Below are 57,671 nucleotides of genomic sequence, written 5' to 3'. Positions count from 1 at the left end.
ATCTGCAGGGCCAGACCCTGATCCCCGCCTTTATCGACCCGCACGGGCATTTCCCCGATCCCGGCTTTATCCGGCTGTTCCGGGTCAACCTTGCCTCGGCCCCCAGCGGCGACTGTCCTGACATCCCGACCGCGCTGGCGCGGCTGCGGGTCAGAGCGGCGGAAACGCCTGCCGGGGAATGGGTGATGGGGGTGCTGTTCGACAATACTGCCATCGCCGAAGGCCGGATGCCGACCCGCACCGAGCTGGACAGCGTGTCCACGGACCATCCCATTTGGGTCATCCATGCCTCTGGCCACAATGGATCAGCCAATTCACTGGCATTGCAGCTTCACGGGGTGAACCGCGACACGCCCGACCCTTTGGGCGGACGGTTCGGGCGCGATCCGGAAACCGGCGCGCTGACCGGTCTGATCGAGGGTCTGTCAGCAATGCGCGAGATGGGCGACACCGATTTCCTGATCAGCCGCGAACGGTTCTGGGCGGGTTTCAACAGCTGCCGCGATGAATACCTGTCTTATGGCGTGACCTACGCGCAAAACGCCTGGGCCACGCACAAGATGCTGGAACATTTCGCCTCGCTGCCCGTCGGTCAGGATCCTGGCTATGACCTGATGCTGCTGCCCATCGGCGAGCTGGAACCTGCGCTGACGGATGGTCCCGATGCGCTGGACTGGCCCGGCAACCCGCATTTCACCCTTGGCCCGCGCAAGCTGTTCACCGATGGGGCGTTTCAGCTGCAGACCGCATTCCTCAGCGCGCCTTATCACCGGCCAGTGGACCCGGAGCACCCCTGCGGGATGCCCTATGCAGCCGAAGCGGATCACCGCCGCGAAGTGAAAAAGCTGCATGATCTGGGCCATCAGATCCACTGCCATTGCAACGGCGATGCCGGCGCGCAGATGTTCATTGATGCCGTGGCCGCGGCGCTGGAGACCAACCCGCGCGCAGATCACCGCCATACGATCATTCACGGCCAGGCCCTGCGCGACGACCAGCTACAGCAGATGGCCAGGCTGGGGATCACCGTCAGCTTCTTTCCAGCACATGTGCACTTCTGGGGCGACCGGCATTACGATACCTTTCTGGGGCCGGAGCGTGCCGGGCGGATCTCTCCCTGTGCCTCGGCTGAGCGGTTCGGGGTGCGCTATACCATCCATAATGATGCCTCGGTCACGCCGACGCGGCCGATCCATCTGGCCCATTGCGCGGTGAACCGGCTGACGGCCAGCGGCCGCCGGCTGGGGGAGGACCAACGGGTCAGCGCGCTGTCCGCCCTGCGGGCGCAGACCATCGATGCCGCCTGGCAGGTTTTCAAGGAGGACAGCCGCGGCTCCATCGAAGCTGGCAAGCTGGCGGATTTCGCAATTCTGAATCGCAACCCGCTGGAAGACCCTGACAGAATTGAGACCATCAAGGTCACGCGGACCATCCGCCGCGGCAAAACGGTCTGGATGCAGGGACAATGACAGGCTTGCAAACGCATCCTCGCATTGCCATCGCCGGTTTCCAGCATGAAACCAATTGCTTCGGCACCACCAAGGCCGGGCTGGCGGAGTTCGAGATGGCGGATTCCTGGCCTGCCATGCTGCATGGGGCCGAGGTGATCTCTGAGACCCGCGGCATGAACCTGCCGGTCGCGGGGTTTGCCTCGGCGGCAGAGGCGGCTGGCATGGCGCTGCTGCCGGTTTTATGGGCTTCGGCGGAACCTTCGGCGCATGTGACAGATCACGCCTTTGAAACCATCTGCGGAAGGTTGCTGGACGGGCTGCGCGCCGCCGGGCCGCTGGACGGGGTTTTCCTGGATCTGCACGGGGCAATGGTCACCGAAACACATGCCGACGGCGAGGGCGAGATCCTGCGCCGGGTACGCGCCCTGGTGGGGCCGGACCTGCCGATCGTGGTGAGTTTGGACCTGCACGCCAATATCTCGGCAGCATCGATCGATCTGGCCTCTTACATCGCGATCTTCCGGACCTATCCGCATCTGGACATGGCCGAAACAGGCGCGCGCTGCGTGCCGGTGCTGCAGCGGCTGCTGGCGGGGGAGCGGCTGTTTAAGGCGTTCCAGCAGATGGATTATCTGATCCCGCTGCATGCGCAATACACCGGGGCAACACCCGGCAGGCAGCTTTATGCAGCACTGCCGCCGCTGGAGCAGGGCGGGGTTGTTGCGGATATCGCGCTGGGGTTCACTGCGGCGGATTTCCCGGACACGCGGCCCTCATGCGTTGCCTATGGCACAACAGCTGCGGCGGCAGAACAAGCGGCTGACCAAATCGCGGCGCTGTTTGCCAAACTGGAATCCCAATCGGAACACCCGATGCTGACGCCGCAGCAAGCCGCGGCACTTGCCTGCCAGCCGCGCGCGGGCAAACCGGTGGTGCTGGCGGATGTGCAGGACAATCCGGGTGCCGGTGGCACTTCGGATACCACAGGTTTGCTGGCGGCATTGGCAGGTGCGGGTGCGCAAGCTGTGCTGATGGGGCTGTTTCATGACCCGCAGACAGCTGCGGCAGCGCATGAGGCCGGGCAGGGGGGCATCTTCCGCGCAGCTCTTGGCGGGCGGTCAGGCACCCCCGGCGATCACCCCTATGAGGCTGAATTTCAAGTGGTGGCGCTTGGCGATGGCATGTGCCGTTACACCGGCGAAATGTATGGCGGCGGGGTTGCCACGCTGGGGCTGACAGCCGCACTCCGGCTGCATGGGGTCGAGGCAGATATCACCCTGGTGGTGACCAGCATCCGCAATCAATGCCTGGATCTGGCGCATTTCACCCATATCGGGCTGCAGCCAGAGGGTTTCCGCACCATCTGCGTTAAAAGCACCGCCCATTTCCGCGCCGATTTCGAGCCGGTGGCGAGTGCTGTCTATCCGGTCGCGGCGCCGGGTGTGTTTCCCTGCGATCTGGGTTCGTTTCCCTACAAGAACCTGCATCCAAACGTAAAAGCCGCCCCTGCAAAAGCCTAAGGCTTGTTGCACGGGCGGAGTTAGCAAGCGGTCCTAGACACCGCTTGCGGGGAGGATCAGTCGTCGTTTTCGCCGTTCTGGTAGGGCACTACCAGCGTCGGGATCTGCGACCGGCGCAGCACCCGTTTGGCCACGGTGCCCAGAAACGTGTGCGAGAACCCGTGGTCATGGGCGCCCAGCACAATCAGATCGCAGCCCAGCTCAACCGAGCGGCGCAGGATCACCTCTGCCGGGTGGCCGTCGGTCACCTCAACCGAGGTGACCTGATCGCGGATCTTGGCATCATCGCCTTCCAGTGCCGCCCAGAACCGCGCCTGCCGTTCGGCCAGCACCTTTTTCACCATCTCGTGCCGCCGTTTGGCTGCGGATTTGCGGGTCTCGTCGTTCAGCACAAACATCTCAAACGTGATCCTGGCATCATCCGAGATCGGCTCATTCACGTGCAGCACGTGGATTTCCGCCCCCGTCGCCTGCGCCAGACTGGCCGCATGGCGCAGCGCATAAGGCGAGTTCTGCGACAGATCGGTGGCAAACAGGATGTTGGTGATCAACGGTTTCATATCAGATCCTTTCACATCAATAGCCAAACAGCCGCGGCAGCCAAAGCGAGATTTCCGGGAAGAATGCGATAACGAAAATCGCAATCGTGTTCACCGCAGCAAAGGGCAGGGCGCGCAGCGAGATCTGCTCAATCGAGATGTTTGATATGCCCGAGGCAATGAACAGGTTTTCCCCCAACGGCGGTGTCTGGAACCCGATACCCAGCGTACAAACCATCACCACGCCAAAGTGGATCGGGTCGATGCCCACTGAGTAGGCCACCGGCAGCATCACCGGCACCAGGATCAGGATGGTTGCCAAAGTTTCCATGAACATGCCGACAAACAGCAAAAAGAAGATGATCAGCGCCCAGATCACATAGAGGTTCTGGGTAAAGCTCAACATGCTGTCGGCGATGATTGCCGGGATCTGGTTTTCCACCAGCAGACGGCCAAAGACAGTTGCAGTGAACAGGATCAGCAGAACACGGCCCGTCAGCCATGTGGTGGCCTCCAGCGATTGGAACAGCGACGACCAGGTCAGCTCGCGGTAGATGAAGACACCAACCACCAGCGTATAGAAGATCGCGACAATGGCGGCCTCGGTCGGGGTGAAGAAGCCGGTATAGATACCGCCCAGGATCACCAGCGGCGCCATCAGCGACCAAAAGCCCCGGTACATCTCGCAGCCGACATTGCGGAACGACCAGCCCTCAGCCATGCCCTTGTAGCCGCGCTTTTTCGACATGAAATAGTTCAGGATCAGCAGGCTGGTGGCAATCAGGAAGGCGGGCATGAAACCGGCGATGAACAGTTTCGAGATCGAGACCGACTGGAAGGTGCCGAATTTCTCAACCGCTTCCGGCGGCGGCGCCATACCAAGGGCGGCAATGCCGAAAATCACCATCGGGATCGACGGCGGAATGATGATGCCCAACCCGCCCGACGATGCAGTCACGGCAGAGGCATAGCCTTTTTCATAGCCGCGGTCGATCATGGCCGGGATCATCAGCATGCCAACGGCCGCCGTGGTGGCCGGGCCGGAACCGGAGATGGCACCAAAGAACAGGCAGGCCATCACGGTTGCAGCCGAGATGCCGCCAGTGAACGGTCCGGCCAGGCTTTCGGCGACATTGATCAGGCGTTTCGAGATCCCCGCTGCCTCCATCAGCGCGCCGGCCAGGATGAACGCAGGCAGCGCCATCAGCGGGAACGAGCCGACCGAGGTAAAGGCGATCTGCACAAATTTGATCGGGTTTTCGTCCAGGTACAGGAACGACACCAGCGAGGCGACGCCAAGCGCCACCGTGATCGGAGCGCCCATCAGCAACAGCACCAGGAACGATCCGAACAGAATTGAGACGATTTGAGTTTCCATGTTTTTCTCCCTGTCCGGCGCTTACTTGCCGCGCTCTGCTTCGGTGGCAGCCTTGATTTCATCAAGGTCGATCTGATCGGGGTCGTGGATTTCCTCGCCCTTGATCAGCTTCTTGTAGTTCACCTGCAGAATTCGGATGGTCATCAGGGTGAAGGCGATTGGCAGCACCATGTAGACGTATTTCATCTCGACGCCCAAAGTCTGGGATTTCCAGAACTTGTTCATCTTGTTGAAGACAAAGTCGTAGGCCAGCCAGATGAAATACACGTTGAAGAAGATCCAGAACAGATCTGCAAATGCTTCGATGTATTTGATGTAGCGTTCGGGCAGGAATTTGAATTGAAACGTCACCCGGTTGTGCGCACTTTTCAGGGCCGCATAGCTGGCACCGAAAAAGACAAACCAGACGAACATGTAGACCGACAGTTCTTCGATCCATGAAAATGAATGGCCGAACGCCTCGCGCGAGACGATCTGCACAAACAGCAGAATGACAAAGCCGGACAGCAATAGGCGGCAGATATAGCTTTCTATATTGTCCAGAAATTTCCAGAACATGATGTACTCCTCCCCTGTGCAAAGCAGCGCACGTGGCGCTGCTTTGTTATTTTTTATATATCTGCCAGAGGCTTACTGAACCGGATCGCGGCCAATGGTGGTCAGCACCGTGTTCAGCTTCTCGACGCCGCCGATGGAGTCATAGAACTGCGGCCACACGGCTTCGGTCGCCAGCTTGATGAACTCGGCCTCGTCGTTTGCCGGATCGTCAATCTGCATGCCCTTGGCCAGCAGCCCTTCCTTGATCTCGGCTTCGATGTCGCGGAGATACTGCGCCGATTTCACGGTGGCTTCCTTGCCCGCTTCGATCAGGATCTGCTGGTCTTCTTCGGACAGGTCCTGGAACACCGCCTCGGAGACAATCAGCGGCTCAATCGAGAAGATGTAGCGCAGGTTGGTCACATATTCCTGCACTTCATAAAACTTCATCGCGTTGATGGTGGTGTAGGGGTTGTCCTGGCCATCGACAACTTTGGTCTGCAGACCGGTAAAGGTCTCGGACCAGGCCATCGGGGTCGGGTTGATGCCCCAGGACTTGTAGGTTTCGATCATGATCTCGTTCTTGGGAACGCGGATGACCAGATCCTGCAGGTCGGCAACATTGGTGACCGGCTTTTTCGAGTTGGTCAGGCGGCGGAACCCGGTGTAGGTCCAGGCCAGAATGCGCACGCCGGCGTCCCGGATGGTGTTGTCGGTCAGTTCCTGGCCGATCGGGCCCTGGGTCAGCGTTTCCGCATCTTCCAGCGACAGGATCACGTAAGGCAGGGTGAAGACACCAACCGAGGGCGAGAACGGTGTAACGTTGTTGATCGCCAGCAGCGACATATCCAGGGTGCCGATTGCGGCTTCGTTAACAGTGTCCTGCTCCGAGCCCAGCTGGCCGTTCAGGAACATTGTGCCGGTGTGTGCGCCGCCGGATTTTGCTTCCAGCGCTTCAATGAAGAATTTGCCGGTGCCTTCCTGCGAGCTGCCGGCGCCGTCGCCCACGGCAATCTTGAAATTTTTGGCGGATACAGCGCCGGTGGTCAGCATCGCTGCGGCAGAAACGGCTGCGGTCAGCGTGCAGACCTTTTTGAGAAATGACATAACTTCCTCCCGTATTGTCATCTTGAAGACAAGGCGCGCGCTGGCACGCCCTCCATAGCGCCTGTGCCAGTCCGATCCTGCCTTGCTGGCGAGAGGCTACATTGCGTTTCATGTTTCTAGAATGTAAACTTGTGATATCAAGGTTTCACATATATCGAACATTAAGATGAGCCGCAAAACACACGTCAAACATGTCGCCGATGCCGATCTGAAACTGCTCCGGGTGTTCAGGGCCGTGGCCGAAAGCGGCGGGCTGGCCGCCGCCGAGACCGAGCTGAACATCGGCAAGTCCACCATTTCGAAATACATCGCCGACCTGGAGCTGCGGCTGGACCTGAAGCTGTGCAACCGCGGCCCGGCGGGGTTTTCGCTGACGGACGACGGCAGCAAAGTGCTGAAATCCGCTGAGGAACTGCTGACCTCGGTGTCGGATTTCCGCGCCGAAGTGAATGAAATCAAGCAGCAGATGGCTGGAACTATCCGGATAGCCCTGTTCGACCAATGCGCCTCCAACCCCGAAGCCTTTGTGCCTGGCGGCATCCGGGTCTTTAACAAGGCCGCCCCTGCGGTGGAGATCGAACTGTCGCTGGAGCCGCCGAACGTGATCGAAACCAAGGTGATCAGCGGCCAGCTGGATATCGGCATCCTGGCGCTGCACCGGCCTTCTCCCAGCCTGGATTACATGCCGTTATATGGAGAGAACATGTTTCTTTATTGCGGCAAGGGGCATCCGTTCTTTGACTGCGACCATGCCAGCCTGGGCCTGCGGGATGTGCAGGCGATGAATTATGCAGGCATCCGGGTCAACTCGCCCAACCTGCATGTGGGTCAGAAACTGGGCTTCCGCCGCTCTGCCAAGGTGCAGAACGAACAGGCGTTGGCGATCCTGATCATGTCGGGCAGCTATCTGGGATTTCTGCCGGATCACCTGGCCGCCGGTTTTGTCGGCAGCGGCCTGATGCGCAAAGTGCTGCCCAGAGACGTCTTTTACCGCAGCCAGTTTGCCGCCGTCACCCGCAAGCGGCCCGCCGTAAACCGCATCACCAAACTGTTTCTGGACACGCTGGTTGCGGCACACTCGGGGCAGGCAGCAGAGGTTTGATGCAGCTCAGCCGCCGCGCCGCTGATCCGGCGAAATCCGACGCAATGCAACCTGAGCCGGCCGGCTCGGACCTCTGATCCCCGGGCCTAAATGATGTCCAGCGACACCTTTACCCGGTCCATCACAACCGAAGAGGTAAAGCGGCTGACATTGGATTCATCAAAGAAATACTCCTGCGTGAAGGCCTCATATTCCTTGATATCGCCAACGATGATCACAAGGATGAAATCGGCCTCGCCAGTGGTGTAATAGCATTGCTGCACCTGACTGGCCTGGCGCATCTTGCGCTTGAAGGCGTCCAGATGCATCCGGCTTTCGCGCTCCAGCACCACCTGCACGATCACTGTCATCTCCCGCCCCAGCCGGGCCGGGGAAAGAATGGCAATTTCCTTTTCGATCACACCGGTATCGCGGAGCTTTTTCAGCCGTTTCTGCACCGCCGGTGCCGACAGGCCGATCTCATGGCTGATGGCTTCGGCGGTCAATTGCGCATTGGACTGTATCAGCCGGAGGATATCGTGGTCTTTTTCATCCATAGCTGATTTTTCCCCTGCTTCGGCAGGAATGACAACTCGAATCCGCAAGAACACGGACCCACAGGGCTGGAGGATCTGCAGCCGCCGCGCTCAAAGAGGCGCGCGGGCATCCCGATTTAACGGGGAATTTGCGGCGGACGGCCTGCCTCCGGGATTGGCGTTACCGGTTTCTTAGGCTTACTGCCGAAAACTTGCCTGTAAATACACATGCAACTGCTTCCAGGATCCGGCTTGTTTCATATCCGGCCCGCCTATTGCAGCTGTGCACGGCTGTTGCGGAGTTTTAGATGGGTCTCAATCACAAATCCCTGCTGTTCAAACTGATCATTCCGGTTCCGGTCGTCATGCTCGCCTGTCTCGCAACGGCCTGGCTCACCATCCCGCCGGCGATGGAACGCAACAGCATTGACGCCGCATCGGATTCCGCCCTGCAGACTGTCAATCAGATCAAGAAGATCCGCGGCTATTACACCCGCTACGTCGTTAAGGATGCGGTGGCAGCGCAATCCCTGCGCCCGGGGATCAACCACCAGGAAGATCCCGGTGTCATCCCGCTGCCTGCAACCTTTGTGCACGACATCAGCGCCTTGATGGCCGCCGAGCGAAGCAGTTTTTCGCTGTACAGCCCCTATCCCTTTCCGGAACGCGCGGAACGCCCGATGGACGGCTTCATGCAGGATGCTTGGGCGTATCTGAACAACACTCCTGACGGATCCTATTCGCAAACCGAAACCCTGGATGGTGAAACCTTCCTGCGGGTGGCCGTCGCCGACCGGATGGTATCTGAGGTCTGCGTCAGTTGCCACAACAGCCATGCCGCCTCTCCGAAAACCGACTGGCAGCTGGGCGATGTGCGCGGCATCGTCGAAGTGCGCCAGAACATCAGCGGCACCCTGGAAGCCTCAGCAGGGTTCACCCGCTATCTGCTGGCCGGGCTGGGTGCCGCCAGCGCCGTGCTGCTGGCCGCCGTCCTGTTCGCCGCGCGCACCGTCACCCGGCCGGTTGCCAGCATCTGCACCAGCATGAAAGCGGTGGCAGCAGGAAACCTGGACATCACCATTGCCGAGGCCGGCCGGCAGGATGAAATCGGCGCAATTGGCAGGACAATTGTGGAAATGCAGGGGGACCTGAAGAATGCCCGCGACGCCGACCAGGTACGTGCGGAAACACAGCGCCAGCAACAGAAGGTGGTGGACAGCTTGCGGACCGGTTTGTCACGCCTGTCCAAGGGCGACTTTGCCTTCCATCTGACCGAGGCCTTCCCGGAAGAACATGAAGAGCTGCGCCAGGACTTCAACCTGACCTCCGAAACGCTGAGCTCCACTGTCGCCCAGGTGATTGAGGCGGCAGGCAGCATCCGCAATGGCGCCGCTGAGATCAGCCAGGCGTCGGACGACCTGTCGCACCGCACCGAAAGCCAGGCCGCCACGCTGGAACAGACCGCCGCGGCGCTGGATGAACTGACCGCCTCGGTCAAATCCGCCGCCGAAGGCGCCAGCAGCGTTGAAACCACCATGGAGGAGGCGCGCTTGCAGGCCGAATCCAATCGCACCATTGTGCAAAATGCCGTCACCGCCATGGCGGAGATCGAGCAAAGCTCGAACCACATTTCGCAGATCCTCGGCGTGATCGACGACATCGCTTTCCAGACCAATCTTTTGGCTCTGAACGCAGGTGTCGAGGCAGCACGCGCAGGCGAGGCCGGCAAGGGTTTTGCCGTAGTTGCCTCCGAGGTGCGCGCCCTCGCGCAGCGTTCAGCCGGCGCCGCGATGGAAATCAAGACGCTGATCGGCGACAGTTCAAGACAAGTAGAGAGCGGCGTCAAACTGGTCGGCAAGGCAGGCGAGGCGCTGCAGAGCATTGTCGAACAAATCACCCATATCTCGCAGCTGGTTTCCGGCATTGCCGAAGGCGCCGCCGAGCAATCGACCGGACTGAACGAAATCAACACCGGTGTCACCCAGCTGGATCAGGTCACCCAGCAGAACGCAGCAATGGTGGAACAGGCCACCGCGGCCGGCCACATGCTGAACACTGATGCCGGCAAACTCTCGGAACTGGTGGCGCATTTCCGGGTAGCCGGCGGCAGTACAGCCCCCGCCCCGGCAATCCCTGCTCTCCACCCGGCACCTTCTGCGCATGGCGATGATGACTGGGAAACCGAGATCAGCCCGGCGCCTTGCGCGGCTCCCGAAACCAGCAGCGGAAATGCCGCCCGTAATCTCTGGCAGGAATTCTAGCGCCGCCTTGGTAGCACCGGACCCGATGCTGCCGCGTCCCGGCTGCCGCCTTCGGACGGCCAAGGGAACGATTCTTCACGCCCCGCGCGCCCGCGAAAACGCCTCGCAGAAAGTTACCCGGCTTTTGCGACTGCTTTACCCCAGGGCAACTTGAGGCCGGGGCACTCCCTGCAAGATCCCCAAATTTGAATGTGTTCATACATGACGGTTTGCGCCACCCAGGCCTGCATTTCCGGAGCACATTCGGTGGCAAACACGATAATAATAAGGGAATACCACCGATGGGGCCTGAAATTCAAATTTGCGGCATCAAGATTCCCGGAATTCCGGAAAACTTCATTTGCGATAGACTTGCGGTACACACTTTTTCAGGACTTTCCTGATTAACACTCCTATAGGCCCCGGCTGCAACCGGTGCGCCGCCGCCAGCAGGAGACCTTTGCCAATGCCCCGGACCACGAAATTGCCGCTTAAGCTGAAGCTGCCGCTGATCATGGTAGCGCTGACCGGGGCCTTCCTCGTTACCGTGTCACTGCTGGTTTATTCAATGGCCGAGCGCAGCATCCGGGAAAACGCCTTTGCCGCGCAAAAGATAGAAGCCAAATCCGGCGCTCAGGCGCTGGAATTCCTGATCAGGGCAGCCCGGTCCGATGTTTCCAGCCTGGCCGGCCAGCCCGCAGTATTCCGGGCGATCGGCAACTTCGAACGGGTGATCGGCATGGTCGAAGAAGACGACCCGATCGCCTATCTGAAACAGACCTATGCCGCAGAAAACCCGCATTCAGCGCAGCAGCGCGAGGAGCTGACAGACGCAGGCGACGGCAGTTATTACAACCAGTCGCATGTCACCTATCACCCCACTTTCCTGCAAAGCCTGCGCCTGAACGGCTATCAGGACCTTTACCTGATCAGCGCCAAGGGGCAGGTGGTCTACTCGGTCAAAAAGCAGGATGACTTTCTGACCGGTATCGAGCCGGGTACGGACAGCGGACTGGCCCAAGCATTCAAGGCCGCACTGCAGGCAGAGGCCGGAACGGTGGTTGCTGCGGATTTTGCTGCCTACAGCCACAGTCCCGATGGGGTTGCAGCCTTCCTGGCCGCGCCCGTCTTCTCCAAACGCAAACAGATAGTCGGCGTTATCGCCGTGCAGCTTGGCACCAAGGGCGTCGTCACTGCGCTGACCAGCAATCTGTCGGGCGGCACCCATCAGAATATCTTTGTCGCCAGCAGCGACGGCCTGGCCCGCAGCCCGTCCTCGGTGGAGGGGCTGTTCCCGGTGCTGCAGAAAATGCCGGACACGCCGCAGATCCAGGCCGCCAAGGCGCGCGAAGCCGGCCAGTTTGAGGCGGTTGCCTCCTCGCTCGGCGAACGCGCCATTGCCCTGGTGATGCCGCTGGAGCTGCCCGGCTTTGACTGGTCGCTGGTGCTGGAAACCGACGAGCATACCGCCTTTGCCGTTGTCGAACGCATCCGGCTGATCGCCGCCGGGCTGATTGGCGCCGCGCTGCTGGCGGCCATCGCCGTGTCCTGGCTGGCGGCGCGCAGCGTCACCCGCCCGATCCATGCCCTGCGCGAGGCCACAAATGCGCTGGCGGACAACAACTATGACACCGACATACTGGGCCGCGACCGCGGTGACGAACTGGGCGACCTGGCCCGCAGCCTTGACAGTTTCCGCGGCAAACTGAAGGAGGCCGACGCCGCAGCTGCGCGCGAAGTGGAGGCCGCCCGCCACACCGCTGCTGTGGTCGACAGTATGAGCGCAGCCTTGTCCGAGCTGCAGCGCGGCAACCTGACCTGTGACATCCAGGCGCCGTTTGACGGGCATTACGAGACCTTGCGGGAAAACTTCAACCGCAGCCTTGACCGGCTGCGCGGGTCTATGGGCGAGGTGGTGGAGGCGGCGGAAAACGTCGGGCGGTTCTCCGAGGAACAACGGGGCGCGGCCACAGAAATGGCCCATCGCACCGAAAGCCAGGCAGCGACGCTGGAAGAAACCGCCGGCGCCATCCGCGAGCTGACCGGAGGTATCCGCGACACCGCTGACCAAGCGGGCCGGATGGATGAAACCATGCGCGGCGCCCGCAGCGAAGCGGAACAAAGCACCGATGTGGTGACCTCTGCGGTGGCCGCGATGGACCAGATTCAGGAAGCCTCTTCAGAGATTTCCAAAATTATCAACATGATCGACGACATTGCCTTCCAGACCAATTTGCTGGCCCTCAATGCCGGGGTTGAGGCCGCCCGCGCAGGCCCCGCCGGCGCAGGCTTTGCCGTGGTCGCCTCCGAGGTGCGCGCCCTGGCGCAACGGGCCTCCAATGCAGCTGGGCAAATCAAAGGACTGACCTCCGCCAGCGAAGAGCACGTGGCAAATGGCGTCGCGATGGTGGGCCGTGCGGGGGACGCGCTGACCAGTATCATCGAACAGGTCTCGGCGGTATCCGGGTTGGTCACCGACATTGCCGACGGCGTGCGCACCCAATCGCGCGGGCTGGAAAAAATCGACGGCGCCATGCACCAGCTGGACAATATGACCCAGCAGAACGCCGCCATGTCCGAGGAGGCCGCGGCTGCCAGCCAGCTGCTGCAAAATGAATCGCACAGCCTGACTGGTATCATTGGTCGGTTTGATCTGGGCAGCGGCGGCGCCGCCCCAGCGGCCAGCCACGAGGTCAACAGCACCCCCAGCCGCCTGAGCGCCTAGTACAAACCTGATTAGCTGAGGTTCGGCCTCAGCCCGTCAGCAGGCATATTGCGGGTCTGCAGTGATCACACTCAACATAATCTCCATTACAGGCGGTATTTATGCAGCCGGGGTGGATTGTCGGAGTACGTAAATAATGAGACCGAGTTATTGAGACTCAACGTCCATAGTTCTCAATCACTTAGGTTTTTTGCGTACCTACAGAGCTCGAAGACAACCGGTTGCTTGGCAACGCTTGAGCCCTACAGATCAGCGCAGCCTTGAGATCGTCGTGTGCGCAACACCGAGATCCAATGCGATGGCCCGGCAGGTATCACCGTTGGCCATGCGCTCGCGGGCAAGTTTCTGCTGATGTTCAGTTAACTTGGGTTTCCGGCCAAATTTGACGCCCTGTCGCGCAGCGATGGCTCGGCCCTCGTTCGCGCGCCGAGTGATACGCTCCCGTTCGTCTTCGGCCAAAGCGGAAAGGAAAGCGAGGGTGCCTTTGCCCATCGGAGTGGTCAGATCGAGCCAGGGTTTATCAAGCACCTTCACATAGGCCCCACGATCTGCGATCCGTTGAATAATATTGATGCCGTCGATCATGGATCGTGTGGCTCTGTCCCACTCTGCGATCACAAACACATCCCCTGCCCCGAGTGCGTCTATCGCACGTTCGAGCTGAGGCCGTCCCTTCACGGTTTTCCCGGAAACTTTCTCTCGGAAAATCTTATCAACGATGGCGGCGTTTAGTGCACCGATCTGTCGATCAAGGGATTGTCCGTGACTGGACACTCGGGCGTAACCAATAAGCATGACCTCATCGTATATGAACGCCTTTCAATACGCACCTGATTTATGCACCACACCAAGAGGCTTATGTCATGGGGTTCCTGAGCATGGTGCAAATATCATGAATTACGCAACACAGCCGCCATCCGCTGCGTTGCGAGTGAACTGGCAAGGTGCCGGACGAAGCCGACCTCCAGATTCACGCCTCGCCGACGCAGCATTCTCCCGCATTCGCGGCACGCCGTTTGTTGCGATGCAGCGCATTTCGTGAAGCGGTCGTTTGCAAGTGTCGATTTGAACCAAACCGAGTCCGTATTTTCGCCGCCGCCCGTTCTGATAATCCAGACGCGGGACATCCCCGCCATCCATCACGATAACCAGAAGGTCATCTTCGCCAGAAAAACCCGCTGACTGCGTCACGCATTTCAGGGTGGGAAAGCGTTTCACCGAGTTGAGAGACAGCTTCAAATTTTTTCAGGTGATCGTTCAAGAATGCAAGGAAAGTCGGAGCTCACAATCGTGGCTTTTTGAAACGAGTTGAAAGCGGCCTCGCCCCATACTCCGCCGATTTTCTATCGTTTTCGACGATCGGAAGAATTAGTCGATCGTACCGGCTTGAGCTGGGTGTTTTTGCATTGTGTGCATAACTTATTATTACTTGTCGGTGGTTCTTTTGTCGTTTGTCCGGACGTGGAACCTGAGCCACTCTGACCGTAGGCGTGAACCAGACGGCACCGGATGAAAACATGAACCATAGCTCTCAAATTGACCTTCTTCTTGATGACAGTGCCAAAGCAGCTGCACAAGTTATGCTGGACAGAGTAGTCAGCAGCACGCGGCAACAGGCCGGCTCTGGCACAGTGATTGATGTCCATAACCCGAGCACTGGCGAGGTGATCGGGTCTGTAGCCAACGAAGGGGCGAAAGGAATCGAAGAGGCGGTTGAGCAAGCAAGCCAAGCGCTGAGATCCTGGTCCGCGCTGCTACCGCGGGAACGTAGTGCGATCATGATGCGCTGGCACCGGCTTATTCAGGAAAATGCTGATGGCCTTGCGGCGCTGATGACTCTGGAACAGGGCAAGCCGGTGGATGATGCCAAGGGTGAAATCGCCTATGCCGCCAGCTTTATTGAATGGTATGCGGAAGAGGGCAACCGCCTGTATGCTGACACCATCCCCAGCCACTTGCCGGGCAAGTCGATGAAAGTCGCCCAGCAGCCGGTCGGCGTTGTTGGAGCGATCACCCCCTGGAATTTTCCCTCTGCGATGCTGACGCGCAAGGCGGCAGCGGCAATGGCGGCCGGCTGCCCGGTTGTTTCGATACCGTCTAAGGTCACTCCTTTCTCCGCACTGGCTCTGGACATGTTGGCTCGCGAAGCTGGAGTTCCGGAAGGTGTTTTCCGTGTTGTGACTGGCCATGCGCGGGTGCTGGTGTCCGAGCTGTGCTCGCACACCGCCGTGCGGGCAGTGTCTTACACCGGGTCTACCGAGGTTGGCCGCAATATCATGGAGCAGTGTTCTGCAACGGTGAAGCGTGTGTCGCTGGAACTAGGCGGGCACGCTCCGTTCATCGTCTTCAGTGATGCTGACTTTGAAGCCGCAGTGCAGGGCGCAATTGCTGCAAAGTACCAGACCGGCGGTCAGGACTGCTTGGCGGCCAACCGGATCTACGTGGCGCGCTGCATTTACGATCAATTTGCCACCCGATTCACTGAAGAAGCGCAAAAGTTGGTGGTTGGCGACGGCTTTGGCGAAGGTGTCAATATCGGCCCGCTGGCCTCCAACCCGAATCTGCGCAAGTCGATGGAGCATGTCGAAGATGCTGTAGCGAAGGGCGCCCGCCTGATGTGTGGCGGCAATCAGCCGGTACAAGGTGGCCTCTTTTTTACACCGACTGTACTGGCCGATGTCACGCCTAACATGAGGATCACATATGAAGAGACCTTTGGCCCCGTTGCCGCTCTGATCCCTTTTGACGATGAAGAAACGGTAATCAAGGCCGCAAACGACACCGAATACGGTCTGGTTGCCTATGCGTACACAAGCGATGTGACTAGGGTGCAGACCCTGCCGTCCAAGTTGGAATACGGCATGGTGGCCGTGAATACGGCCAAGTTGACAGGAGCGCCAATTCCGTTTGGCGGCGTCAAGCAGTCTGGCAACGGCCGCGAAGGCTCCCGCCTCGGAATCCTCGAATACATTGAACCGCAGTATGTCTGCATTCAAGCCTGAAAACCTTTAGCTCGGGAACTGAACTTATGACCAAAAAAGTAGCTCAAGCAATGATCGAAGGTCTGCGTGACCGAGGAGTAAAACATGTCTTCGGCGTTCCCAGCGGCGGCTGGGTGGATTTTATGGAAGCGATCCGTAATACCGACGGGATTGATTTCGTTCTGACGGCCCATGAAGGTGGTGCGGGCTTCATGGCGGACGTTGCTGGGCGGCTCACCGGCGTGCCGGGCGTGTGCTTTGCTACCTTTGGTCCGGGTGCGACCAACTTGGCCACTGGTGTTGGCTCGGCCCAACTGGACCGCTCTCCTCTTATCGCGCTGACAGATGAAATGTCTCAGGCCAACCGTGATCGTGTGGTGCAAATGAACATCGACCACCAAGCGCTGATGAAGCCGATCACGAAATTAACCACACGCCTCACTACCGACAATGTCACTGAGACTCTGGATAAGGCATTTGAAGTCGCTGTGTCCGGCCGCCCGGGCGCAGTTCACATCGGAATGCCGGTAGACCTGACTGGTCAGCCCGCCACTCTGACAGAATCCGCTCCCAAAACCGCCGCCGCACCCGCAAAAGCCTCAGCGGAAACGATCAATGCGGCTAAGGCGGCATTTGCGTCGGCGCAAAAGCCTGCAATGGCACTGGGGCTAGGTGCTGTTCGCGCTGGCTTGCAGGATGATATCCTGAGCTTCGCTGCAAAGCACGATATCCCGGTCGTACTGACGCCGATGGCCAAAGGGATGATCCCTGAAAACCACCGTTCTTATGCTGGTGTGGTTTTCCACGCGCTGAGCGACAAAGTCGGCGAGATCCATGCGCAAGCTGACCTGATGGTGGCTGTGGGATATGATCCGATCGAGTTCAACTTTGAGGGCTGGCTGCATCCGATGACATTGATCAATATCGATGATGCGCCGTTGGATATCGACACTTCTGTGTACACCGACACCTTGCATTTGGGTGGTGATATCGCGACCAACTTCCGAGCATTAGCTGCTGTTGAAGCAACTGGTAACAGCTGGGAAATGGAAGATGTACGGGCCCGCATGGACGCTATCTTTGCGCAGATGCGTCCGGGCAACAAAGAGTTTGGTCCCTGCGCTGTGCTTGACACGCTGCGTGAGGTTTTGCCGGACAAGGGCATTATGGCCTGTGATGTAGGCGCTCACACTCATTTGATCGGTCAGAAGTGGGAAACTCGCGCTCCGATGACGCAGCTGATGACAAATGGATGGTCGGCGATGGGGTTTGGGCTACCTGCCGCGATCGCTGCCAAGCTTTGCCGTCCGGAAACGCCGGTCTGTGCGGTGCTAGGGGATGGTGGTTTCCTAATGACCGCTGGTGAACTTTCCACAGCGGTCCGGGAAAACCTCAACATCGTTATTGTCATTTTGACGGACAACGACCTTGCACTAATCCGCATCAAACAGCAGCGCAGAGGTAACCCAATTTTCGGTACCCCAGTTCGAGAGCGTGAAGGCAATATCGGCGGTGACAATCTCTTTGGTGTGCCTGTCATGCAGGCTCGTGATCCTTCTGAGCTGCAAGCTAAGCTGGAAGAGGGTTTCAAGATGGATGGACCTGTCATCATTGAGGCTCTGACCAGCAGTGCTGAATACGACAAGCTGGTCTTGTTCAAGGATAAATAAACTCCCTTTCGAACCTTCCCTGAACCTGGCCGGTGCTGCAACTGCACCGGCCTTTTTTTGACTGCCTGAGGGGCTGGATGTGTTCCGTTTTCGTGCCGCCCCTGGTGCTCGCTTATAGCAGATGCTTGACGGGTTAGCGGAGTAGAGTGTCGAGCTCGCAGGCTAACTGAAGCAGCGCGTGGTCAGAACCGGGCGCACCAACAAGTTGCACTGCGGTAGGGATTGCCTCATCGCTGGGAATAGGGATGCTGATAGACGGCAGGCCTAGGAGGTTGACCCAGCGGTTCAGTGACAAAAGATCGAGCGACAGTTTGCCGATGGCTTGCAAATCGCCGTCTTTCCCCCATTCGGAGATCGTTAGACGATGGCGGCTGATCACTGGTGCCAGGACCCACTTGCAGTGAGTAAAGATACTCTGGCGGACTTGGCCCAGGCAAGCGGCCCTGTTGCCTTGCGCTGTACTGTAGATGGAGTTGGACACCGCCAGGCCGATCATTAGGCGTCGCTGAATGGAAGCTGGGTATTGTCTGGGATACTGCGCTATCCGCGGTCCGTGAAAGTTCCCCGCTTCATATCCGGTAATCAGGCCCGCAGTGGCGTTCATGCGATCCAGATCGAGTTCGGCCGCGCTTTGGCATTCGAGGCCCAAGTGCTGCAAGATTTGTGTCAGGTAGTTTAGACCATTTTGAATTTGCGGGCTGGTTCGAGTGAAAAGCCTGTTGGGAATTCCCACAACAGGCTTTGCCGGCGAGGCGGTGTTTTCTTCAAGCTGCGTTGTCAGAACTTCGAAGACTGACTGTATGTCCGCAGGGGATTTCGCCAGCAAACCGATGGTATCCTGGGTATCCCCTAATGGTACCGCACCCTGTACTGGAATAGCGCCTCGGCTGGGCTTGAAACCATAGACACCGCATAGTGCCGCCGGTATGCGGATCGAGCCCCCGGTATCGCTGCCAAGCGCAACCTGAACCGCGCCCGATGCAACAGCAGCTGCAGAGCCGCTGGATGAGCCGCCAACCAGGAGCCCCTTGCAAATAGGGCTACGCGGCGGATCCACAAGTTCATTCAGTTCTAGTGGCAGGTAGCACCAGGCCGAAAGCTTGGTTGTTGCCGCAATGTGCGCGCCTGCATCTCGAAGTCGCGCTATCAGAGGCGACGGAGGCAAGTCCAAGTCTTCGGGCGGCCGTGACAGCCCGGCGGTTGGATGGTGGCCGTCAAATCTGAAGATGTCTTTGACTGCAATCTGCATCGCTTCCGGGGTGTCCGGTGGGCTGAAGAGTGACAGAAAACATCCGGTCTTTTTTTGTGCCTTTTCAAGGGAGGTTTCAAGTGCTTCGGCCGGGTGTGCGAGCAGCCCTTGAATTACATCCTTGGCAAAACGGGTCTCGCTATCTTGGGAAGTTTGCCCGGCTGGCTTTGCCGCTGGGTCCAGTTTCTGGAATTGAGCCGCCACAGCTATGGCGGCGGCTTCTTTGTCTTCGCAACTGAGGCTGATGCCGAATTGGTTAAGTTTCAGATTAAGACACGCGCGTGCCTCATCAAGGATGTTTCCAGGCATTGTCTGATCTTCCGCTTTTCAATTTTGTCAGTTACTTGCTGTCATCCGGAAACAGCCCAGCATAGTGATCTGCAATTTCGCCCGCCGTTGCGAACCAGATGTCGTCGGAGTTCTGGTTCAAGAAGTCTAGAACGCGGCGGAACTGGCGGATACGGAACGGCTGCCCGACAATGAAGGTGTGGATGGTTATGCCGCAGGCCAGCGTTTGGCGCTTGGACTGTTCCAGCATTTCGGCAACATTGTCGATGCACATGTCGGCGAAGGCTGAAGAAGTACCATCATGCAGCACGATCATCGGTACGTCATTGACTTCATGCGGGTAGGGGACGCTTAGTAGCGGACCGTTCTTGGTTGTCATCCAGGTCGGCTGATCGTCGATCGGCCAGTCCAATGTGTACTGATATCCGAATTCAGCCAGCAGATCCTCGGTCACTGCACTGGGGTGGGCGCCGGGGCTCATCCAGCCCTTGGGCTGCACCCCGCCATGCTTTTTGATGGCTTCTGTGACCTCCTTGATCATTTCGCGCTCTTCTTCGGGCAAAAGATGATTAGGGTGTTCCGAATTGGTATGACCGTGCGCGACGATTTCATCGCCCCGCGCCGCGTAGGCCTGGATCAATTCGGGGCAATGTTCGTAGCAACCGGTGTTCAGCAGAATGCTCATTGGAAGCTTGTATTCATCGTAAAGTTCCAGCAGCCGCCAGCCGCCAACCCGGTTGCCGTATTCCCGCCAACCCCAATTGTAGGAATTCGGGTGGTTCAGCCCGGGCGAATAGGGGAGGCCGCCTCCGGTGCCATAAGAAAAATGCTCCACGCAAAGGGCTGTATAGACGGCCATTCGCTTGCCGCCCGGCCATGTGAAATCAGGGCGATCTGTGATTGCGCTGTAAGGAAACCTGTTGTTGGGTTCGATTTTCATCAGTGGCTCTCGGTCCTGTTGTCATCCCTGCTTTGTAGCGGGACTGGGTGACATAAGCTGAATTTTGTCGCAGGGAGCCAGGGCTCAGCGCGGCAAGCATATAAATTTTCCATCATTCACTTTGCTTGTGCAAAAGAGAATTTCTGCTAATATACATTACATTAAATTACCTGTCATTGGGGGCGAGATGGCGCGCCGGTTTCCTTCACTAAATGCTCTGCGGACGTTTGAGGCGGCTGCACGGCATCTCAGTTTTTCCGCCGCATCGGAAGAGTTGAATGTGACGCAAGCGGCTGTTTCCCGTCAGATCCGGGCATTGGAGGAAGATCTAGGCGTCAAACTGTTTAAGCGAATGACCCGCGCAGTTGATTTGACCGAAGAGGGGATTTTGTTGTTTCCACCGTTGCGGGATGCCCTTGATCAGATTGAAAGGGCTACAAACAGGATCTGGGGGAACAAGGGCAGCGGGATCCTTACCATATCGGTGCTGCCGACGTTTTCGGTGAAATGGCTCATGCCACGTCTTCTGGATTTCTCAGAGAAACACCCGGATATTGAAGTGCATCTGGTAAACTCCATCAAGCCAGTCGATTTTGAAAAGGAAGAAATCGACCTCGCAATTCGTGTCGGAACTGTCGAAGCTGAATTGCACACTGTGGGCAGGCCGAGGATTGACTTGGTGATGGCCAAGGCATGGGCCCAGCTCCAGGTCGAGGCGCTGTTGCCGGACGAATTGATCGCAGTTGCATCACCTGGCTATATAGAGCGGCATGGCGAATTAACTGATGCAGCGCAAGTCAGTGGTGTAACTTTGATAAACATGGCGACTAGGCCGAATGCTTGGAGCGATTTCTTCAAGGCTATTCGCTGGGAAGTCGATATGCGGCAACATGACATTTCTTATGGGCATTTCTTTATGACCATTCAGGCTGCGATCGAAGGGCGGGGTATTGCGTTGGCTCCGCAAGTGCTGGCGCAAGGAGACCTAGCTGCCGGCTTGCTTGTGTCGGCAATGCGGCGGCGTATTGCCAGCGATGGCCGTTACTTCCTGATCGGGCGCAAACGATCTTGGGAGCAAGGTAAAGTCAAAATATTCAAGGAGTGGCTGTTGCAGGAAGTGAGGGCGTCGGGCAGCAGCCGCCAAACTTCAATCCAGGAATGAACATTGATCTGGCTGCTGCAATCAGCGGCGGCGGATCTTATGTCGGAATAAGGTGCTCCAGTTCGGCCCCGTCTAAAAGCCCGTCACGGACAATCGCCTCTCTCAAGGAAATGCCATGTTTCCGCGCTGTCTTGGCTGCAGAAGCAGCTTTTTCATAGCCGATCACAGGTACCAGCGATGCCGCCTGCGCCAGGCTTTTGTTCAACAGTTCCGAGCACCGATCCTCGTCGGCTTCTATTCCCAAAACACATTTTTCGTTCAGCATTTTCGCTGCCCGGGTCAACAAGCGCGTTGAATTGAGGATGCTATAAAAGATAACCGGCTCCCATGGCGTTCAGCTGCAGCTGTCCGGCTTCCGCCGCCATGGTTACAGTGACATCCCGGCCGATGATCTCATAGGCGACCTGATTTACGGCTTCGGGGATAACCGGGTTCACTTTACCTGGCATGATGGATGAACCGGCCTGAACGGGCGGCAAGTGGATTTCGCCAATGCCCGCCAGCGGGCCGCTGCTGAGGATCCGCAGGTCATTGCTGATTTTGGACAGCTTAACGGCAAGCCGCGCCAGGATGCTCGAATAGGTTACAAAAACGCTTTGATCGTAGGATGCCGCCAGCAGGTTCTTGTGTGACGACAGCGGTGTTCCGAATACCTCGGTAAAGTAGGAAATCGCCAATTTCTGGTAACCATCGGGTGCGTTCACTCCGGTTCCGACAGCGGTACCACCGAGATTGACTTCCCTCAGGACTTTGGAGAGCTGCACCAGTCGGCCGATATCGTTCCTGATGGCATCGGCAAAGGCTTTGAATTCGTCGCCAAGGGATATCGGGACCGCATCCTGAAGCTGGGTGCGCCCAACCTTCTGTATTGGGGCGAATTCCGTAGCCTTGGCGTCAAAAGATCGGCATAGCCTTTGGAGCTCTTCAGCAAGCGGAGCACACTGGCTCATCACCGCCAGCCGCATGGCGGTGGGGTAAACGTCGTTGGTGGATTGCGAACAGTTGACTGTGTCGTTGGGGTGAATTCACTGTAGTCCCCTAACGGCAGGCCGAGCTTCAGTGAGGCAAGATTAGCTATAACCTCATTGGCATTCATATTTGTGGACGTGCCTGCACCGCCTTGAATGACGTCCACGGCGAAGGCGTCGTGATGCTGACCGTCAATAATCTCATCACAGGCAGCGATGACCGCAGCGGAGGCCAGGTTGGAAATTGCCCCCAGATCAGCATTGGCGAGCGCAGCTGCTTTCTTAACCATTGCTAGTGAACGGACAATTTCGGGAAAGTCCCTTAGCCGAACGTCTGACAGGTTGAAGTTGTCCAGGGCGCGGGCGGTTTGAATGCCAACAAGCGCATTTGAGGATATTCTCCGGACGCCAATGCTATCTGTTTCTTCACGGTATTCACTTTCCATGATTGCCTTCTTCATTCTTTGCTGCCTCGGCCGAAGTGGCGCAACTGGCCGGAAGGCGCCACAATGCGAAGTTTCCATCAATAGCCTTTCAGCAGGCTTGGCCGCATCCGAGGTGGATATTCGGCTGATTGATGTGATCGCATAACTTTTTGTTTCTGAGATGTGTCGTGAAAAGTCATGGATGACACGCTCTCCCTCCGCATCTGTGGCAGGTTAGTGAACCGATTAGGTGCATGCTTTGGTCAATGCTTCTTAAGAATAGAGATTTGGTCAGTAACCTTGTCGGCGAGAAACGGTTGAAATTCACGAGGGTAAGGAGCTGAGAGTGCCACACTTAACGAAAGGTAAATCATATGAGCAATAATAGTCGGTTGTGAAACGGGGGGGCAGCAGTCCTACTAGAGCGAATAGTTGCACCATAGGGAGGTGGAAAATGGCAGGTGCCAGCGCAAAGAATGCTCTAATCTCGCTATCAGGTATAACTAAGGTCTACCCTGGTGCAGTCGCACTGGCCGGTGTCGATTTTGATCTGCGCAAGGGAGAAATCCATGCATTGGTCGGAGAAAACGGGGCCGGGAAATCTTCTCTGATTAAGATCCTGTCCGGCGATACCCTTGCCAGTGCCGGCCAAATCAGCGTCAACGGTTCAGCGGTGAACTTCACTTCCCCGCAGGACGCAAAAGAAGCCGGCATCGTTACTGTTTTTCAAGAGCTTACGGTTATCCCCAGCTTAACAGTTGCGGAAAACGTCGTGCTTGGAAACTTGCCGATGACGGGCCCAATGGCAACAGTGTATTCACGCAAGACCGCACGCGAGATTGCCCAGAGGATCTTTGCCCGAATGGGTATAGACCTGAACCCGGACGCAAAAGCCGAGACCCTTTCAACAGGTGAAATGCAACTGGTTGAGATCGCACGCGGCCTGGTTCTAGAACCGCCGGTGCTAATCCTCGATGAGCCGACAGCCTCTCTTTCCGACGTCGAAGCGGAACAGCTTCTGGGAATCATGAAGCAGTTGCGAGATGCTGGCCACAGTATGATCTTTGTATCCCATCGCCTGGATGAGGTTCTGGAAGTTTCAGACCGGATTACTGTTCTGCGCAATGGTGAGTTGATTGAAGTTCGTGACCGCAAGGACGTGAACGACACTAATGAGCTTGTCAGCATGATGGTTGGAGGTGTTCTCGAAAAGCTGTTCCCGCAGGTCAATGCGAATATTGGAAGCGTTCATTTCCGGGCCGAAGGTTTAACCCGCGAAGGTGTATTCGAAGACGTTTCTTTTGACGTGCGGTCAGGTGAAATTGTCGGCTTCAGTGGCTTGGTCGGTGCCGGCCGGACGGAGGTTATGCGCTCCATAATTGGTGCGGACCCGTTGGACAGCGGCAGCATTGTCAAAAACGGAGTTCACTTCCGGGCGCGTAACCCTCGGCATGCAATCGAAGCCGGCATTTCCTACCTGTCCGAAGACCGTAAGGGTTCAGGTGTCGTGCTGTCCATGTCCGGCTACGAAAATGTCGTGATGTCAGCCATGCCGCGGATTTTCCCATCTGGTTTCATCAAATGGAAACAAGTGCGTTCAGTTGCGGAGGAAATCTCAGCCCGGATGCGTTTTCGTGGTCAACTGTCCAACGACACTTCGACGTATTCTGGCGGTAACCAGCAGAAGATTGCTATCGGCAAGCTGATCTTGTCGGGTGCGGATCTGCTCATCCTGGATGAACCGACCAGAGGTGTCGACGTAGGTGCAAAAGCCGAAATCTATCAATTGATTCATGAAGCCGCCGAAGATGGCGCTGCGGTTGTGGTGGTTTCGTCGGAACTTCCGGAACTCCTGAATATCTGTCACCGCATTGTTACGATGTCGGCGGGTAAGGTCATCAAGGAATTCCAGCGGGAAGACTTCGACGAAAACCAAATCCTGCGAGCAGCCTTTGCGGGCCACGCGACCGGAAACGGGACGGCGGCCTGACGGCCTGGAATTGTCCTTTCAGAATAGGGAGACACACAATGACGCAAGAAACCGCAACGGCACCATCTGAAAATTACAACAGTTCGAAGCTGAAAGAGATTTTGATGAACCGGGCCCGTGAGTTCGGAATGCCCGTGGCGCTTATTATGCTAGTTATCTATTTCTCAGCAAGCTCGGATGTCTTTTTGACTGGGCAGAACATGCGCAATGTTGCGCTGCAGGCCGCAGCCTTGGCCGCAGTCGCAATTGGTCAGACGTTTGTTGTTTTAAACGCTGACTTAGACTTGTCCGTGGGTTCCATTGTGGCATTGGTCAGTGTTGTCGCCAGCATGGTAATGGCAGCTTACGGAGCGCCGGTCGGCATTATGGTTGGTCTGGTAACCGGCGCTTTGGTCGGCCTGATCAACGGTCTGGTAGTAACCCGTTTCCGGGTGATGGCTTTTATTGCCACGCTGGCGATGCTGTCCATCGCTCAAGGCGTCGCCTTGAACATCAGCAAAGGTATTCCGATCACGGGCGTGCCCGGTAGCTTTGCCGATATCGCCTTTGCCCGTTTTCTGGGATTGCCGGTGCCGTTCCTGATTTCCTTGGTTCTGTTCGTTGCGGCTGCAGTCACCCTTCACTACACCCGGCTGGGTCGCAACATCTATGCGGTTGGCGGCAATTCAGCGGCGGCGCGCCTGTCCGGTATTCCGGTGCGCAAAACACAGACCTGGGCATATGTCATCTCCGGGATTTGCGCCGCGGTTGCCTCGCTGATCCTGACAGCACGGGTCGGTTCCGGCCAACCCACCCTGGGTTCGTCGCTGGCTCTTGAATCCGTGGCGGCGGTAGTGCTTGGCGGTGTTTCGCTCTTTGGTGGCCGGGGATCGATCATCGGTGTGGGTGTCGGCGTTGCCTTCGTGTCCATCCTGTCCAACGGCCTGAACCTGCTGAACGTGTCTTCCTACACCCAGTTGATGATCGTCGGTATCGCTTTGATCGCAGCGGTTGCAGTCGACCAGGCCATGTCCAAACAAAAATAACCAGCAACAGACACCCAATAAGCGGAGGAACTACTATGTCCAAATCATTTGAAACCGTTACCAAACTGAAGGGGAAGTCTCCCCTATCCTTGCCAAGACCTGGCCTCCTAGCCACCAAGCATATGACATCAAGGAGGAAGACAATGGTTAACTTCGGAAAGTCCGTTCTGACGTGCGCAAGCGCGATGGCTGGGGCTCTGTTGATGACTGCGACAACTACCCTAGCAGCAGAAAGGAAGTTGGGGGTTTCGATGCCCATTCTTGCGGGGCCCTGGTATACCGCCATTCTGTACGGGATTGAGACCAAGGCTGAAGAGCTTGGCTATGACATAGTTGTACTGGATGCAGGCGGCTATTCAAATGTCGACCGTCAGCTGTCGCAGGTTCAGAACCTAATCACGCAGCAGGTAGATGCGATCTTGGTGGATCCTGCCAACCCGAGTGCATTCAATGGTGTGGCCCGCGAGGCCCGTGGCGCAGGAGTTCCTTTGATTGGTGTATCGAGTCCAATTGTCGCCAGCGACGTACCGCCGGACGGAGCTGTTTCTTCCAGCCATTGCACTTTGGGTGAAATGATGGCGGCGGGTGCATGGGAAATCCTTCCTGAGGGCGGCGGTATTGGCGTTCTGGCAGGGCCGGGAGGTGCATTCTGGGCAGAAGAGCGGCTACGCTGTTTCAAGGAAAACGTGGCTGATAGTGGCATCGAAATCGTTGCTGCACTTTCTACGGATCAGGATGTTGCAATTGCTCTTACCACAGCCAATGACATTATTCAGCGGTTCCCAGACGTGAAAATGTTGTACGCCGCTGATGACACTTATGGCATTGGCGCAGCCCGGGCGGTTCAACAGGCCGGGAAGTGCGGTGAAATCAAAGTACTCTTTGCCGTGCTCGGCGAAGCAGCTCAGGATCTGATGGAACAGGGCTGTGTCGACTATGTCGTCGCGCAAAAACCAGTCACAATCGGCTCTCAGTCCGTAGATCTTGCGGACAAGTTGATCAGCGGCAGAGCCGAGCAAGGTGAGGTGCGGACGATTTCACCGGTGGCGGTGTTCCCGAGCAATCTGGCTGAAATCGATCTGACCGAGATCCGTCAGCCCAGTGGCTGGCGCCCATCAAACTAAAGCCGAAACCAGGGCGGGGCTGCGCCGCACCGCCCTAGTTGGCCACATCCTCGCGCATCGGCAGCCCGAGGCGATTCAGCTGAAACCATCAGAATATCTGTGAACTTCGCCCCGGCGAACCAAGTGGTAATCCTAATGACCAAAGTGAAACAACCGATAAAAGTAGCCGTTGGCGGGTTTGGCGCCATCGGCAAATTCGTCGCCAAGGCACTTGATGATGGCATCGAAGGGCTGGAGCTGGCCGCGGTGTCTGCAAGCAATGTTGCCAAGGCCGAAGCGTATATCGCGGAAACCTTTTCCCGTGGCTACAAAGTTATGGCTCTTGAGGAGCTGGCAGATGAAGCCGATGTGGTGGTGGAGTGCTGCCCTGCAAAATTCCTGTCTGATGTGGCTTCGCCTGCGCTGAAGCAAGGCAAGACAGTTGTCGTGATCAGCGTTGGTGCGCTGCTCTCCAACCCGCATCTGGAACAGCTGGCCCGGGAACACGGCGGTCGCATCCTGGTGCCCTCGGGCGCACTGCTTGGCCTGGATGCGGTTCAATCCGTGAGCCAGGGTGTGATCCACGAAATCAATATGGTTACCCAGAAGCCGCCGCTCGGCCTCTATGGCGCCCCGGCGCTTGTGGAGCAAGGGTTCGATCCCACTGCGGTAACGGAACCAACCAAAGTTTTTGACGGTACTGCTGAAGAAGCAATAGTTGGCTTCCCGGCTAATCTGAACGTGGCTGTTGCCCTGGGGCTGGCGGGTTCTGGTGTCAGAAACACCCATCTTGAAATCTGGGCCGACCCCACTGTTGTGCGCAACACCCACACAATTACCGTCAAATCCGACAGTGCGGATCTGACCCTGAAAATCGAAAATATTCCCACCGAAGAAAATCCGAAGACAGGAAAGATTACACCGCTCAGCGTCATTTCTACGCTGCGCAGGTTGTCTGCTCCGGTTGTGATTGGCGCCTGATCTTACCGGCTATAGAACTATGCCAGTCTGCTGGCCTGATCGGCGTTGTTGCAGAACTCTGAGTGCTAAGGATTCACCTCACGAATCCATGCGGTTAGACGGGGCAGATGAACAAGCCCGCACTTGCCCGCTACCGTACGACGAATTGGTCCAGCTACAACGATGCGCTCAGAAAGCGCGGGTCGCTTCTGATCCACTGACCGGCAGGGTATTGCGCAGCAATGTCCCAAGAGGTTGGTTGGACGAAGAGATGACCTGGCTCGCGCCGCCTGATGGCAGCCCCGGTCGCCCTGCGGTTTTCTCGGATGCGGCAATTCAGTTCTGCCTGTCGATCAAGGTTCTGTTCAAGCTGCCTCTCCGGCAGACCGTCGGGATGGTCACCAGCCTTTTGCACCTGGCGGGTCTGGACTGGCCCGTTCCGGATTTCTCTACGCTGTGCCGCCGACAGAGTGAGATGGGACCGTGGCCCCAGTGGGGCCGCGTAAGCCCATAGAACGCTGGCCGTCCAGATCCCATATCGCCGCGCCGATGGGCCGCTGAACCTGCGTCCCCTCTCGGGACATTGCTATGCAATGCCCTGCCGAGCAACGGACAGCACCGGGATCAAGTTCCTTGGCGATGGTGAGTGGCAGGCCCGCAAGCACGGCGTTCAGGGGCGGCGCCAATCGCTGCCCGGCAGTTGATTGCAGAGCAATCAATGAGAGGGGCGCAAGGTTCATCTTGCGATGGATGCTGCCACGTCTGACATCCGTGCCGCCCCTTGTCCGGCAGGCGATTTGCAATTCAAATCTGCCGAGAGGGAATTCACCCCCAGCCGCGACGGCCCCTCTCGTGGTTATGCTGCGCAAACCACTGCCGGGCAGTGGACAGCCCGGTCTTACCGGACTTGTTGGGTCAGTTCCCCGAGGACGAAGACATCGGCACCGTGATCGCCGATGGTGCCTATGACACGCGACGCTGCCATGCCGCGATCCTCGAACGCGACGCGGCCCCGATCATCCCGATCCGCAAGAATGGCCGGTTGCGGAAAGAAGATTGTCCGGCTGCGCAGGTCAGAAACGAAACTCTGCGAGCCACCCGGCACTACGGTCGAGCCTTCTGGAAGCGCTGGACAGGATACCACGTCCGAAGCCGGATCGAGGCAAAGATGCGCTGCTTAAAGGCATTCGGCGAGCGCATTGCCGCAAGAGACCCCGACCGCCAAACCGCCGAGATCCATATCCGCATCGCACTCATCAACCGCTTCAACGCACTCGGCACCGCTGAGATTATCCGCGTCGCCTAAGTTCGGAGGGGAAAGGAGGAGTCAGGCCTCAAGAGCGAGTTCTGCGACAATGCCCATCTGAACCAAAAAAGACATGGTTCGGTGTGGTAATTGAGACCTCTTCTCGGAGACAGGTCGACGAAATGCAAAAAACAGCAGCGAAAGAACATCCTGCGGCGGCGGTGCGCCAGATGGCCGTACCACCGGCGCTGTAGCCTAACAGGCCGCTGAAGAAGTCCGGCCAGCAAGACGCTGTTCTTCCCAACGGGTGAGTTCCCTCATCGGATTTCGGGATCGGGTGGCTGGATGCAGGCCTGTGGCTGCCTCATCCAGCCTCATGCCACCAGCAACCGCGGCAGGCGGGCGAGATTTCCTGCGGCGAGCGTTAGGATGAAGCGCGACCGCACTGCTCGACGCCGCGATAGACGGTCTGGGACATACCACCAACGGTTCTGGCCCAACCAAATACCTCTTCGATCCGCTTGCGGTGCTTCTGGGACTGGGCATAGCCTTTGTGCCGGGTTGTGCGCCCGTCGATTGCTGAATGCCGCGCCTTCCTGGCGACGTGCGGGGTGACGCAGGCCTGGCGGAGATCCGCGACGAATTCGGCCGCATCGTACTCCCTGGCGGCATCCAAGGTCAGTTGCCGGGTCGATCCGGGAGAATGGCGGTGCAGCATGTCCAGCGCGGTCTTGCGCTCGGCGCGGCCGTCAGCCTGGGTCGGGTCGCCTTGCACAACCATCCCGTGCCGGTTCTCCATCAACGCGTGCCCCATAAAGCAAAGCGCCGCACCCGTGCCGGGAGATTTCTTATAGAGCCGTGCGTCCGGGCCGGTGACCGAAGCATGGGTCGCATTCGAACGCTTCTCGCCCTTGAAGTTGACCTCGGGATTTCGGCGGCGGCGGTTGAAACGGGGCATTTGATCGGTCTCGGTTTCGGGTCGGATGGGCTGTGCGACAGGGGCAATGGATGTCTTGGGCGGGTCATCAGGCCCATCATCGCCGGGCGGCGTGCCCGCCGCCTTCGGCCGGAAACTCTTCATCGACGCCCAGGCCTTTATGAACGTGCCATCGACCGAGAAGTGGTCGTCCGACAGGAGCGGCGCGACCTCCCGGTGGGCCAGGATCGCCCTGATCAGCCGTTCCGGCGGGATCAAGGGGCGGCCGAAATCAGTGTAAAGCGCCTGGAAATCGGCATCCAGACTGGCCAGCGCGTCGTTGACCACCTGCCTGATCTTGCGGAGCGGGTGCCGCGCGGGGATGCGGGCCTCAAGATCGACATAGCTGAAAAGCGATCCACCCGCCTCGTCCGTCCCGCGCATCATCACCCCCGCCGAAGTTGTGCTGAGAGTGAATCATGTTCCTCAAGCCGCGTCGAGAGCCGACTTCTTCAGCTGCCTGCTCTCATGATCGTTGTCAACCCCTTGTTTCATAGCCGCTTCTTCCGGCGGGGCCGGTTAGGGCGTGATGTGGATGCGCAGGGTAGGAGACGGAACGGAGACGACGGTTGAGCAAGCTCTCATGCGCGGGTTGGTTACCGCATGACCGTGGTTTCGTCCTGGGGCTGCCTTGTTCTAAGGATCGGGCATCGACAGTGTCGGCCCATAACAGGGCACAAGGGTTCCCCACCGCGTTCCGTCCCCAACCCTGCGCACCGGAAAGGGTCGAGGCGTTGTTGCTCGTGGTCTCCTCAGGCTTTGGCGGGTGAGACGGTGCGGGCGAGCGCCCAGATGAAGCCGACCATCTCGCGCGCGATCGCCGTGATGACCACCACTTTGGCTTTTCCGGTCGCAATCAGATGCCGATAGCGCTGGCACATCCTGAGCTGTCCTTTCAAGGCGATGTCGCGGACAGCCTGCGGCAGCGTCTCCAGCCGGGCAAGGAGCTTCGGGCTGACGCGCGCCTGCATCCGGTAACTCCAGGCGCCCTCGATCAGCGCGCGCCGGGCAAGTCCGCTGCCTGCTTTCGTGATCCCGCCTCGCCGCACGCTGCCCCCGCTGGAATGCTCCGATGGCGTCAGCCCCAGGTAAGCCATCAGTTGCCGCGGATTATCGAAACGTTGGAAGTCTCCGACCTCGGCCACCACCGTCACCGCAACGATGAAGCCGACACCACGCATCGCCTGAATCGCATCAACGACCGGCGCGAGGCTCCAGGTTGGCAAAAGGTCTGCGATTTGCTGCGTCAGGCGCTCGACCCGCGCTTCGGCATCCGCAACGGCATCGATGTAATTCTGAAGGACGATCTGTTGCGCTGGATGTGTGAAGCCCACTGTCGCAAGCCAGCGCCGGTATGCCCCCGTCCAGCCCTTCTTGCCGGGATAGATCCGGCTGTGGCGCAACAGAAAGCCCTGAAGGTGCTGACGCGCCTTGCCTGCCACCCGCATCGCGGTCGCGCGGGCACGCACCAGATCGCGCATCGCCTCGTGCGCCGCATCCGGCACCCAGACCGCCGTAAGCTCTCCAGCTCGATGCAGCTTTGCCAGCATCTCCGCATCGCGACGGTCGGTCTTCACCCGGCCGCCCGCTTTCACCGGGATCAGCGATGGCGCCACTACGATGCAGTCATGGCCCAAGGACGAAGCCGCTCCGCGGCATTGGCGCGGGTGGCTGATGTTCAGCGATGATCTGACAGTGGTGCATTTGGGGAACGGCATTTCTGCCTGACGATTGAGCCCTTCTCAATCATCAGACAGGAGGCTCCCATGACAGAGGAGAGATCAACCCCGCTTCGAGAGCGGATGATCGAGGACATGCGCATCCGCGGGATGGGCGACAAGGCGCAGAAAGCGCATATCCGGGCGGTCAAGGATTTCGCCATTTTCCTCGGGCACCCGCCGGATACCGCCTCACCGGAGGAACTCCGCGCCTATCAACTGCACATGACGGATACAGGGGTCACGCCGGCGACTTTCAACGCCAGGATCGTGGCGCTCAGATTCTTCTTCGGCATGACCTGCGGGCGCGAGGAGATGAAGCGCTACATGCAGTTCCGCACCCAGCCCAGGAGGTTGCCTGTAGTCTTCAGCGTTGAAGAGGTATCGGACATCCTGATGGCGGCGCCGGGGCCCGGGCTCAAATACCGTGCCGCGCTCAGCATTTCCTACGGCGCGGGGCTGCGGGCCGCCGAGGTCTGTAACCTCAAGATCGGCGATATCGACAGCAACCGGATGCTGATCCATGTCGAACAGGGCAAAGGGCGGAAGGACCGGAAGGTGATGCTGTCACCCGGGCTTCTGAGCTTGCTGCGCGACTACTGGCGCGAGGCGCGGCCGGAGGGCTGGCTGTTCCCCGGCAAGCCGAAGATCAACCCGCTGTCGCCACGGCAGCTGAACCGCGCCTTCACGTCAGCGAAGAACATGGCCGGCATCAAAAAGGCCGCCACTCTGCATACCCTGCGGCACAGCTTTGCGACGCATCTGCTGGAGGCCAACACCGATGTCCGGGTCATCCAGGTGCTGCTCGGCCATGCCAAGCTGAGCACGACGGCCCAATACACCCATGTCGCCACCAAGACGATCCGTGACACGGTCAGCCCCTACGAGATGCTGGAGCAGTTGCAGGATCAGACAATCAAGCGAAGCCTGAAGTGACGGGGCACTGGGGTGTCCCGCCCGGGGCTGGAGATTGCTGATATATTCCGTGCCCATGGTGCCGCGTGGCGGCGGGCCAATGCAGGGCATGTCAGCCTGACCCAGCTCAAGGTGATGTCGGCAATCGAAGCCTGCCGGACCGAAGCGCTCGGCGGGCATGTGGCCGGGTGCGCCAAATGCGGCCATCGCCACATCGCCTACAATTCCTGCAAGAACCGGCACTGCCCGAAGTGCCAAGGGCCAGCGGCGCGCGACTGGATGGAAGCCCGCGCCGAGGACCTGCTGCCCGTGGAGTATTTCCACGTGGTCTTCACCCTGCCCGCAGAGATCGCCCGGATCGCCTCCTGGAACAAGCGGGCGGTCTACGGTCTGCTGTTCCGGGCGTCGGCACAAACGGTCATGACCATCGCAGCGGACTCCAAGCGCCTTGGTGCTCGGGTGGGCATGACCAGCGTGCTGCATACCTGGGGATCGGCGCTGACCCATCACCCCCACATCCATATGATCGTTCCCGGTGGCGGCCTGTCTCTGGACGGCGCGAGATGGATTGCCTGCAAGCCCGGGTTCTTCCTGCATGTGCGGGTCCTGTCGCGCTTGTTCCGGCGGCTGTTTCTGGAGGGGCTGATGGCGCTTCACCGCGCCGGGGAGCTGGCCTTCTTCGGCGACCTGGAACCGCTGGCGCAGGCCGATGCCTTCGCAGAGTGGCTGGCTCCTTTGCGCAAGTCCGAATGGGTGGTCTATGCCAAACCGCCCTTCGGAGGCCCGGAAGCCGTTCTCGCCTATCTCAGCCGGTACACCCACCGGGTGGCCATCTCGAACGCACGCCTCGTCAGCGCCGACGCAGGCACCGTGGCATTCCGTTGGAAGGACTACAGGATCAAGCGCGGCGACAGGCAGAAAGTCATGCGTTTGGCCACGCCCGAGTTCATCCGCCGCTTCCTGATCCACGTCCTGCCCGCTGGTTTCCACCGCATCCGGCACTACGGCTTGCTCGCCTCAGCGCAGCGCAAGGCCAACATCGCCCGGTGCCGTGCCCTGCTCGGGACAAGGTGCCCGGCTCAAGAACCGCCAGAAGCCGCCGAGGTTCTCCCGCTCACCCTGCGTGAGCCATGCCCGTGCTGTGGCGGAACAATGCATATCATCGAGATCTTCCGGCGCGGGCAAAAACCCCGGTCGCGCGCGCCACCGCGGAAGGAGGCGGCATGACGAAACGCCCGTCATTCCGGTATTGTGAACACCGGGCATCCGCAGCCGCCCGGCTGTCTCCATTTACGCCTGTACTCTCCTGCAAGCTCAGAACCACGCCGAAACGCCGCTTTCGTCGCAGCAATTGTCCGGAGGCCCCCGTTAAGAGCATCCCAACCGGCATCGGAATGCCTCCGGCTTGGCCGCTGGCTCCAACCGCAGACCCCGCCGTCTGCGCTCTTTCCCCATAGACAGCCCCAAGAGTCCCGCGGCTTCCACCTTGGGAGGTTTTCCAACGCGGGCCGATGTCGCGCCAAGCCGCACCCTCACACCGCGGCCCGCATCAGAAAACCTTCACCATCTCGACAAGTTGGCGATAGAGGCCATAGCCGCAGGGGCCTGCTTCATAGCAGAAATGCAGCCGTGCCCCCTTGGCCGTCAGCTTTTCGACCAGTTTGCGGACCTGATCAGGGCGGTACGTCACCTTCCCTAGGTGGCGGACTTCTCCGCCCCGTACACCCTCTGCAATTGCAACCGAGATTGTCGCCTTGTGGACATCCAGACCGATGAACGTGCTATCCTGCATGTGGTCTCTCCCCCATTCTTGAGGCACGGCACCCGCCAACCGGGCGCAACCCTCGAACGGAGAATGCCGCGGGAGAGGCCGCTAACCCAGTCTGTTCAGAAACCGATCATGGGGTCTAATCCAACGGAACCGTCACTCAGGATTTGTCTGAGAACCCTGACAACTTCATCCATTCTACCACGGCGAAACAAATGTCGGTGCAATGCTTCTCCGGTCAAACCCGCTCGACCGCACAACTCATTTAGCGCCAGCCTAATCACGCAGTTGGGGCTTGCGAAGCCCGCCGACAAGCACTGTTCCTGCGTTGGTTGATTGTGAATGTCTGTGACCACATAGATCTTCATGCCCTCGCAATATTAAGTGATCGCGAAATCTGCAATCCTGCCCTTGGTGAAACTTCATCGCTTTACTGCATGTTCAAGAACAGTTTGACCGCAAAGCCAATGAGTATGACACCGGAGATTTGCCGGAACCTGTCATATCTTGTCGGCGTCATAAGACGCTTCCGGAAGATGTGCGCCAGTGTCGAATAGGTGCTGAGCGACAGGATGGACAGGCCGCAGTAGGTCAGGATCAGAATACCCGCTTGCGCCGCCAATCCCTGCTCCAGGTCCAGAACCTGAGGGAACAGAGCCATATAGAATAAGAGTGCTTTGGGATTGGTGGCGGCCAGCAGGAACGCTTCTGAGAACAGTGCTCGGGCTGGCACGACCGCATCGGTTTTTGAGGTCAAAGACAGGGTTTCATTCCTGATCAATAAGTTGGCGCCAAGCCAAGCCAAATAGGCGATACCGACCCATTGAAAAAGAACCCAGAGCAAGCCTGAGGCCATAACAAACGATGTGATGCCCGCCGCACAGACGGCCCCGCCCAGGGCCAGACCCAACGCGTTGCCAAATATTGTGGGCGCAACCTGGTTCATGCCTAATTGCATTGCACGCCTGACTGTATTCAGGTTTGCTGGTCCCGGCGTCACAATGTTTACGGCAGAGATTGCCGCAAAGGATATCCAAACTGCCCAGTTCATGGTTGCTCTCAGCTATAATGCCATCTCACGGCAAAATAATATGTGTGCGCGCAAATGTGCTTCCTAAAACGAAGGCAATCAGATGAGTTTCGCCGTGAAAAGGGAGGCGATATGCGATAATAGCATTAGTATGGAAAATGTACTTGATGATCTTGATCGCGCCGTTCTTGCCACTTTGGTCGGGGATGCGCGCATTAGTTGGAAAGAACTCGCCTCTGACGTGGGTGTCTCGTCCCCAACGATCCGGGATCGCGTTCGGCGACTAGAAGACAGAGGTGTTATCCAAGGGTTCTCGGCTGAGATTTCACCAGCTGCCTTGGGATATTCGCTAGAGGCTGTTGTGCGGTTTCGCCCGCTCCCCGGGAAGCGCCATCTGCTTGAGCAGCGGATTCAGGAAACGGAGAGGATCGTGCAATGCGATAAGGTTACGGGCGAGGATGGGTTCGTGGCCCGCATACTTCTGAGGCACATTGGTGAACTGGACCCCCTGCTTGAAACATTCGGGCGGATGGCAACGACCAACACATCAATCGTAAAGTCGAGTCCCGTCAGAATGCGGCCTCCCCCATTTTAGAGCCATGGACGAAGCCGCTCCGCGGCATTGGCGCGGGTGGCTGATGTTCAGCGATGATCTGACAGTGGTGCATTTGGGGAACGGCATTTCTGCCTGACGATTGAGCCCTTCTCAATCATCAGACAGGAGGCTCCCATGACAGAGGAGAGATCAACCCCGCTTCGAGAGCGGATGATCGAGGACATGCGCATCCGCGGGATGGGCGACAAGGCGCAGAAAGCGCATATCCGGGCGGTCAAGGATTTCGCCATTTTCCTCGGGCACCCGCCGGATACCGCCTCACCGGAGGAACTCCGCGCCTATCAACTGCACATGACGGATACAGGGGTCACGCCGGCGACTTTCAACGCCAGGATCGTGGCGCTCAGATTCTTCTTCGGCATGACCTGCGGGCGCGAGGAGATGAAGCGCTACATGCAGTTCCGCACCCAGCCCAGGAGGTTGCCTGTAGTCTTCAGCGTTGAAGAGGTATCGGACATCCTGATGGCGGCGCCGGGGCCCGGGCTCAAATACCGTGCCGCGCTCAGCATTTCCTACGGCGCGGGGCTGCGGGCCGCCGAGGTCTGTAACCTCAAGATCGGCGATATCGACAGCAACCGGATGCTGATCCATGTCGAACAGGGCAAAGGGCGGAAGGACCGGAAGGTGATGCTGTCACCCGGGCTTCTGAGCTTGCTGCGCGACTACTGGCGCGAGGCGCGGCCGGAGGGCTGGCTGTTCCCCGGCAAGCCGAAGATCAACCCGCTGTCGCCACGGCAGCTGAACCGCGCCTTCACGTCAGCGAAGAACATGGCCGGCATCAAAAAGGCCGCCACTCTGCATACCCTGCGGCACAGCTTTGCGACGCATCTGCTGGAGGCCAACACCGATGTCCGGGTCATCCAGGTGCTGCTCGGCCATGCCAAGCTGAGCACGACGGCCCAATACACCCATGTCGCCACCAAGACGATCCGTGACACGGTCAGCCCCTACGAGATGCTGGAGCAGTTGCAGGATCAGACAATCAAGCGAAGCCTGAAGTGACGGGGCACTGGGGTGTCCCGCCCGGGGCTGGAGATTGCTGATATATTCCGTGCCCATGGTGCCGCGTGGCGGCGGGCCAATGCAGGGCATGTCAGCCTGACCCAGCTCAAGGTGATGTCGGCAATCGAAGCCTGCCGGACCGAAGCGCTCGGCGGGCATGTGGCCGGGTGCGCCAAATGCGGCCATCGCCACATCGCCTACAATTCCTGCAAGAACCGGCACTGCCCGAAGTGCCAAGGGCCAGCGGCGCGCGACTGGATGGAAGCCCGCGCCGAGGACCTGCTGCCCGTGGAGTATTTCCACGTGGTCTTCACCCTGCCCGCAGAGATCGCCCGGATCGCCTCCTGGAACAAGCGGGCGGTCTACGGTCTGCTGTTCCGGGCGTCGGCACAAACGGTCATGACCATCGCAGCGGACTCCAAGCGCCTTGGTGCTCGGGTGGGCATGACCAGCGTGCTGCATACCTGGGGATCGGCGCTGACCCATCACCCCCACATCCATATGATCGTTCCCGGTGGCGGCCTGTCTCTGGACGGCGCGAGATGGATTGCCTGCAAGCCCGGGTTCTTCCTGCATGTGCGGGTCCTGTCGCGCTTGTTCCGGCGGCTGTTTCTGGAGGGGCTGATGGCGCTTCACCGCGCCGGGGAGCTGGCCTTCTTCGGCGACCTGGAACCGCTGGCGCAGGCCGATGCCTTCGCAGAGTGGCTGGCTCCTTTGCGCAAGTCCGAATGGGTGGTCTATGCCAAACCGCCCTTCGGAGGCCCGGAAGCCGTTCTCGCCTATCTCAGCCGGTACACCCACCGGGTGGCCATCTCGAACGCACGCCTCGTCAGCGCCGACGCAGGCACCGTGGCATTCCGTTGGAAGGACTACAGGATCAAGCGCGGCGACAGGCAGAAAGTCATGCGTTTGGCCACGCCCGAGTTCATCCGCCGCTTCCTGATCCACGTCCTGCCCGCTGGTTTCCACCGCATCCGGCACTACGGCTTGCTCGCCTCAGCGCAGCGCAAGGCCAACATCGCCCGGTGCCGTGCCCTGCTCGGGACAAGGTGCCCGGCTCAAGAACCGCCAGAAGCCGCCGAGGTTCTCCCGCTCACCCTGCGTGAGCCATGCCCGTGCTGTGGCGGAACAATGCATATCATCGAGATCTTCCGGCGCGGGCAAAAACCCCGGTCGCGCGCGCCACCGCGGAAGGAGGCGGCATGACGAAACGCCCGTCATTCCGGTATTGTGAACACCGGGCATCCGCAGCCGCCCGGCTGTCTCCATTTACGCCTGTACTCTCCTGCAAGCTCAGAACCACGCCGAAACGCCGCTTTCGTCGCAGCAATTGTCCGGAGGCCCCCGTTAAGAGCATCCCAACCGGCATCGGAATGCCTCCGGCTTGGCCGCTGGCTCCAACCGCAGACCCCGCCGTCTGCGCTCTTTCCCCATAGACAGCCCCAAGAGTCCCGCGGCTTCCACCTTGGGAGGTTTTCCAACGCGGGCCGATGTCGCGCCAAGCCGCACCCTCACACCGCGGCCCGCATCAGAAAACCTTCACCGAAGCAGACATTGAACTGATTGGGGTCGCTTTGTCCGCGGTTTGTGAATCGGTCAATTCAAAATCGCTGCGCTATGCATGAACGGCAGGTCTCTCCGCCGCGCGGCGACACCTAAAATTGAGCGTGTGCAGAAAAATCTGTGCTGCCAGCGCGCGCAGCAAAATTTTGACACTTCCGCTGTGGGCTCAGTGCCGCCGATTGCCGACGCAGCAAGCACCGCGATAGGGGCAGGACGGAACCGGCCATCGGCGAAATGGGCTAAACCCTTGAACTTTAGCTGTGACTTTCGCAAGGCGGTCGTTCATGTCTAACGAGCCGACTTCCGGGCCGTAGGCGGCGAAATTGGGTGAAGAGCCCATCGTGGCTGATGCTGCATCGCAATAGCCGGATCATGAATTCCCCCTTTACAGCCTTCTGATCCTGTGGCTGGCTCAGCTTAAAGTTGGAAAGGTAATTTCATGGATTTTCAAATTTGGCTGGCTTTCGTCGCGGCTTCCACAGCACTCTTACTCATTCCTGGACCAACAGTCCTACTCGTTCTCAGCTACGCGATCAGCCAAGGCAAAAGAGTCGCCCTTGCGACCGTGGGCGGCGTTGCTCTAGGTGACTTTATCGCCATGTCTGCGTCGCTTGCTGGGTTGGGGGCTTTGGTCCTTGCGTCAGCGACTCTGTTTACTGCCCTAAAGTGGATTGGTGCAGCGTATCTCGTTTTTCTTGGGATCAAACTTTTCCGAAGTGCATCAACAGCTTCGTTGGGCGATTTGGAAAGGGTATCGCAAACCAGCGCGTCGAGCGTGTTTGGCCATGCTGCCGCTGTAACGGCTCTCAATCCGAAATCTATCGTGTTTTTTATCGCGTTCGTTCCTCAATTTGTTGTCTTGGACACACCGCTGCTGCCTCAGTTTGCAATTCTCGTAGTAACGTTTGTCGGACTGGCCGCCATCAACGCGCTCGCCTACGCGCTCTTGGCCGACAACTTGCGAGCAAGGATTGCCCGCCCTTCGGTTTTGGCTTGGTTCTCACGTTCGGGCGGCTGCTCCTTGGTTGCAATGGGTGTGGCGACGGCAGCGTTCAAACGTGCGCAGTAGACGAGGCTGAACGGCAGCAAACTCCGGCACCTTTCGGGCTCAAACACCGTGCAGCGAAAGGACGGTTCGAAACTCGGCGGGATCGATACGGCTGAACGGCTGGTTCGGTGAAATTCGCTGCATCGCCGAAAACTCGTAACCGCGCCTGCAAACACTTTCTGCGCAAGAGAAAGCGGCAGGATCAAATGTCCGCAAAGTCCCGCTCTTCGTTAGCAGGTCCTGGCTGCAGTGAAAGAACGGTCTGAATTCCGCGTCTCAGAGTGGCTTTGAATGGCCGGTCTCGCGACATCGGCTGCAACGCAGCGATGAGCGTGCCGCACCTGCAAACGATTGCTGCGTCAGCAAGCACCCGTAGCCGCAATGTCCGCAGAGTCCGGCACTGTGTAAGTTCACCGGTTCCATAACCTCGCGGCCGCAGCGAACGACCGGAACGGCGGGCTGCACCGCAGCACAAAACCTCGGCTGGCTACGTCAAACGACCGAGTTTGCAACGCCCGCTTTCTGCGTATCGCCGCCGTTCGTGATCGGCGCGGCGAAGGTCCGGAATCCGCCGAAGCCCTCAGAACCATTTTGCAGGAAATCTCAATAGTAACTGATCGAGCTCATCGTTCTGATCCGGCTCGAGTTCGGATCGTAGCTCTTGCATTGAGGGCTCCCTACCCCAACGTTTCTCATGCACGCCCTTTATTGAGAACAGGTTCACGCGGCGCTTCAAAATGGTTGCGATGAAACCGTGTGTTTTGCGGGTAACTGCGATCGAAGATGCTCGGTAAGGCCGATCCATTGACGTGATGTTATGCGGGTTTGGCCGCGATGGGAACGCAACACTGGAAAAGAGATCAATCGGCGCCCTCCCGCCCTGACCGGATTTCAACAGCACGTTTGCAAAAGCCATAACAAAGTCAAGGAATTCACTTTTGTTCTTGGTTTCAGACCGCTCCGACAGGCTCCTTTCGAGTGCCATTTCCAGTTGGATTGCCCCGTTCCAAGCAATCTGTACACGCCGGTTGTTATGCAGTCGCAGAGTGGTCGAGGCAAACATATCAGGCAGGCCAAGCTGCGTCGAATAGAGTGAGCCGCATGCGCTACACGCGAGCACAACGTTGGCGCCGTCAAAAACGAATGCCGTCTCTGCCTCGCAATCATAGCAGGCCAGGCAATGAGTGGTAAGCGGTCTCCTATGAACTAGGCAAAACGTCTGTGTGATCAACCTCCAAGACAATCGCATGAATTGATCGTGGCCATCGAGTTGGTCGCGGAGAACGCAACGTGGACACCACGCGAAAGAGGGTGTCGTGCTGAATTGGTCAAAACCCAAATGAATCCCCCCTGCCCGCCTCAACCACTTGGTATGAACGCCAGGTTTTGCGCCGGGGAAGGTGAGCAACTCCAGCCTGCGCTTCGCAGAGTCCAGCGCATTGTTCAGACCTGCTAGAATGGCACCTTGATCTAGTGCGTCCAGATCTTCAGGAAATCTTGCGATGTCCTGGTAGCTATCTGACGGAAAGAGCCTGCGAAGGTAGGACCGGGGATCAGTCGAATGCATTGCAGCCGCGCGGCTTACGAATGAAGTCAGGCTTTCCATCGCATAGGGTGTGACGCTCATATCGATAGCCCTTGGTCCCGAAAGCTAATCCACGTGTCGAAATCCAGGCGCTCACTGCCAGACACAATCGCATAAATTGCAAGGCCGGTGAGCACTTGCATCACGCTTTTGCAGATACCATGGGTCCGGCTGATAATTGCCTTGCGAAGTTTGGGATCGCGCGACAGAGCCCCCTCTTCTCTAACCGGACACCATCGTTCAAACCCTTCAAGAAACTCGATGAAGTCATCCTCGCTTGGTGTCCAGGCCCGATACTGAAGGTGAACTGATCGCCCTAAAGTCTGTTCGTCTTCCAATGCCCATCGCCATATGCGCGGAGCTCCTGTAAGGATGACCCTGATATCGTATTCGGAAATCAGGTAGTGGACGTAATTCTGATACGATATCAATTGATGTTTTTGAAAACTGTAGGCGCGGTGAAAATCCTCCAAGATTACGAGCCGCGTTTTCAAATGCCCTAATAACTCGAGGGTCTTTGGGTAAGAGGATCGGCGTGTCATTGCGCCGTATCCTGGAATGTCGAGGTTCGTGCGGAGTGCATCGCAATAGTCAATGAAGTCACCGCTCGGATGGATGAGCTGGTTCACGAGCGGAACCGTGTGCCTGCCGCGTCGCCTACTCGTCTTTGGGGGGTGCTGTGCTGCAAATTGCTTGATAATTCGGGTCAATCCCATCCCAGCCGGGGCGGTTATGAATACAAGCTTGTTCTCGCAGTCTACCGGCTCACGGATCAGTTCATCCAATCGATCTCTAAGCGCGCGAATAGCTGATGTTTCAAAAAACGCCCCGGTGCGAACGTAATGAATTCGCTCGGGTACCGGCGCCTGCGACATGTCCGCGAAGTGTTGAGATGGCGTTTTTCTCATGACAACTTCCTCGGCACAGAAAAGCCTCGTGGCCCACTAAGATCGCGAATATCGCAACCTTGTGATTGAGGAAGTGCTTCGAAGTGGCTAACTGCCTTCTTTCGTCGATTTGCTTCCGACAAGATTTGCTTGCGATAGTCGTGTGCAGCGACGGGGTTGGGCACGTTCATCGCTGCTTGCAGCCGTTCTTCTCTACGTTTTCGTTGTTCGTGCCAGTCATCTAAAGACAGAGGATTGCGCGGAAAATGCTCGCTTCTGGCCTCATGAAAGATTTCTTCATCTGCACTGATGTGCACCATCCGAATGTCAGTAGGGTCGTACTTGAGCATGACATCTTTCACGCCGCAGCTTTTCATCTTTTGCAGCTGCTCTGAACGATAAAACATTCTAAATAGCTCTAGACCTTCCCGCTGAATCTTGCGTCTCTCAAATGGAAGAAAATCAAGCCGAAACCGATCCGGGTCCTTTGGCAGCCGCGGCTGAGAACCGTTGTCCCGCCAGCCGGCGTTCCAAGCGTTCATGGGCGAAGTTAGCAGTCGGCGCTTCTTGTCGTGCACGTAGTCTCGAAGGATGAACTCGAGCAGGAGCCTTTCGACATCCAACAAAGTCAGTTGCGCCTGCTTCTCAGGCTGATAGGTTCCCTTTCTTTCGACGTTCGAAAACGTAGTTCCAGGAAGGGTTTGAACATACGCTTGGATTGTTCCAATGAAACCTTCGATGTTCCCGCCGAGATGTGGCTGTGCCACTGGGCGGAAAATATGCTCAACGCCGTATTGCTGCAGACCCCAGTTAAAGGGCATTGACTTTAGATCGCTTCCATTGTCACTGCTGATCACGAGCGGCAATCCGTATACTGGCCATTCGTAGCGAATACCCAAAGCGTCAAGATATTCAGCCTTCGGAAAAACAGACCGGTGAAATGCTTTCATGAGGTTGATGGCTGACGGTGCCTCCATCGACAAATATATTCCCGTCGGCATTGCGGTGGCGATATCGAGTAAAACAGTTAGGTAAGGCCTGCCAACGCATTCTCGCGTGTCAGGATCGACGACCATCACGTTCAATACCGAGTGATCAATTTGAACGACGGCAAGCGGGTCATTTACAACATACCTACCGCGGATAATCTGATAAGCCTGACGTGCTGCCTTGCTTCCATATCGTTTCAGCTTGAGCACTCGATCCGGAATCGTGTTTATCCTGTTGGTCAAAACGGTCGTTGAAATTTCAGGCAAACCAAGAGACGACAGTTCTCGGTTAATTGCTTTATGCGCTTGCGCCAGAGCGATCTGATTTCGTTTAAGAAATTCTTTGCGAAGGTGCTCGTGAATTACCTTCTCTTGCTCGTCACTGAGCATGACGCTCATTTTTTTGGGGCCAGGCTTCAATCTGCGTAGCGCGCTTGCACGGTCATCGTTTTGCGCTTGTTTTAAAAGCCGATATGCTGTGGATCTCGAGATACCGTGTGCGCGGCAAAAGTCCCGCACAGCTGCCGTGGATTGAAACCCACCTTGAATGTATGGTGCAAGGCCTCTGCGAAGCGCAAATGCCCTTGCCCACTCCCTTTCTTCTCGAGAGGTGCCCTCCTTCGGCATGATCGTCACCCTTTCCGCCAGGCACACCTGCAGGCTCGAAAACTTCGAGTGGCAGCCTTGACTTTGAGATTTGATTGGAGAAGATCGAGATGACGTATTCGAGAAGTCATTCGATCTTTGTGAAAGCCTATGTGTTGGCGCACATAGGTTTTTACTTTTTAGGACCAGGTCATATTGCACCTCCCTCATTTCCATAGCGGTCAGGCCACAACGAGGCTGGTGTCGTGTTCAAGCGATCAGCGATGGCCCGCTCAATTTTTCTGGATCGACGAGCGCCGCGCGCGACATCGGTGACAGCGGTGTGCGAAACGCCGACATCGCGTGCGATGGATCTGAGCGTCACACCGGCAGAACTTAGATCCGCTTTTAACTTGGAATATGCATTGGTCATCTTGAACTTTCACAGCTTCCATGCAGAGTGAAAGCTGCCAGAGAAAATGAGTCAAGTTGTTGTTATTGTACGACATTATAACATCGTGGACGCATTGTAATGCCATGCAGATCCACTTTCGCCTGAACAACGACGAGGTCGACGCTCATACGAACTTTTAACTTGACGAAAAAAATAGGAGGATGAAACCTTCCCGGAATATTTCACCCCACAACGCGGGCTAGCGCTCGTGAACCTCGAACTTCATGGTTGCGCGGACGTCGAAAGCGTAAATGATCTTTGCAACATGGGCTTCATCTCCCCCGCCCTTTTCACCGGCACGGGCATCGACAACTGTCCATTGCACTTTCAAGCTGTACAGCGGGAGTTGATTGCGCACATCGAAACGGGGAGCATTCTGTCGGCGTTAGCGGTCTCGCACCCGTTTGTCCTCGACGCTAAGGACCGGATGAACGTTGATCAGTTTCGTTCATGCGAGGTCGTTGTCTTTGACGAAGGCTATCTGCAGAAATTGACCTCATCAAAGCTTTCGGATGCATTCGAACGCTCCGCCAAAAGTTGGCGAACATGAACCTCTTCACGCCCTGATTACGAAGGAAGCTGCATTCAGGTTCGGCCAACTACCCATTCCTATGTAACAATTGGGTAGGACCCACATGGAACGTACAAAGGTGACAGGCAGAAGCGTCACATATCGGCTAGCGCCAGTTTTCGCGATTGATATCGTCGTTGACAGATCTGAGTAGGCGGAGCAACGACCACCACTCGACTTCACGATCCATTCGGGGTTTGAGCCAATTAGGTGCCTGAACGAGAACAGCCCTTCGCTGCGCCGCACTCGAACTCGAAAGTTGCGGGACAAAGTGAATTTTCGCTGCAAACTGCCTCGATGACGGGAAACTGCACTTTTGTCTACGGCAACCCACTAGAAGAGCAGGAAACGGATGTTCGCTGCATTGAGCAGTAACGGCAGCTTCGACTAACCGCGCTGCAGCGTTGTTAGCTTTCAGCAAACCGCAGAAATCCGAGCGGCAGTCAGTGGGTAATCTCAGATAAGCACAACTGCGGTGCCCACAGAAATCAGAACGAAAACGCAAAAGCTCCAAAAAAGCAGCATTTTCGATCTGCGTGAGACGAGCGGCTTGTTCAGAGGCAACAGCGGACGTCGTTCCATTTTCCTTCTACCTTGTTTCAGCATTAGCCACGCCCTTCGTCGGGCCTTTTGATCCGGAGTGAACGACGATACCACCCAAAGTGATAAAGGCTATCGCGGCGAAGACTTCCCAGCCTGGTTGGCCTAAGCCAAGTACAAGCATGAGCATGGTGGAGAAAACGGGGGCTGAGTATCCCAGGACACCAAGCAGAGCAGCATGACCCTGACGCATTCCCAGATCCCAAAGAAAGAACGCACCTCCGGCAGGGCCCAAACCCAGCGCGGCGATGACCCAAACATCCGAGGCGGTCAGCGCCGGCAGGTTCGCACCCTTTGTCATCCACCAAAGCCCGCAAATCAGAGACGACGCAAAGCAGATTGTCGTCATAGCAGAGATAGCGTCTGACTGATCATGGCGGCGCAGGTTTGAGAACAGCGCCCAGAGAATTGCTCCAACAAAGGCAAGACCGTACCCGAAGGTCTCAGATAGCTGGAGCGCAAACCCATCTTTGCCTATCAGGATTAACACTCCGGCAAAACCAAGCGCGGCTCCAAGGTAACCCGGGAAGCCGCTGCGCAGTTGGAAGAACAAGTTGCCAAGAATAATCAGGCAAGCAGGCCAAAGGTAATTGATCAGCGACACCGGGATCGGCGCCGCATGATGGAAGGCTTCCAGATATGACAAGTGGTAAGCTGTCAAAAGCCCGGCAAACAGGATGGTGCGCCGGTCCAGCAGACGCACTGGCTTCCGGCCTGTTGCGGCACAAATTGCAAGCCCCATGCCCGCCGCGATCGCAAAGCAGAACGTCAGGACCAGATAGGGCGGCAGGGAGGCTGAAAAGGCTCCAAGAACCCCCAATGTGCCCCAGGACAGAATGGCCAAAGTGCCCAATCCTGTGTGCCGGGCTGACATCAGAAGACTTCGCTTCCCAGAACCGCATCATGCGAGGGTTGCAGCAGGATAGTCTCGCCAGCCTCGTTCGGGACTCCCATGACCAGGACTTCAGATTTGAAACCGGCAATGTTGCGAGGCGGCATGTTCACCACGCAAACGACGGGCCGTCCAAGCAGCTCTTCTTCGGAGTAGTTTTTGATCTGAGCGCTGGACCAGCGCCGGCCTAGCTCACCAAAATCAACGCAGACCTTGTAGGAGGGGTTGCGCGCGCGGGTGAAATCCTTGACCTCGACGATCTTGCCTAGGCGCATTTCCACCTTGGCGAAGTCGTCATAGACGATCTCTGCTTTGTTCATGTCATTGTTCCTTACGACAGTGCGGCCAGAATGGCGGCTTCCGACCCTGCAGTATCGGCGGTACCGCCCAGATCGCGTGTCTTGGTGTCAGGACTTGCCAAAGAAGTTTCAATGGCTTGTTCGATATCGGCTGCGGCGTCTGCTTCGCCCAGATGCTCCAGCATCATGGCAGCGGTCCAGACAGCAGCAACCGGGTTGGCGACGCCTTTGCCTGCGATATCAGGCGCCGAGCCATGGACCGGTTCAAACATCGAGGGGTACTTGCCCTCCGGGTTGATGTTGGCCGAGGGCGCGATACCGATTGAGCCAGCGACAGCCGGACCCAGGTCGGACAGGATGTCGCCAAAGAGGTTCGAGGCCACAACCACGTCAAACCAATCCGGATGCAGGACAAAATTCGCGGTCATGATGTCGATATGGAACTGGGCCGTACCGATACCCGGATGACGCTCGGCGGCGGCGGCAAATCGTTCGTCCCAGAACGGCATGGTGTGAATGATGCCATTCGACTTGGTGGCCGAAGACACATGTTTGCGCTTGCGGGTTTTGGCCACGTTGAACGCATAGTCCATGATCCGGTCCGTGCCGCGCCGGGTCAGGATGCTTTCCTGAATGGCGGCCTCGTGTTCCGTGCCCTGATAGACGCGCCCGCCGATCTCGGAGTATTCCCCTTCGACGTTTTCGCGTACGATGATCATGTCGATGTCATCCGCACCACGTCCTGCCAGGGGCGAGCTGATGCCCTTCAACAGGCGCACGGGGCGGACATTGGCATACTGATCCAGTTCCCGGCGCAGCGGGATCAACAGACCCCAAAGCGACACGTGATCCGGAACACCGGGAAAGCCGACAGCCCCCAGATAGATGCTGTCAAACGCCTTCATCTGCTCGATGCCGTCTTCGGGCATCATACGGCCCGTGTCGTGATAGCGTTCGCAGGACCAGTCGAATTCGGTCCAGTCCACAGTGAAGTTGTGCTTTTGCGCCACAAGGTCAATGACGCGCTGACCGACCGGCAGAACCTCTTTGCCGATCCCGTCTCCGGGGATGGCTGCGATACGATATGTTTTTGTCATAGCCGGGATTCCTTACGCGATGCCGCCGATATGCAGGGTTTTGACTTCCAGGTATTCATCGATACCCTGACGCGCACCTTCACGGCCCAGACCGCTTTCCTTGATGCCGCCGAAGGGCGCGACCTCAGTGGCGAAGCCGCCCACATTGATACCGATCATGCCGGTTTCCAGTTCCTCGCTAACACGGAATGTACGGGTCAGATCGTTGGTGTAGAAATAGGCTGCCAGCCCGTAAGGCGTGGCATTGGCTGCGGCCAGCACTTCTTCCTCGGTGCCGAATTTGAAGAGCGGCGCGACGGGGCCAAAGGTCTCTTCATCGGCCACAATCATGTCTGAAGTCACCCCAGTTACAACAGCTGGGCTGATGAAGCGTTTGCTGCTGTCTTCCTGCGTCCCTCCTACGATTACAGTTCCGCCCTTGGCGGTGGCATCGTCCAGATGTGATTTGATCTTGGCAATGGCAGCGTCGTTGATCATGGGACCAATTTCCACACCGTCCTCAAACCCGTCGCCCAACTTCATGTTTCCAACAACGGCTGCCAGCTTCTCAGCGAAGGCGTCGTAAACACCGGCCTGAACAAAGATGCGGTTGGCACAGACGCAAGTTTGCCCCGCATTGCGGAACTTCGAGGCCATGACGCCTTCGACAGCAAGATCCAGATCGGCATCGTCGAAGATAATGAAAGGAGCGTTGCCGCCCAGCTCCAGGCTGAGGCGTTTCATAGTGCCCGCGCATTGCTCCATAAGCAGTTTGCCCACACGGGTGGAGCCGGTGAAAGACAGTTTGCGCACCGCAGGGCTGCCGGTCAGTGCGCCGCCGACACCTGCAGGGTCCCCTGTGACAATGTTGACCGCCCCGGACGGAAAGCCCGCGCGTTCCGCCAGCACGCCGAGTGCGAGGGCAGTGAATGGCGTGAACTCCGAAGGTTTGATGACCACCGGGCAGCCTGCAGCCAGCGCCGGAGCGATTTTCCGGGTGATCATCGCCGCCGGGAAATTCCAGGGCGTGATGATGGCGCAGACGCCGACGGGCTGTTTTTGCACGATAATGCGGCGGTCCTGCACCGGGCTGGGGATAGTTTCGCCATAGACGCGCTTGCCCTCTTCGGCGAACCACTTCACGAACGACGCAGCATAGGCGATTTCGCCCTTGGCCTCGGCGAAAGGTTTGCCCTGCTCCAGGGTCATGAGCGTAGCCAGGTCATCCTGAGATTCCATGATCAGGTCGAACCACTTCTCCAGCAGCGCGCCACGATGTGCTGCAGTGGTTTTGCGGAAGGTCGCAAAGCAAGCCTCGGCGGCGGCAATTGCGCGATCCGTTTCGTCGGAACCGCAGTTCGGTACAGTGCCGACAACAGAAAGTGTTGAGGGGTTGTCAACTTCGATCGTCACGCCGTTGTCGGCGTCGATCCATTCGCCCGCCACCAGGTTTTGCTGACGAAACAGAGAGATATCTTGAAGGTTCATAATTTCCAACTCCAGCAGTTAGGAAAATCCTATCGGGTTTGCGCGAGGGGAAATCTTGAATTTGCCAGTCCGGTAGCATCCTGTGCCGCGATTGGCCCGGCTTCAACATTTTGTGCCGCACCTTAGTCGCGGTCGACCAGATCCTGGATCGGCACGCTGTGCTTTTCTACAACCGGCTTAATCACGATATAGGAGAAATACTTATCGATGCCGAGGTTCCGCTCCAGAAGATCCTCCATGATCTCCTGATACTGTGACACACCGCGCGCGACAAACTTCAACAAGTAGTCGTACCCGCCGCTTAGCAAGTAGCAATCCACTACATTGTCATGTTTTCGGATTTCGTTTTCGAACCGGACAAAGTCCTTGCGGCGGTGGTCCGCAAGTGTGACTTCGGTGAAAACCGTTACGTGCTCCGCCAGTTTCTTGAGGTTGATAACGGCCCGGTAATTCTGAATGTAGCCCGCTTTCTCAAGCCGCTTTACCCTTTGCAGGCAGGGGCTGGGGGACAAACCCACAGCCTCTGCCAAATTCACATTGGTTATGTTGCCCTGCGTCTGCAGGGTGGAAAGAATATTGATGTCGATCCGGTCAAGCTTCGGCGTCCCCACCATATTCTTTCCTCCCGTTGCTTAGCTCGCCAACTCTGCCTGATGGGCCTTTGCCATGTCCATCATGCTGTTGAATTGGAAGTCATATTTCGGCATTTCGCCAGGGTTCATGGTGGCGCCAAAGCCCGACTTGTCGTGGCGGCGGTAGATCCAGCAATTGGACAGCCCGTATTTGTTGGCCGGTGCGTGGTCGTGGAACATGCTTTCAGCGGTGTGCAGAATTTCATGCTTCTGAATGCCCTGACGCGCCATCATTTCGATCATGTAGTCGAAATTGCGGTCGAACGGCTTATAGCTGCCAACGTCCTCGGCAGTGTAGACGCCGTCGAAATGCACACCCAGGCGGGTGTTGGCGCCAGAGAAGGTGAGATTGTCGGTGTTGGTCAGAACCACCAGTTTGAAGTGTTTCTTCAGGTAGGTCAGAGCCTCGATTGTGTCGTCGAACGCGGGCCAGTGACGTGCGGAACGGCCATAGGCTTCGCATTCCTCCCAGGTTACCTCAACGTTCCATTCCTCAGCCAGGCGGCGGTACACTACGGGCAGCAGCTCGTAGTATTTCTTCGACGGCGTATAGCGCTGCGTTGTGCTTTCGTAAAAGGCATGCGCTTCAAGAATGTCGTCGCGCGTCAGGCTGCGGCTCACACGGTCGGTCAGCGGCTTCAGTCCGGTAACCATGCCGGTTTCCCAATCAAGCAGGGTGCCATAGACATCGAATGTGAGGGCTTTGAAGTCAGACAGTTTCATGAGGATTATCCTTCTACGTCCAGAATAGTGTCCAGTGTTGCACGAAGGCGGGTGATCAACAGATCCACCTCAGCTTCGGTGATACAGATGGGCGGGGCAAGCCCGATAACGTCATCAGCAAATGCGCGGAAAATGACGCCATTTTCATAACCGGCTGTGGCCAGACGGCCCGCGACATTTTTGTCCTTGGCGGGTTTCGCCTTGGTTTCCTTGTTCGAAACGATCTCAATGGCGGCCAAAAGTCCCTTGGCCCGGACATCACCCACAACCGGATGATCCAGCAGGGTTTTCAGCTGCTGCTCGAAGTAGGCGCCAACCTTCTTCGAGTTTTCGATCATACCGCCCTCGTAAAGCTTGATGACCTCGAGAGCGACAGCTGCGCTGACAGGATGCCCCGAATAGGTGAAACCATGCCCAAACGGCACGCCTTCCGGCGCGGCATCAGCAATGGTCTGATAGATACCATCCGAAACAAACACCGCACCCATAGGCGCATAGCCCGAGGTCAGGCCTTTGGCGGTTGTCAGGAAATCAGGCGTCAGCCCTTCATGTTCACAGCCAAACATCGGCCCGGTCCGGCCAAAGCCTGTGATGACCTCATCCACAATGAACAGGATGCCCAGTTCGCGGCAGGTGTCCTGCATCGCTTTGGCATACCCTTCCGGCGGTACGATCACACCACCTGAACCCTGGACCAGTTCCATGATGAACGCAGCAGTGTTTTCAGCGCCAAGCTCTGCAACCTTGGCTTTCAGGTTGGCGACGCCCTGCGCGATGATTTCTTCATCTGAGATTGCTTTGTTGCGATACGGATAGGGCGATGCAATGTGGTGCTGCCATTGCATCGGCAGATCGAACTTGTCGTGAAAGACCGGCAGAGCAGTCAGTCCGGCACCGTTCGAACTGGAGCCGTGGTAGCCCTTTTCCAGCGCGATGAAGTGCTTCTTGGAGCTTTCGCCGCGGGCGTTGAAGTAGTAGCGCACCATGCGGATCACGGTATCCACCGCATCCGAACCGCCCAGAGTGAAGAACACGTGGTCCAGATCGCCAGGAGACAACTCGGCGAGCTTGGCCGCCAATTCAATTGCCGGCTCGCTGCCAAAGTGGAAATACCCGGTTGCATAGGGCAAGCGCTGCATTTGCTCAGTGGCAGCGGCAACAACATTCTCGTGGCCGTATCCTGCGTTGACGCACCATAGACCTGCAAAGCCGTCGAGCAGTTCATTGCCCTCGGAGTCAGTCAGGAAGACACCCTGCCCCGATTGCATAACAGTTACACCCCGTTTTTCGTGGGCGCGGATTGGAACCACAGGATGGAAATAGTGGGCCCGGTCTTTTTCGATAAGAGAGTTGGATCGCATCGGTTTCTTTCCCGTATGAGCTTTCAATCGAGGGTAAGGGAAACTGCCGGAAGGAAAGTGCGTTTTGCAGCCGGGAACGGCATTTTCAGCCGTTGTTTTTCCTTTGACAGCGTTTTATGCTGTATCTACCCGGCTGACTTTGCGGGAATTAAAGTGGATCGTGCTCTGAGAAGCCAGTTTTGCAGCATATTCTGAAAGTATGGCGGATCATCGCGCCATTGGCTTTGGAATGCCATGCCGCGAACGAGGCACATGAATTCATTCATCATGGCTTGCCGTATGTCTGCGCTACAGCCGAACGCCGCGAGTTCGACGTGCCAGACGTCATTGAGCGCCTCGTTGAATTTTTGGGATTCTGCAGCGACATAGGCCAGTTCTGTCTCATTCACGCGGGCTTCGGACAGGTAGTCCATGGACACCTGAAAGATTCCGCTTTGGTATCTTTCCCAGATGTATTCGGTCAGGGCTTTCAGGCGGTTCTGGCCAGGTTGCAGTGTCCGGGTGAAACTGCGCAGCAGATCCGCCTCGCGGCAAAGCATCTCAGCATAGGCCGCCTGAATGAGGTCCTTGCGTGACGGGAAATGGTGCAGCATCGCTCCCCGCGACACGTTGGCCTGGCGGGCGATGTCTTGTGTTGACGTATGCGCCAGTCCCCGATCAACGATCAGGAACTGTGCTGCTTCCAATATCCGGGCCTGGGTCGCCGCGGATCTTTCGGCCTGTGTGCGCCGTGGCTTGCTGGATGCCGTCATGTCTTAGCCTGCCAGATAGGCTGGAAGCCAAAGCGCAATTTGCGGAAAGACGACCATCAGCAGCACGGCGAAACACATCAAAAGGAAGAAAGGTATCGCATAGACCGCCACCTTGTGGATCGGCACACCGGAGAAGCCCTGAATGACAAACAGATTAAATCCAACAGGCGGTGTCATCTGGCCCAGCTCGATCATGATAACCAGAAAAATACCGTACCAGATCGGGTCGAACCCAGCGGCGACGACGACAGGCAAAGTGATCGGCAGGCTCATCACGATGATCGAAATGCCATCCAGGAAAAACCCGAGCAGAATGTAGAAGATCGCCAGAGAAGCAATCAGCACATAAGGGGACAGGTTCAGAGCATCGATCGCTACGGCGATATTGCGCGGGATGTGCATGTAGCCGATGGCGGACGACAGAAAGGCTGCGCACATCAGGATTGAACAGACCATGCAAGAGGTTTTGAGCGCATTGATCAGCGACTCCGCCAGCATGGCGCGCGACAATTGCCGGCTGAATGCCGCGAAACAGAGTGCGGCAAAGACACCGATGGCTGCTGCTTCGGACGGCGTGGCCCATCCGGTGTAGATTGACCCAATAACCACAAGGATAAGGCCAAAAACCGGAGCAAGGTTGCCCAGAATAGCACTTGGCCGGGCGTCTTCCTTGCTGATTATGTCCTTGGGTGCAAGTGCTGGTGTAATTGCGCATCTTGCGGCCAGATAGGCCGCATAAAATGCTGCGATCATGAGGCCGGGAACCACACCTGCGATGAACAGCTTTGCAATCGAGACCTCGGCCAGAACTCCGTAGATGATCAGGACAATGGATGGCGGAATGAGAAGCCCAAGGCTGCCGGCACCAGCGAGGGAGCCAAGCGCAAGGCTTTGGGAATACCCGCGTTGGTTCAACTCACTCGTGGTGATCCGGCCGACAGTGGCAGTCGTCGCCGCGCTGGATCCGGAAACGGCGGCAAAGAGAGCTGATCCCAAAACATTGGTATGCAGCAACCCTCCAGGGATTTTTGATACGAGCGGAGAGAGACCTTTGTAGAGCCGTTCGGAAATATCCGTCCGGAACATGATTTCTCCCATCCAGATGAACATTGGAACAGCGGCAAGTTCCCAGGAGGAGGCGCTTCGCACAATGATCCGGCTGGCAATTGCTCCGATCTTGTCGGGCGGGAAGCCCATGAAGGCGAACAGCGAAACTGCCGCAGCGGTGGCGAGAGCAAGAAATACCCACATACCAGTCGCCAAAACAGCGAGCATCAGAATGAAAACGGCGAGTGCTGTTGTAACGGGGTCCATGATTAGCCCTCCTGTGTCTTTGGAATAAATGGGCGGATGGCAAGGGCCGATAGTTGCAGCACCAGCAGGCAAGCGCCGGCAAAGACAATGGCATCCGGTATCCACAATGGGACTTCGGCCACGCTTTCGCTGACTGCGCCGCGCTTCCAGTTCTTGATCAAGTTGCGCCACAGGAATGTGCAGAAGTAGGCCCCCAGACCAGTTGCGCAGGCAGCCACGATGAATTCGACCGCTTGCTTAATTCTGCGCGGGAGCCTGAGTGTAAGCAAGTTTACCTGGATCATGCCTCCGTCCCGCAGTGTCCAGGACAGCGATAGGAAGGTGATCGACAGAACCGCAAAGCCAATGAACTCATCCAGGACATGGGTCGAGGTATCGAACAAAGTCCTCATGACGGTTTCCAGCAGGATGTGTGAAACGGCGTAGATGAGAATGGCAGCCGCGCAAATCAGGGCGCAATAGGACACAGCATCAATCGCACGCAGAAGAAGTCGCATGGTATTCTCCGGGATCGTCGGTGGCTTCAGGAGACGCCACCGATTTGTGGGGTGTTATTGAGTTTTCGCTGCATTGAAGGCGTCGATCAGGGCTTGCCCCCGGGCGCCGGTGGTCTCCAGCCAGTCGTTCAGTGCAGCTTTGCCGGCGGCTTGCAGGGCGGTCCGGTAGGTGTCGTTGTCCGATGTGACCACAGACACTTTGTTTTCAGCCAGCTGACCGTAGGTTGCGGCAAGACGATCCGGGATCGCAGCCCAGTTCTGATCACGGGTTTCGGCGGCGGCTTCGAGGACGGCAGCCTGCTGCTCTGCGCTGAGACCATCGAAGGTGCTTTTCGAAATGTGGACGAAATTCAGAGGGATCGCATAGTTGTAGATCTCGGTGAACGTGGTGAAGTGTTCCCAGAAGCTGCCTGAAACCCCGCCCTCGGCAGATGTCAGGACCGCATCAATTGCGCCGGTCGAGATCGAAGGAACAACGTCGGCCCAGGACAAGCGAACCGCGGCTGCGCCCAGTTCGTTCAGAGCAGTGGTGCCGTTTTTGTCATAGGTGCGGATTTTCAGTCCCGCCAATGCATCGGTCGAGTTCTTCGCATCAGTGGCCCAGATGCCTGACGGCGGCCAGGGAGAGGCGTAGAGCAGGATCTGGTCGTTTTCTTCAAAGACCTTTTTGAACTCGGGTTCAGCTACCTTGTAGAGCAATTCGGCCTCTTCCACTGTGGTCACGAAGAAAGGCAGCGAAGAGATCAGGAACAGCGGATCAATGCCGCCAAGCGCGCCGCCGTAGGTGTCGGCGATTTCCAGGGCTCCCTCGCCGACGGCGTCAAAGTGATCAGCCGACTTGTAGCCCAAGGCACCGCCGTAATGGACCACGACCTCGACGGACCCGCCGGTCTTTTCGGCGACCAATGAGGCAAAGCGCGCATCGCCAACCCCATGGATGGACGTGGCCGAATACTCGTTGGAAAGGTTCAGGGTGACATCAGCCGCATTTACTGCGGCGCCGGTGACAGCGAACGAAAGTGCCGCCACGCTTGCGAGAAGCATGTGTTTCATTTTGGGTTCTCCTTGTTGGTTTGGTTTGGATTTGGACGTCAGCTGCCCAGTGTCATTGACGCAATGTCATGGGGCATGTCGGTCAGCATCTCGTAGCCGTCATTGGTGATCAGAACGGTGTCCGAGTGGCGGAACCCGCCCTGGCCGCGCCAGTAGATGCCTGGCTCGATGCTGATCACCATGTTCTCCTGCAGGACGTCGTCACTGCCTTCGGCAACCCAGGGGCCTTCGTGACCTCCCATGCCGATCCCATGGCCAGTGCGATGCAGGAGATTGTTCCCAAAGCCCTCGGCGCGAAGAAACTCCATCACCTTGTGGTCGACATCGTGGCAGCTGACGCCTGGGCGCAAAGCTGCGAAGCCAATCTTTCCGGCTTCGACCATGATGTTGAAAACTTCGGCATCTTCTTTGCGGGGAGAGGTCACAAAGAAGGTGCGTTCAGTTTCCGCAGAATACCCATTCACACGCAGGAAAGAGAGACCGACATTCGGCCCTTCTATCAGGGTGTCCGAGGGCTCTGGAAAGCGGTGCGGCTGGGCACTGAAGGGAGCGGACCAAATGCCCTGCCAAATGTTTGAAATATAAGGGTCAAGATACCCTTCTTGTTGCGCGATTTCCTCTCGCAACAGGCTGTTCGCCTTGTCGGTGTCCGCAATACGGCCACCGTGGCAGGCCAAATCCATCGCTAGCTTCAGGCCACGGTCTGAATACTTCGCCGCCTTACGGATGGCAGCAACCTCGTAAGGGCTTTTGACCATGCGGAGCTGTTCGACATAAGGCAGGACCTGAGGCGACCAGCTGGACAGCGCCACCAGCAATTCACCGGTGATCGACATTTCGACACCGATGTTTTCATCGGCAGGCAACACAGATTGCAGCGCTTCGATGTAGCTGCCGCCGGCCGGTGCGGGGTAGTCGATGTATTCGACGATCTGGTGCGGCACAGCGATGGTCGCCATGTTTTCGGCTTCGATCCGGGGTGTCAGAAAGACCGGTTGGTTACCCGGACGGACGACAATGAAGAAGGGGCGTTCAAAGGGTTCGTAGCGGAAACCAGTGAAGTAAAAGATGCTGTCTTTCGTCGAAATCAGAAAGGCGTCCAGGCCTGCCTTCTTGATTTTCTTTTCGAGAGCGGAGAAGCGGGTTTGGTGTTCGAGCATGGTCTTCCTCAACTAACAATCAGGACCGACTGTTTCTTTATTGAGGCCTGTTCTGCCCGGCGTTTTCTGCTCTTCTCGGCCGGGATTCAGCATAGGATGCTTTGGGGGCAGCGGCTGCCAGCATGATCTGTTTCCCCCGGCGGGCGGAGAAATTGGCAGCTCGTGACCGAACTCTGCCTTAGTCTAAGGCTTAAGTGTAAGTTTGGCTCGTTCGTGCCAAAACTTGTTTCTCCAAAACGATGAAAGCCGGCGGTTAGGCCGGCTTTCAAAAGATATGTTTTGGAATTTCAGTGCTGGTACACTCCGCGGAAGAACTCATGCCAGCGAAGCGACAACCATTGCTCCGATGACGGCGAGGCCAGTTGCAACAAACCCGAAAAGTTCCACCGTGTTCTTGAAGTCTTTGGTCATTTTCGTCTCCTGTGAATGATGTTGGCAAGCTCTGTTGTTGAGCTTGAGATAACTTTTAAGACACTGCTTTTGCTCAATAAACCACCAAGTCATCATCCCCGGTATGCCAGCTGCGCATGCCTTGGGAGAGTGAATTTCGCATCACTCTCCTTTGGCGGAATTTTGTGCTGCTGCGGCGTTGGCAGGAAGCAAATTCTGCTGTTGCTCTCCGTCAGGGGCGATTTGAAGCACTCCTGAACTTAAAAAAGCGTTTTCGGGAATCGCTGCCGTCAATGGCAGAGGCTTAAGGCGGAGAAGACAAACAGGCCGCACCTGCGAAGGTGCGGCCTGTTCTTTCTTCAAAACTCAGTTCCAGCTGCGGAAGAACCGGATTTTGGGATCACCCCAAAAGCAGCTCGGGCAACCAAAGAGCGATCTCCGGAACAAATGTCGTCAGAGCCAGGGTTGGAAGCCACGCAAATATGATGAAAATCAGCGTCGGCAGCAACATGCTGGAAACTGGCGTCTTGGTGATTTTCGCGCCGAGGTACAGCAAGGGGGCAGTAGGCGGTGTAATGTTCGCCATTCCAAGGTTGACCCCCAGCA

Annotated in this window: 49 protein-coding genes and 4 pseudogenes (2 of these 53 cut by a window edge); 20 read left to right on the top strand and 33 right to left on the bottom strand. The window is 57.6% G+C overall.

Annotation, left to right across the window (positions count from 1 at the left end; translation table 11 throughout):
• Both K3555_RS23625 and K3555_RS23620 read left to right on the top strand, forming a co-directional pair.
• On the top strand, positions 1–1,469 hold the 3' portion of the coding sequence (locus K3555_RS23625; RefSeq protein ID WP_260009076.1) for an amidohydrolase. 154 nt of this gene lie to the left of the window's left edge; only the last 1,469 of its 1,623 coding nucleotides appear in the window; its start codon lies off the left edge, out of view; its stop codon occupies positions 1,467–1,469.
• Positions 1,466–2,971 carry a M81 family metallopeptidase gene (locus tag K3555_RS23620; protein ID WP_260009074.1) on the top strand — a complete coding sequence of 502 codons (1,506 nt, stop codon included), beginning with the start codon at positions 1,466–1,468 and terminating at the stop codon, positions 2,969–2,971. The genes K3555_RS23625 and K3555_RS23620 overlap by 4 nt, the downstream gene beginning before the upstream one ends.
• A 56-nt stretch (positions 2,972–3,027) precedes the next feature.
• Here K3555_RS23620 and K3555_RS23615 read toward each other — a convergent pair whose 3' ends face one another.
• From K3555_RS23615 to K3555_RS23600, 4 genes are all read right to left on the bottom strand, one after another.
• Positions 3,028–3,531: a universal stress protein gene (locus tag K3555_RS23615; RefSeq protein ID WP_259992771.1), complete on the bottom strand. Its 504-nt coding sequence runs from the start codon at positions 3,529–3,531 to the stop codon at positions 3,028–3,030.
• A gap of 16 nt (positions 3,532–3,547) precedes the next feature.
• Positions 3,548–4,888 carry a TRAP transporter large permease gene (locus tag K3555_RS23610; protein WP_259992772.1) on the bottom strand — a complete coding sequence of 447 codons (1,341 nt, stop codon included), beginning with the start codon at positions 4,886–4,888 and terminating at the stop codon, positions 3,548–3,550.
• A gap of 21 nt (positions 4,889–4,909) precedes the next feature.
• Positions 4,910–5,446, bottom strand: coding sequence for a TRAP transporter small permease (locus K3555_RS23605; RefSeq protein WP_259992774.1), 537 nt, complete (start codon positions 5,444–5,446; stop codon positions 4,910–4,912).
• A gap of 72 nt (positions 5,447–5,518) precedes the next feature.
• Positions 5,519–6,532 (bottom strand): TRAP transporter substrate-binding protein, encoded by a 1,014-nt coding sequence (locus K3555_RS23600; protein WP_259992775.1) that lies wholly within the window; start codon positions 6,530–6,532, stop codon positions 5,519–5,521.
• Between the two features lie 166 nt (positions 6,533–6,698).
• On the opposite strand from K3555_RS23600, the gene K3555_RS23595 reads away from it, so the two are divergent.
• Positions 6,699–7,634 carry a LysR family transcriptional regulator gene (locus tag K3555_RS23595; RefSeq protein WP_259992776.1) on the top strand — a complete coding sequence of 312 codons (936 nt, stop codon included), beginning with the start codon at positions 6,699–6,701 and terminating at the stop codon, positions 7,632–7,634.
• An 86-nt stretch (positions 7,635–7,720) separates the two neighbouring features.
• Here K3555_RS23595 and K3555_RS23590 read toward each other — a convergent pair whose 3' ends face one another.
• Positions 7,721–8,170, bottom strand: a complete 450-nt coding sequence (locus K3555_RS23590; protein WP_129373023.1) for an Lrp/AsnC family transcriptional regulator — start codon at positions 8,168–8,170, stop codon at positions 7,721–7,723.
• Between the two features lie 287 nt (positions 8,171–8,457).
• On the opposite strand from K3555_RS23590, the gene K3555_RS23585 reads away from it, so the two are divergent.
• Both K3555_RS23585 and K3555_RS23580 read left to right on the top strand, forming a co-directional pair.
• Positions 8,458–10,410, top strand: coding sequence for a methyl-accepting chemotaxis protein (locus tag K3555_RS23585; RefSeq protein WP_260009280.1), 1,953 nt, complete (start codon positions 8,458–8,460; stop codon positions 10,408–10,410).
• Between the two features lie 445 nt (positions 10,411–10,855).
• On the top strand, positions 10,856–13,114 hold the full coding sequence (locus K3555_RS23580; RefSeq protein ID WP_260009279.1) for a methyl-accepting chemotaxis protein: 2,259 nt from the start codon (positions 10,856–10,858) through the stop codon (positions 13,112–13,114).
• A gap of 249 nt (positions 13,115–13,363) precedes the next feature.
• Here the strand turns inward: K3555_RS23580 and K3555_RS23575 are convergent, their stop codons facing one another.
• Positions 13,364–13,909 (bottom strand): recombinase family protein, encoded by a 546-nt coding sequence (locus K3555_RS23575; RefSeq protein WP_260009278.1) that lies wholly within the window; start codon positions 13,907–13,909, stop codon positions 13,364–13,366.
• 722 nt (positions 13,910–14,631) lie between these two features.
• Between K3555_RS23575 and K3555_RS23570 the strand changes: the two genes are divergently transcribed.
• Both K3555_RS23570 and K3555_RS23565 read left to right on the top strand, forming a co-directional pair.
• Complete coding sequence (locus K3555_RS23570) at positions 14,632–16,116, top strand: NAD-dependent succinate-semialdehyde dehydrogenase (protein ID WP_260009277.1); 1,485 nt, start codon at positions 14,632–14,634, stop codon at positions 16,114–16,116.
• A gap of 26 nt (positions 16,117–16,142) precedes the next feature.
• A complete protein-coding gene (locus tag K3555_RS23565; RefSeq protein ID WP_260009276.1) occupies positions 16,143–17,765 on the top strand; it encodes a thiamine pyrophosphate-binding protein in 1,623 nt (540 codons plus the stop codon).
• A gap of 133 nt (positions 17,766–17,898) precedes the next feature.
• Here the strand turns inward: K3555_RS23565 and K3555_RS23560 are convergent, their stop codons facing one another.
• Both K3555_RS23560 and K3555_RS23555 read right to left on the bottom strand, forming a co-directional pair.
• Positions 17,899–19,323 (bottom strand): amidase, encoded by a 1,425-nt coding sequence (locus K3555_RS23560; protein WP_260009275.1) that lies wholly within the window; start codon positions 19,321–19,323, stop codon positions 17,899–17,901.
• Between the two features lie 31 nt (positions 19,324–19,354).
• A complete protein-coding gene (locus K3555_RS23555; protein ID WP_260009274.1) occupies positions 19,355–20,161 on the bottom strand; it encodes a polysaccharide deacetylase family protein in 807 nt (268 codons plus the stop codon).
• Positions 20,162–20,429: 268 nt separating this feature from the next.
• Between K3555_RS23555 and gcvA the strand changes: the two genes are divergently transcribed.
• Positions 20,430–21,404, top strand: a complete 975-nt coding sequence (gene gcvA / locus K3555_RS23550) for a transcriptional regulator GcvA (protein WP_260009272.1) — start codon at positions 20,430–20,432, stop codon at positions 21,402–21,404.
• 37 nt (positions 21,405–21,441) lie between these two features.
• On the opposite strand, the gene K3555_RS24910 is transcribed toward gcvA, so the two are convergent.
• The 3 genes from K3555_RS24910 to K3555_RS24900 are packed head-to-tail and all read right to left on the bottom strand — an operon-like array spanning position 21,442 to position 22,833.
• A complete protein-coding gene (locus K3555_RS24910) occupies positions 21,442–21,669 on the bottom strand; it encodes a hypothetical protein (RefSeq protein WP_311200069.1) in 228 nt (75 codons plus the stop codon).
• 40 nt (positions 21,670–21,709) lie between these two features.
• Positions 21,710–22,369 carry a lyase family protein gene (locus K3555_RS24905; protein ID WP_311200068.1) on the bottom strand — a complete coding sequence of 220 codons (660 nt, stop codon included), beginning with the start codon at positions 22,367–22,369 and terminating at the stop codon, positions 21,710–21,712.
• Complete coding sequence (locus tag K3555_RS24900) at positions 22,354–22,833, bottom strand: lyase family protein (RefSeq protein WP_311200067.1); 480 nt, start codon at positions 22,831–22,833, stop codon at positions 22,354–22,356. The genes K3555_RS24905 and K3555_RS24900 overlap by 16 nt, the downstream gene beginning before the upstream one ends.
• A gap of 418 nt (positions 22,834–23,251) precedes the next feature.
• On the opposite strand from K3555_RS24900, the gene K3555_RS23540 reads away from it, so the two are divergent.
• From K3555_RS23540 to K3555_RS23520, 5 genes and pseudogenes are all read left to right on the top strand, one after another.
• Positions 23,252–24,787: a sugar ABC transporter ATP-binding protein gene (locus K3555_RS23540; protein ID WP_260009270.1), complete on the top strand. Its 1,536-nt coding sequence runs from the start codon at positions 23,252–23,254 to the stop codon at positions 24,785–24,787.
• A gap of 38 nt (positions 24,788–24,825) precedes the next feature.
• Entirely contained in the window at positions 24,826–25,812 is a 987-nt protein-coding gene (locus K3555_RS23535; RefSeq protein ID WP_260009268.1) for an ABC transporter permease, read from the top strand.
• A gap of 203 nt (positions 25,813–26,015) precedes the next feature.
• Positions 26,016–26,936, top strand: coding sequence for a substrate-binding domain-containing protein (locus K3555_RS23530; protein WP_260009266.1), 921 nt, complete (start codon positions 26,016–26,018; stop codon positions 26,934–26,936).
• A gap of 135 nt (positions 26,937–27,071) precedes the next feature.
• Positions 27,072–27,896 carry an aspartate dehydrogenase gene (locus tag K3555_RS23525; RefSeq protein ID WP_260009264.1) on the top strand — a complete coding sequence of 275 codons (825 nt, stop codon included), beginning with the start codon at positions 27,072–27,074 and terminating at the stop codon, positions 27,894–27,896.
• 107 nt (positions 27,897–28,003) lie between these two features.
• Positions 28,004–29,181, top strand: a pseudogene (locus tag K3555_RS23520) (IS5 family transposase).
• Between the two features lie 314 nt (positions 29,182–29,495).
• On the opposite strand, the pseudogene K3555_RS23515 reads toward K3555_RS23520, so the two are convergent.
• Both K3555_RS23515 and K3555_RS23510 read right to left on the bottom strand, forming a co-directional pair.
• Positions 29,496–30,481 (bottom strand): annotated as a pseudogene (locus tag K3555_RS23515) (IS5 family transposase).
• 368 nt (positions 30,482–30,849) lie between these two features.
• Positions 30,850–31,740 (bottom strand): annotated as a pseudogene (locus K3555_RS23510) (IS110 family transposase); the annotation flags it as partial.
• Positions 31,741–31,863: 123 nt separating this feature from the next.
• Here K3555_RS23510 and K3555_RS23505 point away from each other — a divergent pair.
• Positions 31,864–32,751 (top strand): site-specific integrase, encoded by an 888-nt coding sequence (locus tag K3555_RS23505; RefSeq protein ID WP_260005203.1) that lies wholly within the window; start codon positions 31,864–31,866, stop codon positions 32,749–32,751.
• A gap of 12 nt (positions 32,752–32,763) precedes the next feature.
• Positions 32,764–33,957, top strand: coding sequence for an IS91 family transposase (locus tag K3555_RS23500; RefSeq protein WP_260005205.1), 1,194 nt, complete (start codon positions 32,764–32,766; stop codon positions 33,955–33,957).
• A gap of 337 nt (positions 33,958–34,294) precedes the next feature.
• Here the strand turns inward: K3555_RS23500 and K3555_RS23495 are convergent.
• Positions 34,295–34,522: pseudogene (locus tag K3555_RS23495) on the bottom strand (IS110 family transposase); the annotation flags it as partial.
• Between the two features lie 406 nt (positions 34,523–34,928).
• On the bottom strand, positions 34,929–35,549 hold the full coding sequence (locus K3555_RS23490) for a LysE family translocator (RefSeq protein WP_260009259.1): 621 nt from the start codon (positions 35,547–35,549) through the stop codon (positions 34,929–34,931).
• A gap of 82 nt (positions 35,550–35,631) precedes the next feature.
• Between K3555_RS23490 and K3555_RS23485 the strand changes: the two genes are divergently transcribed.
• The 4 genes from K3555_RS23485 to K3555_RS23470 all read left to right on the top strand — a co-directional run bounded on the left by K3555_RS23485 (position 35,632) and on the right by K3555_RS23470 (position 39,778).
• Entirely contained in the window at positions 35,632–36,123 is a 492-nt protein-coding gene (locus K3555_RS23485; RefSeq protein WP_311200066.1) for an Lrp/AsnC family transcriptional regulator, read from the top strand.
• Positions 36,124–36,258: 135 nt separating this feature from the next.
• Positions 36,259–37,146, top strand: coding sequence for a site-specific integrase (locus K3555_RS23480; protein WP_260005203.1), 888 nt, complete (start codon positions 36,259–36,261; stop codon positions 37,144–37,146).
• 12 nt (positions 37,147–37,158) lie between these two features.
• Complete coding sequence (locus K3555_RS23475) at positions 37,159–38,352, top strand: IS91 family transposase (RefSeq protein ID WP_260005205.1); 1,194 nt, start codon at positions 37,159–37,161, stop codon at positions 38,350–38,352.
• A 796-nt stretch (positions 38,353–39,148) separates the two neighbouring features.
• On the top strand, positions 39,149–39,778 hold the full coding sequence (locus K3555_RS23470; RefSeq protein ID WP_260009258.1) for a LysE family translocator: 630 nt from the start codon (positions 39,149–39,151) through the stop codon (positions 39,776–39,778).
• Positions 39,779–40,337: 559 nt separating this feature from the next.
• On the opposite strand, the gene K3555_RS23465 is transcribed toward K3555_RS23470, so the two are convergent.
• The 4 genes from K3555_RS23465 to K3555_RS23450 form a co-directional block, all read right to left on the bottom strand.
• Entirely contained in the window at positions 40,338–41,384 is a 1,047-nt protein-coding gene (locus tag K3555_RS23465; protein WP_260009256.1) for a TniQ family protein, read from the bottom strand.
• Positions 41,381–42,250, bottom strand: a complete 870-nt coding sequence (locus K3555_RS23460; RefSeq protein WP_259993015.1) for a TniB family NTP-binding protein — start codon at positions 42,248–42,250, stop codon at positions 41,381–41,383. The genes K3555_RS23465 and K3555_RS23460 overlap by 4 nt, the downstream gene beginning before the upstream one ends.
• Entirely contained in the window at positions 42,247–43,617 is a 1,371-nt protein-coding gene (locus K3555_RS23455) for a Mu transposase C-terminal domain-containing protein (RefSeq protein ID WP_260009254.1), read from the bottom strand. Before K3555_RS23455 ends, K3555_RS23460 begins: the two co-directional genes overlap by 4 nt.
• 397 nt (positions 43,618–44,014) lie before the next feature.
• A complete protein-coding gene (locus tag K3555_RS23450) occupies positions 44,015–44,236 on the bottom strand; it encodes a helix-turn-helix domain-containing protein (protein WP_260009252.1) in 222 nt (73 codons plus the stop codon).
• Positions 44,237–44,465: 229 nt separating this feature from the next.
• Between K3555_RS23450 and K3555_RS23445 the strand changes: the two genes are divergently transcribed.
• Positions 44,466–44,807, top strand: coding sequence for a hypothetical protein (locus K3555_RS23445; RefSeq protein ID WP_260009250.1), 342 nt, complete (start codon positions 44,466–44,468; stop codon positions 44,805–44,807).
• A gap of 610 nt (positions 44,808–45,417) precedes the next feature.
• Here the strand turns inward: K3555_RS23445 and K3555_RS23440 are convergent.
• From K3555_RS23440 to K3555_RS23375, 14 genes are all read right to left on the bottom strand, one after another.
• Complete coding sequence (locus tag K3555_RS23440; protein WP_260009248.1) at positions 45,418–46,272, bottom strand: DMT family transporter; 855 nt, start codon at positions 46,270–46,272, stop codon at positions 45,418–45,420.
• A gap of 29 nt (positions 46,273–46,301) precedes the next feature.
• Positions 46,302–46,640, bottom strand: coding sequence for a tRNA-binding protein (locus K3555_RS23435; protein ID WP_102857694.1), 339 nt, complete (start codon positions 46,638–46,640; stop codon positions 46,302–46,304).
• Between the two features lie 11 nt (positions 46,641–46,651).
• Positions 46,652–47,716, bottom strand: a complete 1,065-nt coding sequence (locus K3555_RS23430) for a tartrate dehydrogenase (RefSeq protein ID WP_260009245.1) — start codon at positions 47,714–47,716, stop codon at positions 46,652–46,654.
• 12 nt (positions 47,717–47,728) lie between these two features.
• Positions 47,729–49,183: an NAD-dependent succinate-semialdehyde dehydrogenase gene (locus tag K3555_RS23425; RefSeq protein ID WP_260009244.1), complete on the bottom strand. Its 1,455-nt coding sequence runs from the start codon at positions 49,181–49,183 to the stop codon at positions 47,729–47,731.
• 122 nt (positions 49,184–49,305) lie between these two features.
• Entirely contained in the window at positions 49,306–49,797 is a 492-nt protein-coding gene (locus tag K3555_RS23420) for an Lrp/AsnC family transcriptional regulator (protein WP_014873171.1), read from the bottom strand.
• 18 nt (positions 49,798–49,815) lie between these two features.
• Complete coding sequence (locus K3555_RS23415) at positions 49,816–50,538, bottom strand: haloacid dehalogenase type II (RefSeq protein WP_102914976.1); 723 nt, start codon at positions 50,536–50,538, stop codon at positions 49,816–49,818.
• Positions 50,539–50,543: 5 nt separating this feature from the next.
• Positions 50,544–51,899 carry an aminotransferase class III-fold pyridoxal phosphate-dependent enzyme gene (locus K3555_RS23410; RefSeq protein WP_260009243.1) on the bottom strand — a complete coding sequence of 452 codons (1,356 nt, stop codon included), beginning with the start codon at positions 51,897–51,899 and terminating at the stop codon, positions 50,544–50,546.
• Between the two features lie 125 nt (positions 51,900–52,024).
• Entirely contained in the window at positions 52,025–52,651 is a 627-nt protein-coding gene (locus tag K3555_RS23405) for a TetR/AcrR family transcriptional regulator (protein WP_260009242.1), read from the bottom strand.
• A 3-nt stretch (positions 52,652–52,654) separates the two neighbouring features.
• Complete coding sequence (locus tag K3555_RS23400; RefSeq protein WP_260009241.1) at positions 52,655–53,965, bottom strand: TRAP transporter large permease; 1,311 nt, start codon at positions 53,963–53,965, stop codon at positions 52,655–52,657.
• Positions 53,966–53,967: 2 nt separating this feature from the next.
• Positions 53,968–54,462, bottom strand: a complete 495-nt coding sequence (locus K3555_RS23395) for a TRAP transporter small permease (protein ID WP_076618349.1) — start codon at positions 54,460–54,462, stop codon at positions 53,968–53,970.
• 54 nt (positions 54,463–54,516) lie between these two features.
• Complete coding sequence (locus tag K3555_RS23390; RefSeq protein WP_260009240.1) at positions 54,517–55,515, bottom strand: TRAP transporter substrate-binding protein; 999 nt, start codon at positions 55,513–55,515, stop codon at positions 54,517–54,519.
• A gap of 38 nt (positions 55,516–55,553) precedes the next feature.
• Positions 55,554–56,675: a Xaa-Pro peptidase family protein gene (locus K3555_RS23385; protein ID WP_260009239.1), complete on the bottom strand. Its 1,122-nt coding sequence runs from the start codon at positions 56,673–56,675 to the stop codon at positions 55,554–55,556.
• 552 nt (positions 56,676–57,227) lie between these two features.
• Entirely contained in the window at positions 57,228–57,428 is a 201-nt protein-coding gene (locus K3555_RS23380) for a hypothetical protein (RefSeq protein ID WP_260009237.1), read from the bottom strand.
• Between the two features lie 37 nt (positions 57,429–57,465).
• Positions 57,466–57,671, bottom strand: partial view of a TRAP transporter large permease gene (locus tag K3555_RS23375; protein WP_102853809.1) — the end only. Its footprint extends 1,084 nt past the window's final position; only the last 206 of its 1,290 coding nucleotides appear in the window; its start codon lies beyond the right edge, outside the window; its stop codon occupies positions 57,466–57,468.

Origin of the sequence: Leisingera sp. M527, assembly GCF_025141525.1 — a bacterium.
Taxonomy (GTDB): domain Bacteria; phylum Pseudomonadota; class Alphaproteobacteria; order Rhodobacterales; family Rhodobacteraceae; genus Leisingera.
The sequence above is the reverse complement of the archived record's forward strand: the minus strand, read 5'-3'. Positions and strand labels throughout refer to the sequence as shown.

Bases quoted from the DNA above. Each gene is read 5' to 3' on its own strand.
- K3555_RS23580 (WP_260009279.1), top strand. From the start codon at position 10,856: ATGCCCCGGACCACGAAATTGCCGCTTAAGCTGAAGCTGCCGCTGATC.
- K3555_RS24910 (WP_311200069.1), bottom strand. From the start codon at position 21,669: ATGCTGAACGAAAAATGTGTTTTGGGAATAGAAGCCGACGAGGATCGG.
- K3555_RS23460 (WP_259993015.1), bottom strand. From the start codon at position 42,250: ATGAGAAAAACGCCATCTCAACACTTCGCGGACATGTCGCAGGCGCCG.
- gcvA (WP_260009272.1), top strand. From the start codon at position 20,430: ATGGCGCGCCGGTTTCCTTCACTAAATGCTCTGCGGACGTTTGAGGCG.
- K3555_RS23420 (WP_014873171.1), bottom strand. From the start codon at position 49,797: ATGGTGGGGACGCCGAAGCTTGACCGGATCGACATCAATATTCTTTCC.
- K3555_RS23590 (WP_129373023.1), bottom strand. From the start codon at position 8,170: ATGGATGAAAAAGACCACGATATCCTCCGGCTGATACAGTCCAATGCG.
- K3555_RS23555 (WP_260009274.1), bottom strand. From the start codon at position 20,161: ATGGCCGTCTATACAGCCCTTTGCGTGGAGCATTTTTCTTATGGCACC.
- K3555_RS23470 (WP_260009258.1), top strand. From the start codon at position 39,149: ATGGATTTTCAAATTTGGCTGGCTTTCGTCGCGGCTTCCACAGCACTC.
- K3555_RS23490 (WP_260009259.1), bottom strand. From the start codon at position 35,549: ATGAACTGGGCAGTTTGGATATCCTTTGCGGCAATCTCTGCCGTAAAC.
- K3555_RS23450 (WP_260009252.1), bottom strand. From the start codon at position 44,236: ATGACCAATGCATATTCCAAGTTAAAAGCGGATCTAAGTTCTGCCGGT.
- K3555_RS23575 (WP_260009278.1), bottom strand. From the start codon at position 13,909: ATGCTTATTGGTTACGCCCGAGTGTCCAGTCACGGACAATCCCTTGAT.
- K3555_RS23435 (WP_102857694.1), bottom strand. From the start codon at position 46,640: ATGAACAAAGCAGAGATCGTCTATGACGACTTCGCCAAGGTGGAAATG.
- K3555_RS23600 (WP_259992775.1), bottom strand. From the start codon at position 6,532: ATGTCATTTCTCAAAAAGGTCTGCACGCTGACCGCAGCCGTTTCTGCC.
- K3555_RS23485 (WP_311200066.1), top strand. From the start codon at position 35,632: ATGAGTTTCGCCGTGAAAAGGGAGGCGATATGCGATAATAGCATTAGT.
- K3555_RS23535 (WP_260009268.1), top strand. From the start codon at position 24,826: ATGACGCAAGAAACCGCAACGGCACCATCTGAAAATTACAACAGTTCG.
- K3555_RS23465 (WP_260009256.1), bottom strand. From the start codon at position 41,384: ATGAGCGTCACACCCTATGCGATGGAAAGCCTGACTTCATTCGTAAGC.
- K3555_RS23570 (WP_260009277.1), top strand. From the start codon at position 14,632: ATGAACCATAGCTCTCAAATTGACCTTCTTCTTGATGACAGTGCCAAA.
- K3555_RS23565 (WP_260009276.1), top strand. From the start codon at position 16,143: ATGACCAAAAAAGTAGCTCAAGCAATGATCGAAGGTCTGCGTGACCGA.
- K3555_RS23455 (WP_260009254.1), bottom strand. From the start codon at position 43,617: ATGAGCGTCATGCTCAGTGACGAGCAAGAGAAGGTAATTCACGAGCAC.
- K3555_RS23620 (WP_260009074.1), top strand. From the start codon at position 1,466: ATGACAGGCTTGCAAACGCATCCTCGCATTGCCATCGCCGGTTTCCAG.
- K3555_RS23605 (WP_259992774.1), bottom strand. From the start codon at position 5,446: ATGTTCTGGAAATTTCTGGACAATATAGAAAGCTATATCTGCCGCCTA.
- K3555_RS24905 (WP_311200068.1), bottom strand. From the start codon at position 22,369: ATGCGGCTGGCGGTGATGAGCCAGTGTGCTCCGCTTGCTGAAGAGCTC.
- K3555_RS23390 (WP_260009240.1), bottom strand. From the start codon at position 55,515: ATGAAACACATGCTTCTCGCAAGCGTGGCGGCACTTTCGTTCGCTGTC.
- K3555_RS23400 (WP_260009241.1), bottom strand. From the start codon at position 53,965: ATGGACCCCGTTACAACAGCACTCGCCGTTTTCATTCTGATGCTCGCT.
- K3555_RS23530 (WP_260009266.1), top strand. From the start codon at position 26,016: ATGACTGCGACAACTACCCTAGCAGCAGAAAGGAAGTTGGGGGTTTCG.
- K3555_RS23405 (WP_260009242.1), bottom strand. From the start codon at position 52,651: ATGACGGCATCCAGCAAGCCACGGCGCACACAGGCCGAAAGATCCGCG.
- K3555_RS23560 (WP_260009275.1), bottom strand. From the start codon at position 19,323: ATGCCTGGAAACATCCTTGATGAGGCACGCGCGTGTCTTAATCTGAAA.
- K3555_RS23480 (WP_260005203.1), top strand. From the start codon at position 36,259: ATGACAGAGGAGAGATCAACCCCGCTTCGAGAGCGGATGATCGAGGAC.
- K3555_RS23615 (WP_259992771.1), bottom strand. From the start codon at position 3,531: ATGAAACCGTTGATCACCAACATCCTGTTTGCCACCGATCTGTCGCAG.
- K3555_RS23525 (WP_260009264.1), top strand. From the start codon at position 27,072: ATGACCAAAGTGAAACAACCGATAAAAGTAGCCGTTGGCGGGTTTGGC.
- K3555_RS23585 (WP_260009280.1), top strand. From the start codon at position 8,458: ATGGGTCTCAATCACAAATCCCTGCTGTTCAAACTGATCATTCCGGTT.
- K3555_RS23395 (WP_076618349.1), bottom strand. From the start codon at position 54,462: ATGCGACTTCTTCTGCGTGCGATTGATGCTGTGTCCTATTGCGCCCTG.
- K3555_RS23540 (WP_260009270.1), top strand. From the start codon at position 23,252: ATGGCAGGTGCCAGCGCAAAGAATGCTCTAATCTCGCTATCAGGTATA.
- K3555_RS23610 (WP_259992772.1), bottom strand. From the start codon at position 4,888: ATGGAAACTCAAATCGTCTCAATTCTGTTCGGATCGTTCCTGGTGCTG.
- K3555_RS23410 (WP_260009243.1), bottom strand. From the start codon at position 51,899: ATGCGATCCAACTCTCTTATCGAAAAAGACCGGGCCCACTATTTCCAT.
- K3555_RS23425 (WP_260009244.1), bottom strand. From the start codon at position 49,183: ATGAACCTTCAAGATATCTCTCTGTTTCGTCAGCAAAACCTGGTGGCG.
- K3555_RS23505 (WP_260005203.1), top strand. From the start codon at position 31,864: ATGACAGAGGAGAGATCAACCCCGCTTCGAGAGCGGATGATCGAGGAC.
- K3555_RS23415 (WP_102914976.1), bottom strand. From the start codon at position 50,538: ATGAAACTGTCTGACTTCAAAGCCCTCACATTCGATGTCTATGGCACC.
- K3555_RS23385 (WP_260009239.1), bottom strand. From the start codon at position 56,675: ATGCTCGAACACCAAACCCGCTTCTCCGCTCTCGAAAAGAAAATCAAG.
- K3555_RS23595 (WP_259992776.1), top strand. From the start codon at position 6,699: ATGAGCCGCAAAACACACGTCAAACATGTCGCCGATGCCGATCTGAAA.
- K3555_RS23430 (WP_260009245.1), bottom strand. From the start codon at position 47,716: ATGACAAAAACATATCGTATCGCAGCCATCCCCGGAGACGGGATCGGC.
- K3555_RS24900 (WP_311200067.1), bottom strand. From the start codon at position 22,833: ATGAAGAAGGCAATCATGGAAAGTGAATACCGTGAAGAAACAGATAGC.